We start from the raw sequence: 54,660 nt of genomic DNA on the forward strand, positions 1-54,660 counted from the left end.
CCCTGCGCGCCGGTCGCGCCTTGGAAGCCTTGAGCACCTTGAGCACCGGTGTCGCCTTGCGTGCCCTGAGCACCGGTGGCGCCTTGGACGCCTGGAGTGCCCGTGTCGCCCTGCGGGCCTTGGGCTCCGGTGGCGCCTTGTGCGCCTGCGTCGCCTTGTGGGCCTTGGGCGCCGGTCGCGCCTTGAGCGCCTGCGTCGCCCTGCGTGCCCTGCGCGCCGGTCGCGCCTTGGAAGCCTTGAGCACCTTGAGCACCGGTGTCGCCTTGCGTGCCCTGAGCACCGGTGGCGCCTTGGACGCCTGGAGCGCCCGTGTCGCCCTGCGGGCCTTGAGCACCGGTGGCACCTTGGAAGCCTTGAGCACCCGCGTCGCCCTGCGGGCCTTGAGCGCCGGTGGCGCCTTGTGCGCCTGCGTCGCCCTGCGGGCCTTGAGCGCCGGTCGCGCCTTGTGCGCCTGCGTCGCCCTGGGCACCTTGGGCTCCGGTGGCACCTTGTGCGCCTGCGTCGCCCTGCGGGCCTTGAGCGCCGGTCGCGCCTTGTGCGCCTGCGTTGCCCTGAGCACCGGTGGCACCTTGGACGCCTGGAGCGCCCGTGTCGCCCTGCGGGCCTTGAGCGCCGGTGGCGCCTTGAGCGCCGGTGGCGCCTTGAGCGCCTGCGTCGCCCTGAGCACCGGTGGCACCTTGGAAGCCTTGTGCGCCTGCGTCGCCCTGCGGGCCTTGAGCGCCGGTCGCGCCTTGAGCGCCTGCGTCGCCCTGCGCGCCTTGGGCTCCGGTGGCACCTTGTGCGCCTGCGTCGCCCTGCGCGCCTTGGGCGCCGGTGGCACCTTGTGCGCCTGCGTCGCCCTGGGCACCTTGGGCGCCGGTGGCACCTTGAGCGCCGGTGGTGCCTTGGAAGCCCTGCGCGCCCGCGTCGCCCTGGGCACCTTGGGCACCCTGGGGGCCTTGAGTGCCATGCTTGTCGTGCGGGTAGTCGCCCTTGTCCTTGTCGTGACCACCCCATGGGCTCTGCCAGCCCTGTGGGCCGTAGTCCGTTTGCCCGTCGGGATACTGGTCCCACGAATCGCCGGGTCCGTCGTCGTCTTGGCGAACAGTTGACCAGGATGACGGCCACGCGCCGTGTTGGCCGAGCGGACCAGGCGTACCGATGTGTACGTCCTGTGCGGACGCCTTCGTCTCCACCGGCGGAGCTGCGGCTGCGGGTCCACCCGTCATTCCGACTACCAGTAGGGCGGAGCTCAGCCCTGAAGCGGCCCGGCCATGGTTCCGGCTGCGCCGCAGCCGTCGATTGTTACTCATGACCCCTCCAGAGCCACCCCGGATGCACCCAGAGCTACCTATTAGTCACCTGACGCTACTTCTTGGGCGAGTCGTAGCGTATTCGACTGATTGGTCGGTCGAGAGGGGTTTTAGCCGTACTTGGGTACATTTAGGAGAAGGTGGAACTTACTTGCGATAGCGGCATAAGTCCTGGCCATCGCGTTGCGGGTCCTCGATTCCAAGGACTCGTCACGTTCGACGGTGGATGACCGCCACGACCCGAAGGCTGAGGCATCAGCCTCGCGCTTCCCGCCCCGGCGTTGTCTTCGCAAGGTGACGGCCACTCGGGGCGCCTCGCGTCGGCCCTGATCGCGGGCTGCGGCCACGAGCGCGGGCACGACGGATCGGTCCATCACACTGGTCCCCTGCGCTCGTTTGGAGGCCGTATCCCGGAGCAGTAACTCCACCCGGCGGCCCGTTCCGAGCGCCGCTCGCTGTTTGTCGATACGCGCCCACGGGCCGATCGCGGCGGTGCTCGGTGCGAGGGCGATGGCCGGGCCGTTTCCGGGGCGAGGTCGAGGTTGAGGGTCGATCGCATGCCGCCGTCCACGTAGCGGAAGTCGCCGATGCTGACCGGGGCCGCGGAGGTCGGCATGGCGCAGCTTGCGGCGACGGCGTTCACCAGGGGGACGCCGTCGTGCCGGGTGATGGTGCGGCTGGCGCCGGTTTCGGTGTCGACGACCACGATGCGAAGGTCCACGTCGTACGGCCAGGCATGGTTGGGCAGGCGGGCTAACAGTGACGAGGAAGGATTGACAACGGGCGATCAGGGCTCCCGTCGTCCGACGATGATGCCGCCGAGCCGGCTCTCCGCCGAGGTGACGGTGGTCTGCGAGTCGACAGTGAACCCGCTCTGGCGTAGCCAGGCCGCCACCTGGGCAGGCTGCCGACGATGGACGCGCACGTTCATCGGGTGGCCGCCGTAGCCGTCGGTCTTGAGGGTGGTCTCGTCGCCCACGTGGAAGCCGAGCAGCAGCGGGCCACCGGGGCGCACCACCCGCCGGAAGTGCGCTAACACGACGCCGATCTGGTCGTCCGGGATGTGGATGAGGGAGTACCAGGCGACCAGGCCGGCGACCGAGCCGTCGGCCAGATCGAGGTCGGTCATCGAGCCGACCTCGAACCTCAGCTCAGGATGGTCACGGCGGGCCACGTCGATCATTCCGGGCGAGAGATCGATCCCGAAGGCGTCGACGCCGAGCGTGTGCAGGTGGGCGGTGATTCGCCCCGTCCCGCAGCCCACATCCGCGACCGGCCCGCCGCCGGCACCCCGTACGAACTCGGCGAACGATGCCAGCGCGGCTTGTTCGTACGGTGCCTCCGCCAGGAGGTCACGTACCAGGTGCGCGTAGCTGACCGCGACCGTGTCGTAGGAGGTGCGGGTCGCAGTCAACCACTCGTCTACGGTCACGAGTCCAACGTTAATTCAGCGACACACTGATGCCTCACCTACCCGGACCGACAGTTTGGAGGCGTCCACCCATGACTTCCGCGCCGGTGATCGTGAGTTTGCCCATCGCTGACCGGGCCACCTCCTACCGCTTCTATCGCGACGGGCTCGGCCTCGACGCCGTGGGCGAGTTGGCCGACGACGGCATCCCGGAGCCGTTGCAGTTCGTGGTCAACGACGGGCTGCGGCTGATGCTCATCCCGACCGGCGGCTTCGGTTGGGTGATCGGCCGGCACGAGGTCGCCCCGAGGGGCCAGAGCGAATGTCTGCTCAACCTTGGCGTCGCTTCGCCGACCGAAGCGGACGCGCTCGTCGAGCGGGCGCGCGCTGCCGGCGCCGAGATCATCACCGAGGCGGCAGACCAACCCTGGGCGTACGCGGGCGTCTTCGCGGACCCGGACGGTCACTTGTGGATGGTGTCCGCCGATTCGGAGTCCTGAAACCGTCGGTGGTGGTGGTTAGGGTCCGGCAGTGACCGTGACCACCGATGCCCCTGGGGCGCTGCCCACCCCCGCCGACGAGGCCCGGCTGTGGGCACTCATCGAAGCTGCCTGGGCCGAGTTGGGTGCCGAGCCCCTGGCGCTGCGGCAGGCCCTCATCGAGCGCGACCCCGCCGACGACGGCGGCCATGACGATGGCGGCCCGTCCTACGCGATCGACGCCTGGCTTGATGCCTTTCTGGATCGCCTCGGGCACCTGACCGCCGAGCTGACCGGGCGGGAGCTGACCGACCTCGACCGGGTGGTGGAGCGCAAGCTGCACGACATCGATCGGGAGGACATCCACGAGGTGACCGACGGGTCGGACGACGGCTTCCTCTATGCCCGAGGTTTCATCGTCGCCCTGGGGCGGGCGTACTACGAAGCGGTCCGCGCCAACCCCGCGATGGCGCTGCTGGACGCCGACTGCGAAGGCATGTGTTATCTCTTCGCGCACCTGCACAACGACCGGTTCGGTGCGTGGCCGGAGACCGGCTCCGGGATCTCCCGGGAATCGTTCGGCAACCCGGCCGGCTGGTCGGCCTGACCGGCACCAGCCCGGGTCACTCGGTGCGGATTCAGACGTAGATCTTCGTGGCGTACTCCGGGCCGTAGTGCCGTTCCAGGTCTTCGAGGCTCTCCCTCGGGGCCTCGACCTCCTTGATCAGGCGTGCCCGGGACGGCAGTGCCTCCGGCTGCCAGGTCTCCGGCCGCCACAGCGCGGACCGCAGGAACGCCTTCGCGCAGTGGTAGAAGATCTGCTCGATCTCCACCACCACGGCGAGCACCGGCCGGTGCCCCTTGACCACCATGTCGTCGAACCAGGGCGCGTCACTGACCAGGCGGGCCCGCCCGTTGATCCGCAGCGTGTCGGTCCGCCCGGGGATCAGGAAGAGCAACCCGATGTGCGGGTTGTCGAGGATGTTGCGGTAGCCGTCGGCCCGCTTGTTGCCGGGCCGCTCGGGCAGCGCGATGGTCGTGTCGTCCAGCACCAGGGCGAACCCGGCCGGGTCGCCCTTGGGCGAGACGTCGCAGCTGCCGTCCGCGCCGGCGGTGGCCATCAGACAGAACGGTGAGGCGCCGAGCCACTCGCGGTCCCGTTCGTGCAGCCGGGTGCGTTCCTTGTCGGCGGCCCGCGCGTTGGGCACGCCGAGCAGCTCGCGCAACTCCTCGTGTGAGGTGATCTCCACCGTCACGTTGATCCTCCCTCAGCCGTTGACCCGGTGGCGGGCACCACCGTCGTCAGCCTAGGCCGCCGTGACCAGCGCGAGGTTTGTGCCTGGTTGCCGGGGGTACGGCCTCACCCGACGCGCTCGCCGCACGAGACCGTTCCGCAGGACGCCGACCAGTGGAGGCCGGGAGATGGAGAGCCGACTCAAGGTGCTGGGTCACCCAGTCCATCCGATGCTGGTGATGTTCCCGGTCGCGCTGCTGGCCACGGCGGTGCTGTTCGACGTGGTGGACACCGTCGGTGGTCCCGACTTCCTCGGCGAGGTCGCGTACTGGAACATCACCGTCGGGCTGATCGGCGGCCTGCTCGCCGCGGCGGCCGGCACGTTCGACCTGCTGGCGATCCCGACCGGCACCCGCGCCAAGCGGGTGGGTCTGCTGCACGCGGGCGCCAACGTCGCGGTGATTCTGCTCTTCGCCGCCGTGTGGGCGGTGCGGCTCAACGCGGATTCCCGGGCCGCCGGCGGGGCACTGGTCGCCATCGAGGTGGTCGCGCTGGCGATTCTCGGCATCAGCGCCTGGCTCGGTGGCGAGCTGGTCGACCGACTCGGTGTGGGCGTCGACAGCGATGCCGGCCTGGACGCGCCCAGCTCACTACGGCCGCCGACGGCCACCCAGCGGATCGGAGAGGTGTGATGAGCGAGCAGCAGTTCGGCGGCTTCGGCCGGGGGTGGCGCGGTAGCCGGCAGCAGGGCTGGGACCCGATGGGGGAGTTGCAGTCGCTGCGCTCCGAGTTGAGTCGCCTGGTCGGTGGTCGCGGCGGCGCGTCCGACGTCGAGTTGACCGAGACCTCGGACGGCTGGGAGGTCGTCGTCCGGCTGCCCGGAGTGGCGCCGGAGGAGGTGGCCGTCGAGTTGGACGACCGCGAGTTGTGCGTGCGGGCCCGCTCGGAGGCGGAGGTCAACGCCGACCAGGGCATCCCCGGCGGCTTCGAGACGCGCGGCTTCGAATACCGGGTCAACCTGCCGGCGCGGGTCGACCCGGACACCATCGACGCGGTGATGGACCACGGCCTGCTCCGGGTCCGGCTGCCGCGGGCGACCCGGCCCGCGCCGCGCACCATCACCGTCGGTCGCACCGGGCCGCGCTCCGGCGACCTTTCCACGGGTACGCCGATGCCAGCCGATCCCGCAGCGGACCGGGAGCTGCACCGCCCGGACACCGCCGGCGAGATCGACCGGCCGTAGCGGGCCGGGTGGTCACCCCGTCCGTGCTCGGCCCGACCGCCGAGCGCCTTCCCGACGTGCGGCGGATCGCCGTGCTGCGCGCCAACGCGCTCGGCGACTTCATCTTCGCCGTGCCGGCGCTGGACGCGTTGCGCAGCGCGTACCCCTCGGCGGAGATCGTGCTGCTCGGTGCGCCGTGGCACGCGAAGCTCTGGCGCGACCGGCCCGGCCCGGTCGACCGGGTGCTGGTGGTGCCGCCGGCAGCCGGCATCCGTACGCCGGAGCCGGGCGAGCCGGAGTCGTCGATGGACGACTTCGTGGCCGCTGCCGCCGGTGCGGAATTCGACCTGGCGGTGCAGATCCACGGCGGGGGTGCCAACTCCAACCCGCTGATCAGTCGGCTCGGTGCCCGGTTGACGGTGGGCCTGCGCGCCGACGACGCGCCGCCGCTGGACCGGTGGCTGCGCTACGTCTACTACCAGCATGAGGTGATCCGCTACCTGGAGGTGGTGGCGCTGGCGGGAGCGCCGGCCACCACCATCACGCCGACTCTGGCGGTGACCGACGCCGACCGGGCCGAGGCCGCCGAGGTGCTCGGCCCGGCCAGCCGTCCCCGGGTGGCGTTGCATCCGGGCGCCACCGACACCCGTCGCCGCTGGCCCGCCGAGCGATTCGCCGAGGTGGCCCGGGCGCTGCACGAGGACGGCTACGAGGTGCTGGTCACCGGCACGCCCTCCGAGCAGGAGGTGGTGGACCGGGTGGTCGCTGCGGCGCAGGTGCCGGTGCGCCCACAGGTGGGCACGCTCAGCCTGGGCGGGCTGGTCGGCTGCTACGCCGACTGCGCGTTGGTCGTCTCGAACGACACCGGCCCGCTGCACCTGGCCGCCGCGGTGGGCGCGCCCACTGTGGGCATCTTCTGGGTCGGCAACCTGATCAACGGGGCCAGCCCGCTGAGGAGCCGGCACCGGCCGATCAGCTCGTGGACGGTGCACTGCCCGGTCTGCGGTGTCGACTGCACACCCGGCATCTATCCGCACCGGCCCGGCGACGGTGACTGCCCGCACCGGGATTCCTTCGTCACCGACGTACCGGTGATCGAGGTGCTGGAAGCCGCCCGGGAGTTGCTCACCCCGTAGGTCAGGCCGGCTGCGGGGTGTCCTCGTCGGCGAGGACGACCTCCCACGCCTCCACGTCCCGGTCGGTGACAGTGGTGGGGGACTCCAGGTGGTACGCGCCGCTGGGCAGGATGCCCGCACCGCCGTAACGGGACAACACGGCGAGCTGCGCGGCCACGTCCTCGCCCTGGTGTTTCTCCTGCACCCGCCGCCAGAAGTCGAAGCCACCGGCGTCGACGAGCTTGGCCCGGTCGTAGAGCACGCACCCGCCGATCCAGGAGACCTTGTACGCCCGCCACGCGCCCGGCGGCAGCGCCAACTGCTCGGTGATGTGCAGCAGGTTCGCGGCCGAGTGGATCCGGGCCCGGTTCCACTCCGGGGTGTCGGGTCGGATCCGCTCCGGTGTGGGCGGGCCGGCCCACTCCTCGTAGTGGCCGTGCGATTCCGGTCGCACGTCATCGGTGTACGAGAGCCCGTGCACGCCGTTGCCGACGAACCCGCAGCCCAGCTCCCCGATCGCGGTGACCAGTCGGTGCAGCGCACCGGGTTCCAGCCAGATGTCGTCGTCGAGGCTGAGGACGTACCGGGCGGCCGAGGCGGCGAGCAGGTACGCCCGGTGTTCGGCCAACCCCCGTCGGGGCAGCCGGCGGGTCAGCAGCACCGGGTGGCCCCGGTGGCGTAGCGCCCGGACCATTGTGGCCGCGGCGGGGTGCGTGTACGCCGGATCCCCGTCGGACTGGTCGCTGACGACCACGCCGAAGCCGGGTACCTCGTCCTGGGCGGCGAGCCCGCCCAGGGTGACGGCCAGTTCGGCGGGCCGGTTCCGGGTCGGAATCAGCACGTCCACCAGCCGGTCGGCGCGGAACTCCTCCGGGGTGCCGAGGTCGAGGGGGCGGTTCACGACGCCTGGGTGCGGGTGCGCAGCGACGGGTCGGGCTCCCGGTCGTCGAGGTGTGGCGACGGGTCCTGGCTGTGCGACCGGATCCGCTCGATGATCGCGGAGGTGGACCGGTCCGGCACGTACCCCAGGGTGCGCACCTGGCCGCCCAGCCGGCGCACCAGCGGCGCCTCCGGCACCAGCTCCGGCGGATAGTCGCCGCCCTTGACGTACACGTCGGGTCGGACCGCCTCGATCAGCGCGGCGGGTGAGTCCTCCTCGAAGACCACCACGTGGTCCACGCAGGCGAGCGCGGCGAGCAGGGCAGCCCGGTCCTCGACCGGGTTGACCGGCCGGTCCGGGCCCTTCAGCCGTCGTACGCTGCCGTCCGAGTTGACCGCCACGATGAGCAGGTCGCCCAACGCGCGGGCCTGCTCCAGGTAGCGCACATGCCCCCGATGCAGCACGTCGAAGCAGCCGTTGGTGAAGACCACCGATCGTCCCGCCTCGCGGTACTCGGCGACGATCGCGTCCAACTCGTCGCCGCTGACCAGCGCCGGGTGGCTCGTGATGTCGGTCGGCTGGTCCAGCGCGGCGAGCAGGTCGTCCCGTCGGCACACGCAGGTGCCGGTGTCCGAGACGGTGATGGTGGCCGCGAGTTGGGCGAGTTGGGCGGCGGTGGGCAGGGGCGCGTCGGCGGCCAGGGCCAACGTCATCGCCGCGAGGTACGCGTCGCCGGCGCCCACGGCGTGGCTTGCCGGCACCGGAGTGCTGTGGCTGCGTCGTGGCTCCCCGTCGGCGCCGCCGACCACAGCGCCCTCGGTGTCCAGGGTCACCGCGACCACGTCGGCACCGGTGTGCGCACGCAGTTCGGCCAGCCGCGACTTGGCCAGGACGGCCCGGTCGACGCCCTCTCCGGCCCGGGTGTTCACTGTGACGCCGGTGCCGGTGACGCTGAGCCCGTCACCGGTGAGGGCCACCCGTCCCTCGCCGGGGGTGGGCTCGCCGACCGGCCCCGGGCGGTCGGCCCGGATCAACTCGGCGGCGGTGTCGTCGGCGCGTACCGCCCCCGGGGCCGCGCCGACAGTCATCTCGGACGGCCCGTCGACCGGATCGCCGTCCGGGTGTTCCAGGTGCAGTTCGGTCCCGCCGGTCAGTCGAGTCGTACCGCCCGCCCGGGCCAACAGCCGGGTCGCCTCGGCGAAGCTGGGGGTGACCACTGTCGGCGCGAGGCCCCGCCAGTCGGCCAGGTCGTGGGCGTCCAGCGCGACAGTGGCGTACCGCTGGCGGTTCTCGACCAGCCACGCGCGGACCGGCGCGGGCAGCGCGCCCAGGCCGTAGTCGCAGACCACCAGGGTCGGCGCCTCCCCACCGGCGGCGGCGCGCAACTCCTCGGTGGCGCAGCTCAGGGCGGTGAGCAGCCGGCTCACCCCGTCGTGGTCCAGGACGTCCTCCGGGTCGCCGGAGTCCTCACGCAGCAGGATCTGGTTGCCGGCCAACATCCGCCGCTTGACCGGGGTGGGTCGCCCGGGTTGGTTGACAGTGCGGTCCCAGACGCTCGCGCGGTCCAGGCAGTCGTGCAGCTCGTCCCCGGCGACGTCGGCGCCGACCGGTGCCACCAGCACCGCCCGGCCGCCGAGGGCGGCGACGTTGACGGCGGTGTTCGCGGCCCCACCCGCGGCGGAGATCCGCCGACGCAGGGTGAGGACCGGGGCGGGCGCCTCCCGGCAGAGCCGGTCGGAGTCGGCGAACCGCCATTCGTCCAACATGGCGTCACCGACGATCAGGACTGGGCGTCCGAGCCAGCTCTCCACGACGGTGGCGAACCGGCGCTGCTCCGCTGCTGCTCCTGCCATGCCTCCCCGGGTCCCCAGCGGCCTGCCGGACAAACCTGCGCGCCAACCGTCCCGCCGCTGGTCAGGTCGCCTTCGATGGGCCCTGACCGGTCCGAGCCCTGTCCGACCTGTTTCGGGCGTTCGAGGGCGGGAAGGGGATTGAGGTACCCCGGAAAGGAGATGTACCGAGATGGCAGCGACATTGCAGGGCAAGCGGATCGCCTTCCTGGCCGCCGACGGCGTCGAGGAGGTCGAGTACGTCCAGCCACGCGAGGCGGTCGAGAACGCCGGCGCGACGGCCGAGCTGGTTTCGCTGAAGCCCGGTTCCATCCAGTCCTTCAACCACCTGGACCACTCGAAGACGTACGACGTGGACGTGACAGTCGACAAGGCCGACGCCGCCGGCTACGACGCGCTGGTGCTGCCCGGAGGGGTGGCGAACCCGGACTTCCTGCGGGGCGACCCCGACGCGGTGCGGTTCGTGAAGGCGTTCTTCGACGCGGGCAAGCCGGTCGGGGTGATCTGTCACGGCCCGTGGACGCTGATCGAGGCGGACGTGGTGCGGGGCCGGCGGATCACCTCCTGGCCGACCCTGCGTACCGATCTGACAAACGCCGGAGCCACCTGGGTGGACGAGGAGTGCGTCACCGACGGCAACCTGACCAGCAGCCGCAAACCCGACGACCTCCCCGCCTTCTGCGCAACAATCACCAAAACCTTCACCACCCCCTAACCCCCTGAACCCCCCGCCCCTTCCCCAGGCCCCCGGTGATCAAGAGGTTTGCGTCAGGAACGCCGTGCACCATGACGCAAACCTCTTGATCAACGCCAGAAAGTGGGGGTGCGGGGGCGCGGGGTGGGTTTTTTGGTGGTTGGGGGCATGTTCTGCGGGTGGCGGGATAGAAGGCGACATGACCACCGAAGCCTCGGATGCGCCGGTGCTGAACCGTCAGCAGATCCGGCTGCTCATGTTGGGCCTGATGACCGGCATGCTGCTGGCCGCACTCGACCAGACCATCGTTGGTACGGCGCTGCCGACCATCGTGGGCGAGCTGGGCGGGATCAACCACTACTCCTGGGTGGTCACCGCGTACCTGCTCGCCTCGACCGCGTCGACGCCGCTGTACGGCAAGATGGCCGACCTGTACGGGCGTCGGCCGGTCTTCCTCTTCTCGATCGGCACGTTCCTGCTCGGGTCGTTGCTGGCCGGGCTGTCGCAGAACATGACCCAGCTGATCGTCACCCGGGGTATCCAGGGTCTCGGCGCCGGTGGTCTGCTGACGCTCGCGTTCACCATCATCTCGGACGTGGTGTCACCCCGGGAACGTGGTCGGTACCAGGGCCTGTTCGGCGCGGTCTTCGGGATCTCGTCGGTCGCCGGGCCGCTGGTGGGCGGTTACTTCGCGGAGACCGACTGGCGGTGGATCTTCTACATCAACGTGCCGCTGGCGATCCTGGCCATCGTCGTCTGCTACCACGTGATGCGGTTGATCCCGTTCGAACGTCGGGACCATTCGATCGACTGGCTCGGTGCCGGCCTGCTGGTGGCCGGGGTGAGTTCGCTGCTGCTCGCGCTGAGCTGGGGTGGCAACGAGTACGCCTGGGGCTCCGGCGTGATCATCGGGCTCTTCGTGGCCGGTGTGGTGCTGGGGGTGCTCTTCGTCCTCCAGGAGGCCCGGGTGGCCGAGCCGATCCTGCCGCTGCGGCTGTTCCGGAACGCCACCTTCGCGTTGGCCAACTCGGCCCTGCTCATCATCGGTCTGGTGATGTTCGGCTCGATCATCTTCATCCCGCTGTACCTGCAGATCGTGAAGGGCGCCTCGCCGACCCGCAGCGGTCTGCTGATGCTGCCGATGATGGCCGGCATCATCATCACCTCGATCCTCACCGGCCGTGCGATGACCCGGATCGGTCGCTACAAGTGGTTCCCGGTGGCCGGTTCGGTGACCCTCCTGGTCGGCATGTTCCTCTTCACCCAGTTGGAGGTGGCCACCTCGCTCTGGGTGGCGTTCGGGTACATGGTGGTGATCGGCGTCGGGCTGGGCCTGTGCATGCAGTCGCTGATCCTGGCGGTGCAGAACGCGGTTTCGGTACGCGACCTGGGGGCCGGCACCTCCTCGGCGACCTTCTTCCGGTCGCTGGGCGGTTCGTTCGGTGTGGCGATCCTCGGCACGGTGCTCTCGTCCCGGCTGACCGGCGGGCTCGCCGACCGGTTGCCCGGCGCGATCGCGCAGCTCCCGCCGCCGGAGCAGGCCGCGGTGGCGGCGAGTGGCGGCGCGAACATCTCGATCAACGATCCGGCCACCATCCTGGCCCTGCCGGGGCCGGTGCGTGCGGCCATCCAGGGCGCCTTCGTCGACGCACTGGACATGGTCTTTCTGACTGCCGGCCTGATCGCGATAGTGGCGGTGGTGGTCACCCTGACGCTGCCCAACACGCAGCTGCGGGGTGCCGGCCCGAAGGGTGCCACCGGTGGCGCGGACCCGCTCGGCGGGGAGGCCCCGGCTCCGGGCGGCAAGCCGTTGACCCGCGAGTCGAAGGAGGAGGCCGCCGCCGACATGGAGGCCAAGTCCCAGACGATGATCTGAGTGCCTCGACACCGACCGCCCCGGACCGCTCCGGGGCGGTCGGCGTCAGTCGGGCCCAGGTGGTCAGGCGGGGCGGCGGTAGGCGCCGTACCACCAGGTCGCGGCCAACTCCCGGGCGGCTGCCGCGTCGGTCTCGGGGTCGGCCGAGGTCGTGCTGACGTGGTCGGCGAGGAAGCGGTCGCCGCCGACCACGATCAGCCGGCTGGCCGTCGTCACGTCCAGGTCGGCGGGGGTACGCCCGGCCTGCTGCTCGATCCGGAGCGCATCGACGGTGCGGGCCACGAACCGCTCCAGCCCGGCCGCCCAGTACTCCCGGACCGCCTCGTCGTACGCGGCGACCTCGCTGACCGCGGCCAGCACCGGGGCGTACGTCCGGTATATCCGAATCACGTCGGCGAAGACCTCGGTGAGCCGCGCGAGCGGGTCGCCGGGACCGCCCGGGTCCCAGCTGCCGGTGCGGTCGAACGAACTCTCCCGCATGGTGCCGGCGAGGCGCATGAGCAGTTCGGTCTTGTCCCGGAAGTGGGTGTAGAAGGTCGACCGTGCGACGCCGGCCTCGGCGGCGATCCGCTGCACGCCGAGGTCGGTGAAGCGGATCCCCTCCCTCAGGAGCCGTTCGGTGGCCGCCAGCACCCGCGCTTCGACGGCCGCGCGTCCGTCAGGGTTGCGCGGGCGGCGGCGGGTGATCGACGGCATAGCCGGAATCCTAGGTGGCCGGGGGTCGGGTGGGCGACGTACGCTCGTTGCCGGACACAGTGTCCGACATAGTGCCCAAGGAGTGCCTGAGCTCGGCCTCCGATCCACCATGAGGAGCAACACACGTGAAGTACCGACTGCTGGGCAGCACCGGGGTGTACGTCTCGGAGATCTCGCTCGGCGCGATGACCTTCGGCGGCAGTGGGCACCCGCTCTGGGGCACCCTGGGTGGGCTGGCGCTGCCCGAGGTGCAGCGGCTGGTGGACACCGCGCTGGACGCGGGCGTCAACTTCGTCGACACCGCCGACGGCTACAGCGACGGTGAGAGCGAGGAACTGCTCGGCAAGGCGCTCGGCAAGCGGCGTCGCGACGTCGTACTGGCGACGAAGGTGCACTCCCGGACGGGCCCCGGCCCGAACGACGTCGGCACCTCCCGGCTGCACATCATGCAGAACCTGGAGGACAGCCTGCGCCGACTGGGCACCGATCACATCGACCTGTACCAGATCCACAACTTCGACCAGATCACTCCCATGGAGGAGATGCTGCGCGCGCTCGACGACGCGGTTCGGCAGGGCAAGGTCCGCTACATCGGCGCCGCCAACTTCGCCGCCTGGCAGATCTCCAAGGCGCTGGGTATCTCCGCCCGGGAGAAGCTGGCCGGGTTCGTCTCGGTGCAGGAGTACTACTCGCTGCTGGGCCGGGACGTGGAGCGCGACGTGGTGCCGATGGCGCTCAACGAGGGTGTCGGGCTGACCGTCTGGAGCCCGCTCGCCGGTGGTTTCCTCTCCGGCAAGGTCGGCCGGGACGGTGCCGTCGCCGACAGTGGCGCGCGTAGCGCCCAGCCCGGTTACGCCAGCTTCACCCCGTTCGACCCCGAGCACGCCTTCGGAGTTGTCGACGTGCTCAAGGGCGTCGCCGAGCGGCACGAGGTGAGCCCGGCCCGGGTGGCGGTCGCCTGGCTGCTGTCCCGACCGGCAGTGACCAGCGTGATCGTCGGTGCCCGCAAGCACGAGCAGTTGGTCGACAACATCGCCGCCTCGGATCTCACGCTGACCGAGCAGGACCTCACCGAGCTGGACGAGGCCACCAAGCTGCCTGTCGCGTACCCGAACTGGATCCAGGAAGGGTTCTTCGCCGGGCTCCGCCTGCCGCAGTGAGGCACGGCCCCGGGGTCGGTGGCCCCGGGGCCGCCCTACTTGAGGATGAGCCGGTTCGTCTGCTCGAAGACGTCCAGGTCGGCAAGGGTCTCGACGACCGAGGTGGAGAGTGGGGCGGGAAACCGGTCGCGCGCGAAGAAGCCGGCGTCGGTGGTCTCGTCGGTGACCCGGGCCAACTGCCCGTCCCACTCCTCCACCTTGAACGCCGTCGTGAACACCTGGTACGTGTGGCCGTACATGTTGGTGCTCGTCCGGTCCGGGCCGGTGTAGAGGGCGAACGCGCAGACCCGCAGCGCGCGCAGCCCGGTCTCCTCACGGACCTCGCGTACCGCGCAGTCGGCGATCGACTCGCCCAACTCCATCGCGCCGGCCGGCATTGCCCACTGGCCGTTGTCCGAGCGTTTGATCAGCAGGACGCGGCCGGCGTCGTCGTTGACCACGGCACGGGCGCCGACGAACATCAGCGTCCGGTCCCCGGCGAGCGCGCGCAACTGCCCCACGTACGAGTCGGCCCAGGAGATGCTCACCTGCGACAACTTACGGGGGTTCCCAACGTGTGACCGCCGACACTAGCTTGTTACCCATGCGTAGCACGATGATGGACGCCCCTCTGCAGATCTCCCGGATCCTCGACCACGGCGCAGGGGTGCACGGCACAGCCGAGGTGGTCACCTGGACGGGCGCCGAACCCCGCCGGATGACGTACGCCGAGGTGGGCCGGGCCGCCGCCCGGCTGGCACACGGGCTGCGCGACGAGTGCGGGGTGACCGGCGACGAGCGGGTCGCCACCTTCATGTGGAACAACAACGAGCACCTGGTCGCCTACTTCGCGGTGCCGAGCATGGGTGCGGTGCTGCACACGCTCAACATCCGGCTCTTCCCCGACCAGGTCGTCTACATCGCCAACCACGCCGAGGACCGGGTGGTCCTCGTCGACAGCACGCTGCTCCCACTGCTGGCCCGGGTGATCGGTGAGCTGACCACTGTGCGGCACGTCGTGGTGGTCGGCGGTGGTGACCCGGCGCCGCTGGTGGCGGCGGCCGGCGACCGGATCACAGTGCACCACTGGGACGCGTTGCTCGCCGACCGGCCCGACACGTACGACTGGCCCGAGGTGGACGAGCGCGACGCCGCAGCGCTCTGCTACACCTCGGGCACCACCGGCAATCCGAAGGGCGTGGCCTACTCGCACCGGTCGATCTATCTGCATTCGTTGCAGGTCTGCATGCCGGAGGGTTTCGGCCTCGGGCCGACCGACCGCGAGTTGGCCATCGTGCCGATGTTCCACGCCATGTCGTGGGGCCTGCCCTACGCGGCCTTCCTCTCCGGCGCGTCGCTGATCATGCCGGACCGGTTCCTCCAGGCCGCGCCGATCGCCGAGATGATCGCTGCCGAGCGGCCGACCCTGGCCGGTGCGGTGCCGACCATCTGGACCGACCTGCTGGCCTACCTGGACACCCACGACGTGGACACCTCGTCGCTCGGTGAGGTGATCGTCGGCGGCTCGGCGTGCCCGCCGGCGTTGATGCACGCGTTCGACGAGCGGCACGGGATCGACGTCATCCACGCCTGGGGGATGACCGAGATGTCCCCGCTGGGGTCGGTCTCGCGTCCGCCCGCCGGTGCGACCGGTGAACAGGCGTGGCGCTACCGCTACACCCAGGGGCGGGTGCCGGCGGGCGTGCAGGCGCGGATCGTCGGCCCGTCGGGCGACCCGATGCCCGCCGACGGCACGGCCGTGGGGGAGTTGGAGGTCCGTGGGCCGTGGGTGACCGCCCGGTACGTCGGTGACGACGCCCCGAACGAGGAGAAGTTCCGCGACGGCTGGCTGCGTACCGGCGACGTGGGCACCCTCTCGCCGGACGGGTACATCAGCCTGACCGACCGCGCCAAGGACGTGATCAAGTCCGGTGGTGAGTGGATCTCCTCGGTGGAGTTGGAGAACGCGCTGATGGCCCACCCGGCGGTGCTGGAGGCGTGCGTGGTGGGGGTCCCGGACGAGCGATGGGACGAACGTCCGCTGGCCACGGTGGTGGTCCGGGAGGGCGCTTCGGTGACCGCCGAGGAGTTGCGGGACTTCCTGGCCGGGTCGGTGGCGCGTTGGCAGTTGCCCGAGCGCTGGGCGTTCATCGACACGGTGCCGAAGACCAGCGTCGGCAAGTTCGACAAGAAGGTCGTCCGTTCGCGGTACGCCGGGGGCGAGCTGACAGTCCGGGAGCTGACAGCCCCGTAACGTTTTCCCCGGCACTGTCGCCTGTTGGGCGGGAGTACTCCTGAACCCTCCCCAGGGGCGGCCCCGGCGTTCGCACCGCGCCGGGGCCGCCCGCTCCACGCGGGGTGACCCGCACCGTCATTGTTGCGAAAGTTGTTCGCTTCTGTCCTGCTGACGGAGAAATCGGGTGGTCAGCGACCCGATCAGGCGTCGCTGGTGGTGATGAGCACCTTGCCCACCGTCGAGTCCTCCACCGCCTGGTGCGCCGCGGCTGCCTCCGCCAGCGGGTAGTGGTGCAGCGGCAGGCCGGCGTCCGCGCCGACCCGGATGCCACCCTGGCTGGCCGCCGCCGCCACGTCCTTCACGCCCTGCGCCTTGGCCGCCTTCGGCTCCGTGTAGACCAGGACGAACTGCCAGCGGGCATTCGGCGCCATCATCGCCCGGATCGGGATGCTCACCTCGTCCCCGCCGTTGTCGGCGTACATGCAGACCGCGCCGCCGTGCCGCAGCACCCGTACGTCGACCGAGGCGTTGCGGGCGGGGGAGACCTCCACGATCGTGTGGACCCCGTCGGGGGCGATCTTGTGGACCTCCTCGACCACGTCCTGTTCCCGATAGTTGATCACGAAGGAGGCGCCGGCCGAGGCTGCGAGCTGGGCCTTCTCCGCGCTGCTCACAGTGGCGATCACCGTGGCGTCGGCCCAGCGGGCGAGCTGGATCGCGGCGTTGCCGACCGCGCCCGCACCACCCTGCACCAGCACCGTGTGATCCGCCAGCGCGCCGGCCCGCAGCGTGTCCGGCATGAACTCGCCAGCGGTCAGACAGCGATGCGCGGTGAGGAACGGGATGCCCAGGGCCGCGCCCAGCTCGAACGGGGCGGCGCCGAGGCGTACCGCCTGCCGGACCGGCACCAGCGTGTACTCCGCCGTCGTGCCCCACTGTCGCTGCCAGGCGGCCTCCCAGACCCACACCCGCTCACCGATCAGGTCGGGGTCGACCCCCTCGCCGACCGCCTCGACCACCCCCGCGCCGTCCTGCCCGGGAATCTGCCAGCCCTTCGGCGGGGCGTTGCGGCGGGACTTCCAGTCGGTCGGGTTGACCCCGGAGACCGCCATCCGCACCAGGACCTCGCCCGCACCCGGCTCGGGCACCGGGCGGTCGACCAGATCGAGCACCGAAGGGTCGCCGTTGCGCTCGTACACGATGGCCTTCATCCGTGGTCTCTACCCGGCTCGACCCGGGTCAACCCAGCTCGTCCACCAGCTCCGGGGTCAGCTCACCGATCGCGTTCAGCGTCACCACGGCCAGCCCGGCGGCGTCCGGGTCGAGCGGGTACGAGCCGTGCGGCACCGCCACCACCCGCATCCCCGCCGCCGCGGCGGAACGCACCCCGTTTGACGAGTCCTCCACGGCCACACACCGGGTCGGGTCGACGCCGAGGCGCTGCGCCACGCTCAGGTACACGTCCGGTGCGGGCTTGCCCCGCTCGGTCTGCTCGGTGGAGAGGGTCGCGCCGAACGCGTCGGTCAGGCCGGTCGCGGCCAGCGCCGCCTCGATCAACCGGGTCGGCGACGAACTGGCCAACCCGAGCGGCCACCGCGCGGCCAACCGGCGGACGACCTGGTCGGCGCCGTCGATGAGGGGTACGTGGTCCCGGTAGCGGCGGGTCATCTCCTCGACCACCTCGACGGCGACCTGCTCGGCGGTGCGGTCGACGCCCAGCTCTCCGCTGAGGTAGTGGGCCCACTCGCCGGTGCTCATCCCCATGAGTCGGCGTTGCGTGTCCGGCTGCCACGTCCCGCCGTGCGTCGCCACGTACGCCCGGCGGACCTCCTCCCACACCGGCTCGGAATCCACGATCACGCCGTCCAGGTCGAAGACCACCGCATCAGTCACGGGCCCATCCTGCCCGACCGGTGGGTGCCCGGTCAGCCGGGCAACGCGGGCAGACCGAGCGGGCTGCCCTCGGGGAGCAGGGTTTGACCGGACCGGGCGATCGGCTCCAGCAGCTCCCGGAGCCGGTCCGTGTCGTGGGCGCCGAGCGCCTGCCACGGATGCGCGGCGGCCCGGTCGGTGGCGTCCTCGATGGCCTGGAACCCGGCCCGAGCATGGTCGGTGGCCGCGCCGTCCCCGGTCAGCCAACCCCGCTCGGTGAGCCGCTCGCGGGCAGCGTGCCACTGCTCCTCGGACCAGCCCCGGCCCAGCAGGTACTGCGGCGGCGAACCGTCGAGCGCGACCCGCCCGGTCAGTGTCTCCACCGGGTCCAGGCCGGCGGCCACCAGCGCCGCCACGTGCCCGTCCCCCCGGTGCTCGCGCAGCGTCGTGGCGGCCTGCCAGAGCCGCGCCAGCGGGTACTCGCCGGCGGGGAGAGCCGCGTTGGCCGCGCCGAGCACCCGGCCGGCGGTCTGCGCCGCCGAGGCGGCCCGCTCCAGCAGGTCGGCGGCCTCCACCAGGTGCGACTCCGGAAGCTCGTAGGTCAGCTCGGCGAGCGCCTGCACGGCACCGGTCAGACGGGCGCGCAGCGCCTCCTGCGGGGTGGCCAACCGCCACACCGCCGGCAGCGCGCGGGCCACCATCGGCGGCGCGAAGCTGAAGAAGGCGGCGATCACCGGGGCAGCCTCGACGGCTCCCAGCGGCGCGGCCCGGCCGGCGAAGTAACCGCGCCAGTAGCCGCGCAGCCCGACCGCCTCGTACGCGGCCCGGGCCCGGGGGTGGAAGTAGGTGACGGTGTGCACCGGCTCGAAGTACGCCCACATCGACCGGGCGGTACGCCCAGGCTCGTCCAGCGCCGTCACATGCACCTCCGCGTCCCGGTTCCGGATGCTCACCCCGGGCGGCGAACCGCCCGGGGTGACGCCGAACCTACTGCCGCTGGGTGACGGGCCGGAAGCCCCATGTGAACAACTCCATCGCGTCCCGGCGACAACCGGGACGACCCGGACAGGTCACTGGGCGGCGAGCACGTCCACCACGAAGCGCAGCGGACCGGTCGGACGTCCACCGGCGGCGGCCTCGTCGTTGCCGTACGCCAGCTCGCCCGGGATGTCGAGCTGCACCCGGCTGCCCACCGTCACGCCGACCAGGCCCTGGTCCCAGCCGGGAATGACCTGGCCGACGCCGATCGGGAAGGTGGCCGGCTGCCCGGCCTTCCAGGACGAGTCGAACTCCTTGCCGTCCTTGTAGAACACCCCCACGTAGTTGGTGGTGATGTTCTGGCCCTTCTGCACGGCCGGGCCCTTGCCCTTGATCAGCGGGGTGACCGTGAGCTTCTTGAGCTCGCCAGTGCCCGGCGTCACCGCCGGCTTGGTGCCCAGCGCCGGATCGGCGCCCTCGGGCAGCTGCGGAGCGGGGGGCGCGCCGGCCTCGTCGGGGGCCGGGGTGGAGGCGGACGGGGTGGCGTCGGCCTGGGTCTTGGGCTTGTCGTCGCCCCCGCCGATCGTCACGAAGACGCCGATCAGCACACCGACCACGGCGACGGCGGCCAGGCCGCTGGCCCACGCGTTGCGCTTGCGCCTCGCGTCGGCGGCCTTCTTCTCCGCCAACTGGGCGGCCAGGCGGCGCCCCGACTTGGTTGCCGGGCTCTGGTCCGGGCCCGTCTGCTGCGTCCGCTCGCTCACGTCGTCGACTCCCTGCTGCGAAGTGTGGCCGGCACCCGGTGCCGGGGGGAAAGCCGACGCACACGGTACCCGCACCGCGGCCTACCGTGCCCGCCGCCGACGCCTCGGATCGCCCAGCGCGACAGATCCGGGGCTTTCCCGGGCGGTTATTCCGGGACGACCATGAAGTCGGTCACGAACGACGTGATCCGTCCGTCGGCGGTACGGCCGATCCAGGTGCCGTAGCAGCCGTCGCCCCAACCGGTGGCCACTGTGACGACGTTGGCGCCGCTGGCCTCGTCCAACACTGCGGTGATCAGCCCCGGGACCGGGGACGAGGGCAGCTCGGTCGGGATGAAGACCTCCTCGACCCGGTCGGAGTCCCAGCTCTCCAGGACGGCGAGCGCGGTCGGGTCGGCGAGGGTGCCGGCGCCGGCGTCCACCCCGTAGCCGAAGTAGTCGTCCGCGCCGAGCGTGGCGACGTCCTGATCGCCCGCGACGGCCGGCTCCCAGCGGATCGTCGGTTCCGTCGAGACGACCAGCTCCAGCGCGGCGACCCGGCGGTCCACCTCGGCGTCCTCCCGGAGCACCACCGCCACCCAGGCGCGGGCGGGATGCCGCCCCGGCGGCACTGTCACAGTGAACGGCTCCGCCTCCGGGCAGACCAGCGGGTCACACCCGACCACCCGGCCGGTCGGCAACACGATGTCGCCCACCGGGTGAACCTCGATCAGGTACCCGCCGTGCTGGTCGGTGAAGCGGGCGCCGGGCGTCAGTAACCGGTCCAGATCAGGGGTGTACGGCATGGGGGCTCCTCCGGTCGCCAGCGGCCGGCGGAGCGTACCCGGCGAGGCGGACACCGCCGCCGCTGCCGTACGGTCAGGCGCTCTTGCGGGGTGCGGTCTTGCGTGCGGCGGTCTTCTTCGCCGGCTCCGCCTTCTTGGCAGCGGTCTTCTTGGCAGCGGTCTTCTTCGCCGGCTCCGCAGCCTTCTTCTCGGCCGTCTTCTTCGCCGCGGTCTTCTTCGCGGGCGCCTTGGCCGCCTTCTTCTCGGCTGCCTTCTGCGCCGACCGGGCCGACGAGATGGGCGTCGGCTCGCCGCCGCCACCACCGCGGGCGGGCTGCTCGCCGCGAGCCGCCTTGGCGCGCTCCACCGAGGCCTTCAACGCCGCCATCAGGTCCACCGCCGCGGCCGGGGCCTCCTCGACCTCCTCCGGCTGGACGACCTCCCGACCCTCCACCTTGGCGTCGATGACCTCCTGCAACGCAGCCCGGTAGTCGTCGGTGAAGACGTCCGGCTCGAACTCCCCGGTCATCGAGTCGATCAGGGAGCTGGCCATTGCCAGCTCCGGCGGGCGCACCTTGAGGTCCTCGTCGAGGAAGCCGAAGTCCGGGGTACGGATCTCGTCCGGCCAGAGCATGGTGTTGAGCAGCAGTACACCCTCGCGGACCCGCAGCGTGGCCAGTTGCTCCCGCTGGCGCAGCGCCACCTTGACGATGGCCACCCGCTCCGAGTCGATGAGCGCGTCGCGCAGCAGCACGTACGGCTTGGTCGCCGCGCCCTCCGGCTCGAGGAAGTACGCCTTGTTGTAGAGGATCGGGTCGACCTGCTCGGCCGGCACGAACTCCAGCACGTCGATGGCACGGGAACTGGTCAGCGGCAGGTCGGCGAAGTCCTCGTCGGTGAGGATCACCATTTCGCCGCCGCCGATGTCGTAGCCCTTGGCGATGTCGTCGTAGGTGACCTCTTCGCCGCAGACCGAGCAGGTGCGCTTGTAGCGGATCCGACCGCCGTCCTCGCGGTGCACCTGGTGGAACCGAATGTCCTTCTCCTCGGTTGCGGAGTAGAGCTTCACCCCGATCGAGACGAGCCCGAACGACACGGCTCCCTTCCAGATGGCACGCATCCTGCGCTCCCTTCCCCGGTATCGACCATGCTCGCATCCGAAAGAACCGGACGCGAGGTGTTCGGGCTGCTACTACAGTCGGGTCGTGCCCGGCGCGCCGCTCAAGCCGATGCTCGCGATGACCGGGCCGCTCCCGGCGGGTGACGGCTGGGCGTACGAGTTCAAGTGGGACGGCGTCCGCGCCCTGGCCGACATCTCAGGTGGCGGTCAGCACCTGTATGCCCGTTCCGGGGTGGAGATCACCGCCGCGTACCCGGAGTTGGCCACCCTGCCCGAGCAGGTCGACGACGCGCTGCTCGACGGTGAGGTGGTGCTGCTCGGCCAGGGCGGGCAGCCGTCGTTCACCGCGCTGGCCGAGCGGATGCACGTCCGGGACCGGGCCAAGGCGGCCCGGTTGGCAGCTGTCATGCCGGTGACGTACATGATCTTCGACCTGCTCCGGTTGAACGGCGACGACCTGACCGGCTGGCCGTACGAGCGCCGCCGGGAGGCCCTCGACGCGCTCGCGCTCGGTGGCCTGCGGTGGGCGGTGCCACCGATGTTCGCCGACGGGCCGGCCACCTACGAGGCGGCCGGAGAGCACGGCCTGGAGGGGGTGATGGCCAAGCGGGTCGGGGCCGTCTACCGCCCCGGGGTGCGCTCGCCGGACTGGGTGAAGGTCAAGCTGGAAGTGACCGGCGACTTCGTCATCGGCGGTTGGCGACCGGGCGCGCGCCGGATCGGCGGGCTGCTGGTCGGGGTGCCCGGCCCGGACGGCCGACTGATCTACCGGGGGCGGGTCGGCGGCGGGATCGGCGCGGCCATCGAACGGCAGCTCCTCGCCGAGCTGGAGCCGCTGCGCTCCGGCGTGTCACCGTTCGCGCCGGGTGTGCCGCGCGAGGATGCGCGGGGCGCCATCTGGGTAACACCCCGGGTGGTGGTGGAGGTGAAGTACGGCCAGCGCACCCCCGACGGTCGGCTGCGCTTCCCCCGGGTGCTGCGGTTGCGCCCGGACAAGCCTCCGGAGGAGGTCGACGATGCCGGCTGAACGGCTACGGGTGGACGTCGAGGGCCGCGCGCTGGAGTTGTCCAACCTGGACAAGGTGCTCTACCCGGCGGCCGGGTTCACAAAGGGTGAGGTGATCGACTACTACACCCGGATCTCCCCGGTGCTGCTGCCGCACCTGCGGGACCGACCGGTCACCCGGATCCGCTTCCCCAACGGGGTGGACGACAAGTCGTTCTTCGAGAAGAACACTCCGGCCGCGACCCCGGACTGGGTTCGGGTGGAGAACCTTCCGGCGCCCGGGTCGACGAAGGGCCGGGAGACCATCGACTACGTGGTCGCCGACGACCTGCCCACCCTGGTCTGGCTGGCCAACCTGGCCGCGTTGGAGCTGCACACACCGCAGTGGAAGGTGGGCGAACACCCGGACATGATGGTCGTCGACCTGGACCCGGGGCCGCCGGCCGGGCTCGCCGAGTGTTGCCCGGTGGCGGTGCTGATGCGTGACCGCCTCGCCGACGACGGCATCGAGTCGTACCCGAAGACGTCCGGCAAGAAGGGCATGCAGCTCTGCTGCCCGATCGCCGGCACCCAGTCGTCCGACCTCGTCTCCGACTACGCCCGGCGGATCGCCCAGGAGCTGGAGAAGGCCCACCCGAAGCTGATCGTGTCGAAGATGGCGAAGAACCTCCGACCGGGCAAGGTCTTCATCGACTGGAGCCAGAACAACGCGGCGAAGACCACGGTGGCGCCGTACTCGCTGCGGGCCCAGTCGGTGCCGTCGGTGTCGACGCCGCTGACCTGGGACGAGGTCGAGGCCGGCGCGCGCGGCCGGAAACCGGCCGTCCGCCAGTTCACCGCCGCCGAGGTCCTGGCCCGGGTCGACGAGTACGACGACCTGCTCGGCCCGCTGCTCGACGGCGGCCCGGAACTGCCCACCCGCTGACGGGCGCTGACATCGTCCGGAGGACGCGAACCAGCGCGGCCCGACGTCCACGTGAACAGCGGGCGAAGCACGGCGTAGCCACGAGGTGCCTACCGCTACAGTGCAGCCATGCGGCAGAGTGAGCTTGTCGATGCGCTGCGTGATGTTCCGGCGTTGACTGTGGTAATCGACGGCCCCGCCTTGGTCGTCACGGTTCCCGCGATCGGCGAGAGCCTGCGGTTGCACGCTGAGGCGGTGACCTGGCTGAAGCACGGTGTGCTGCCGACCGGGGATCCGTTCCTGCAGCTCCAGGCATGGCAGCAGGACCAGAAGGTAAGCCTGGTGCTGCTGAACGACAACGTGGGGTGGGTGCCACCCGACGTCAACTCGCTGCTGGACACCCAGATTCCGGTCACCCTCACCGACGCGCCGGAGATGGTCACGTACACCGATCTGGAGCGCGAATCCGTCCGGGCGCTTGATGAAGCCGACCGGCCGGAGGTGAACCTGTTCGCCCTCACCGCGACGCTGCTGGTGCACCGGTGCGCCATCGTCGGCGCTATGCGACTCGGACTGCGGCCGCTACGGGCTGTTCGGCTCTGGCACGAGCTCTGGTGCCACGTCGGCGAGTTCCTGGCCGGCCCGTTCTGGCCCGATCCGTACTGGGACCGGCTCATGCTGGAGGCGGGAGTGCCGCTGGCGTCGTACGAGGAGGCCCGAGCCGGGGAGCGACCGGCCATCGAGGCGTTGACAGTGGCCGACCTGCGGGCGATGGAACCGGTACTGACGGTCACCCGGGCGGACGACCACTTCCTTGCCGCCTGGCGGCAGTGGATGAAGCTGACACCGCGCCAGGTGTGCGAGGTGCTGACGGCGGACCTGCCGGAGGTGAGGGTCGAGGTTTCGCTCTACATCGAGGGCGGGGGAGCGGTCTCGATGCGCATCGCGCCGTCCGGAGTCTTTCAGGCTCTGATCGAGTTGCGGTTGTCGTTCACCACAAGATCCGCCTCACTCGACGAGATCCGCATCGCCGACGAGTTGAAGGGCAGCGGGCTCTTCTCGCGGCTCCGCTCCAACCTCGAAAATCTCACTCGATCATTGGGACTGCTGTCCCTGAAGGTCTACGCCACCGGTGACGGCAGTGTGGCGTTCGCCCGCGCCGGCTACGACTGGGATCGATCCTGAGCCGTGCGCCGTCAGCCCCGGCCCGTCAAGGTCCGCCGGAGGCGGGCGGTGGCGTCGGCGCCGATGGCCTCCTGAGTTGCCATAAGCAGTCGCCCACACAACACCCGGGCGGCCTCGATCTCGGAGCGGGCGTGTCCTACCTCCCGTAGCAGGGTCTCGCTCTCGTCGTTCGCCACCGCTCTGATGTCCGGGACCTCCCGCCGGCGCGCGTTCTGCACCTCGTTCGTCACCATCAGCACGAAGTCCGTCCGGTTGCGGGCGAGTGCGGTTGCGGTGTAGGCGGCAGGGCTGCCAGCCACCAGGCGGGTGACGGCCTCGGCGGGCAGGAAGAACAACGTCGTCGTGGAGAACTGACTGAGAGCAGCCTGTTGCTGCCAGCGGGACAGCAGCCCCGACTTGCCGTCGAGGAAAGGTGCCATCGCGAACGCGAAGTCCACGTCGACGGTGGCGAGCAGCGCCCGGGAGTGCGCGATACCGCCTCTGAGCTGATTGATCAGCGTGGACTGCCGGCGCACCAGGGCGGCGAACTCCGACTGGTCGTCGGCGCGGGGCTCGTCGCTGGAGATCAGGGTGTCGGCCAGGGCCAGGAGGCGCTCGCCGTTCACGCACAGCTCCTGAAGCGTGAGGGCCACCTCCAGCAGCTCGGCGCCGACCTTCGCGTCCTGGGACACCGCCCGCCGGTCCAGCACCCTGGTGACGTACGAGCTGATGATCTGGACCATCGTGGACAGCAGCTCACCCACTGCGCGGCCCCCTCAAAGTGGTGTGGCCGCGAGTGTAATCGCTGGCCGCCTGCCTTCGCGGGATCGCCACCAGGCACCGCCGAGCAGGGCCACGGTGATGACGGTGACCGCGACGTCGCCGGCCAGGGCGGCCGCCGGGGAGGCAGGGGGGTACGGCGGCACCAGGTACGCGAACGCCGCGGCGGCGGCCAGGCCCGCGGTGCCGGCTACGAGCACGTGCCGCTGCCCCCAGCGCACGCCCGACGACAAGTACGCGATAAGCCCTCCGGCGGCAGCCGCGAGCGCCAGCGCTATCGCCACCCCCGCCCAGTCGGGCGTCAGGTCAGCGCCGAAGCGGACGAGGACGACCGGCAGACCCACCCACAGCGGGTGCGGCACCCGACGGGCCCGGCGCGGGTGGGCGCGGCGCCAGCGGGGCAGCAGCGCGACCGCGACCAGTACGAGGACCACCACGGCGGCGAAGGCCAGCTGGAATGGACTGGCCAGGAAGCCCTTCCGGCCGCTGCCGTCAGAGAAGATCAACAGGCTGCCGAGCAGGTAGAGCACGCCCACCACGGCGAGACCGGGCCGGCCCAGCCACGGCCGCAGCCGCCGTTCCGGCCCGAGGAACGACTCGATGAGCACGATCGGCGCGCAGATCGTCAGCACGATGTGGTTGCCCACGTAGTCCAACGCCTGCCGGAGGCTGAATTCGAGCCCCGGCACCAGCGTCGCCTCGGCGGCGGCCCGGGTGTCGGCGTACTGGGTGTCGTCGAGGTAGCCGGGGGCAGCAGCAACGCGATCACCGGCAGGAGCCGCCGACGCAGTGGCAGACGGCCGGCGGCGGCGGGGCGGTCGGTGGCGGCATGGTCGGCGGTTGCGGGGTCGGGTCCGGTCGGCACGGGCGCTCCTCGGCGGCGTCTCGGGGATCGTTTCCTGCACCGTGCGCGGGCCACCCGGTCACCCGATACGGCCATCGGCCGACGACCGGTGCGACCAAAGTCGTTGAGTACTGTGGTGCCGACGTCGATCCGGGGAGCGTGGAGATGCAGCCAACCGTCACGGCCGACCTGGCGGCTCGGCCCGTCGAGGCCGAGCGTCCGCTGCTCAGCTACCGCGACGAGGCGACCGGCGAGCGCGTCGACCTGACGGCGCAGCAGGTCGGTCAGTGGGCGGCACGCAGCGCGAGCCTGCTGCGGGACGGCTGCCGACTCGGCCCCGGCAGCCGCGTAGCGGTCCTGCTGCCGCCGCACTGGCGTACCGCCGCGGTGTTGTTGGGCGCCTGGGCCTCGGGCCTGGCGGTGTCGTTCCGACCGCGCGCCACAGCGGGCCTGGCGGTGCTCGAACCGGGCGGCGACCGGCCGTTCGACGCGGTCTTCGTGACGCCGGAGCGGCAGGACGACTGGCTGGAGGACGTGCCGGACGCGCCGCACCGCTATCTCGTCGGCACCGGTCCGGGGCGGCTGGACGACGTGCCGTTGGGCTGGTTGGACTGGTCCGCCGAGGTGCTCCGGCACGGCGACGGCGCGCCCGACCACACCGCCATCCACCCGTCGGACCCGGCCACCGCGGACGGCACCACCTATGGTCAGTGGGGTGCGCTCGCCCAGGAGTTCGCCACGATGCTGGACCTGCGCGCCGGCGACCGCCTGCTGGTCGACGCCGCCGAGACCGAGCAGCCGCTGAAGTGGTTGCTCGCGCCGCTCTCGGCCGGCGCGTCAGTGGTGATCAGCGCCAACCTCGACCCGGCACGGCGGGACGCGGTGGTCGCCGCCGAGCAGGTGACCCGGGTCCTCTAAAGAGTGGAGTACTGGTACTGCGGGTAGTACCATTGCCGGGTGCCCTCGATAGCCAGGCTCGTGGAAGCGATGCGGCAGCGTCAGCAGAACGTCGCCTACAACGATCTTTATCGGGTGTGCGAGCACTACTTCGGGAAGCCGCGGCAGGCGGGCACCTCGCATGCCGTGTTCAGGATGCCGTGGGCCGGTGACCCACGCGTCAACATCCAGGACGACAAGGGCAAGGCCAAGGCGTACCAGGTCCGGCAGGTTCTCAAGGCGATCGACAAGAAGGAGGCCATGTGATGCAACCCGACGCCCGTCCCGAGATCACGCACTACACCTACCGCGTCACCTGGTCGGTCGATGACCAGGAGTTCATCGCCACCTGTGCCGAATTCGCGTCGCTCTCCTGGCTGGCCCCCACGCAGGTGGAGGCGCTGCAGGGCCTTCAAGATCTGTTGGAGGAGGTGATCGTCGACATGCAGGAACAGGGCGAGGCGGTGCCGCAGCCGTTCGCGGAGCGAAGCTACTCAGGCAAGTTCAACCTCCGTGTCGGAGAGAGCCTGCATCGCGAGCTCGCCATCGAGGCCGCCGAGGACGGGATGAGTCTCAACCAGTACGTCCTTCGTAAGCTCCGCGCCGCCTGAGCGGTCGGACAGCTCATGTCCTTCCCGCGCCTCGAAGGGCGCTGTTTGATCAAGCAGCCAGGTTCGCTCTACGCCGGCCCCGGCTCGCTTTCGGTTCCGGGCGGTGCGCGTCTCGTCACCCGTCAGGTGGAGGCCATCCTTTCCGCCCGTTCTCACATTCCTTCTGCTCCTACGCTTCGCCGAAGGCACGCGCGCGGTCAGTGCGCCGGCCACTGTGCACACCGGCGGAGGGTCGATGGCTTCGAGGCGTATCCGTCGGAGTGTGGTTGCGGCGGTGGGCGGCGCTCTGTTCGCCCTCGGGGTGGTCGCGCCCGGTCCGGCGGCGGCGCCGCTGCCCCGCGCGGCCCAGGCCGACGGCCCTACGGTCCCCGATTCGCGGGAGCCGCGCCCACCGCTGCTTCCCGCGGACTTTCAGGGCACCGGCCGGTACATCGTGCGGGACCTCGGGATCGACGTGCCGTTCTCCTGGCAGGGCCGCGACGGCAACAGCCAGATGACCGCCGGCGGCCCGGACCATCCGATCTGGTTCACGAACCTGATCTACGAGAACACGCTCTACACGCTCACCTACAGGTGGCCGAACATCCCGCTGTTTCCGCCCCGCGCGTGCAGCAAGGTGCCGGGGTTCTTCAACCGGCAGATCTTCAACGACAAGTTGAAGACCGCCCGCTACGTGGGGCCGGAGGTCCTGCAGGGTGAGAAGGACCGGCACGTGGACCACTGGCGGGTCGGGGTGGTCGGCGGTTCCACGGTGCCGGGGGAGTTCTTCCGGTTCCCGATCGCGCTCGGGGACATCTACGTCGACCAGCACGACCCGAGCCGGTGGTGGCAGGTGTTGCAGTTCGGCCTGCAGAACCTCTTCGACCCGGAGCTGGACGAATGGTTCACCATGGACACCTTCGACCACCGCCCCGGCGAGGTCACCCTCCCCGACCGCTGCCCGCCCCCCACCTCGTGACCCATCGACTCCGTTGATCAAGAAGTTTGCGTCATCATCAGGCCGTTCGATGACGCAAACCTCTTGATCAACACAGGCGAGGGCGCGGCCGACGATCTTGGCAGCTACAGGGTGAACAGTAGGGCGGCGTTCAGGAGGACGACGAGGGCGGTGGCGAAGTGGATGCCGAAGGCGACAGCCTTCGTGCCGCCGTTCCGTAGCACGATGACGGTGTCGCCCAGCGGGACGAGCGCGACGATCAGCATGAACCACGCGACCGCGTCGGCGGTCGTGAAGGCGATCAGGGCGAGGCCGAGCAGCCCGAACGTCAGGTCCTTCAGCCCTTTGACCGTCAGGTAGGCGGGGTCGCCGTCCGGGCGGGCCGGCACGCCGTACCCGGCGGCGGCGGCCTGCGGCGCCAGCAGGAACCGCGCGCCGATGAAGACGACGAAGAGGCTGAGTACGACGGCGAGCCCGTAGGCGAGGGGTGCCAGCATGAGTCTGCTCCAATTCCTAGCAGTGCTAGATATGAGAGCGACGCTAGCAGAGCGCCGACAGCAATGCTAGCGGTGCTAGGGTTGCTGTCATGTCGACACAGGCGCGCCGGGAGCGTGAGCGGGCTGAACGGGAGCAGGCGATCATCAGCGCGGCACGGGACCTGGCGTTGGCCGAAGGCTGGGACGCGGTAACCACCCGACGGCTCGCCGCCGAGATCGAGTACAGCCAGCCCGTCCTCTACAGCCACTTCAAGGGCAAGGACGCCATCATGGCGGCGGTAGCCGTCGAGGGCTTCGCCGAGCTGGCAACCGCAGTGGTTTCGGCCCGGGCCTCCGCCGCCGACCCCCGGCAGGCGGTCGCCGACGTGGCAGCCGCGTACGTCGCGTTCGCCCAGCAGCGGCCCGCGATCTACGACGCGATGTTCACCCTCGCCGTGGACCTGCCGTTCGCCAGCCAGGACGTGCCAACCGACCTGGCCCGAGGCTTCGCCGAACTGTCCGAGACGGTGCGCCCGGTCGCGGCGGACGACGACCTGGAGACGGTCACCGAGACCTTCTGGGCCGGCCTGCACGGGCTGGTCACACTGATGCGCAGCGGCCGGCTCCGCCGCGCCGACCACGACCGCCGGTTGGCGGTGCTGGTAGACCGCTTCTCCCCGTGAGCGTTGCCGGTCAGGGCTGACGTGGTCGTCGCGCGCACGGCGCAAGGTGGTCGGTGGGCAGGGCGCACCGGGCGCCGCCGGGCAGTGGCCGATCACAGAAGACCCAATGTCGTACGCCCTGCTGGTCCTCCGCCGAGACGGTCACCCCGCCCGGCTCGACCCGCGCGCTGAGCCGGACCAACACCCGAGCAGCGGCCGCGAAGATGCGGGCGCGCAGCAGGTCAGGCGCGGTGATCGGCAGGTGGATCACCCAGCGGTCGCTCATCGGTAGCGGCGCTGTTACCTATGTCAAGCACGTCTCCGAGTCATCTACCCACCTATGTCACTCGCGCTACATGCGTTGCCTGCGTCGAAGCGGCTGATCAATACTGGGCGAGCCAACCGACTGCAAGGGGCTCCACGTGCCTATCCCGCCCACAATGGACGAGCTGCTCGACGATCTTCTGAAGAAGATCAAGGACGGGACCTATCCGCCGGGGTCACAGCTTCCGTCCGGGCGCGTGCTGGCCGACGAATACGACGTCTCGCAGTCCACGATCAGCCGTGCGGTGGCGAAGCTGCGGAAAGAGAGCGTCCTCGTCGGGCGTCCCGGGCGCGGGGTCTTCGTCGCGGAGTCCCACAAGCGCTGACGCTCGCTGGTTGCTCCGGAGCGCGGCGCACGGAGCGTGTGGAGCGCGGTGCACGAGGCGTTACTTCCCGGCGTTGCCCGTGGCCGCCGTCCACGCCGGACGGCTGATTCGTCTACGACATCAGCTCCATAGCGAGCGCACGAGACACCCCGTCCCCGCCAGGCGCCCGCACCCACCGCGCTGATCGACTCGGGTTCCAGGAGATCGGGGCATCACAGCGCCCCGGACACCGCGACTTCCTGGAGACCGAGTCGATCAAGGCAGCGTGCGTCAGTCGACGGTCGGGAGCTTCGGGCCGAGGACGTCGTCGGCGTCGACGATCGTGTACGCGTACCCCTGCTCGGCGAGGAAGCGCTGCCGATGCGCCGCGTACTCGGTGTCGATCGTGTCCCGGGACACCACCGTGTAGAAGTGCGCCTGCCGGCCGTCGGCCTTCGGCCGCAGCACCCGACCGAGCCGCTGCGCCTCCTCCTGGCGTGACCCGAACGTCCCGGACACCTGGATCGCCACCGCCGCCTCGGGCAGGTCGATGGAGAAGTTGCCGACCTTCGAGATGACCAACGTTCGCAGCGAGCCGGACCGGAACGCGTCGAACAGCCGTTCCCGCTCCTTGTTCGTGGTCGAGCCCTGGATGATCGGCGCGTCGAGGTACTCGCCGAGCTGGTGCAGCTGGTCGATGTACGCGCCGATCACCAGCACCTGGTCGTCCGGGTGCCGGTCGACAAGCGCCTTGACCACCGGCAGCTTGGTGCGGGCGGTCGCCGCCATCCGGTAGCGCTCCTCGGCCTCCGCCGTCGCGTACGACATCCGCTCCGCGTCGGTCAGTGTCACCCGGACCTCGGTGCACTCGGCCGGGGCGATCCAGCCCTGCGACTCGATGTCCTTCCACGGCGCGTCGTACCGCTTGGGCCCGATGAGGCTGAACACGTCACCCTCGCGGCCGTCCTCGCGTACCAGAGTCGCGGTGAGGCCCAGCCGGCGGCGGGCCTGGAGGTCCGCTGTGAACCGGAAGATCGGCGCGGGCAGCAGGTGCACCTCGTCGTAGACGACCAGGCCCCAGTCGCGGGCCCCGAAGAGGTCCAGGTGGGTGAACGCGCCGCCGCGCCGCGAGGTGAGCACCTGGTACGTGGCGATGGTGACCGGGCGGATCTCCTTGCGCTCGCCGGAGTACTCGCCGATCTCCTCCTCGGTCAGCGAGGTGCGGGCGATCAGCTCCCGCTTCCACTGCCGGCCGGCGACCGTGTTGGTGACCAGGATCAGGGTGGTCGCCTTCGCCTCGGCCATCGCCGCCGCGCCGACCAGGGTCTTGCCTGCGCCGCAGGGCAGCACCACCACCCCCGACCCGCCGGCCCAGAACGCCTCCACGGCCTCCCGCTGGTACGAGCGCAGCGTCCACGGCTTGCGCCCGTCCTTGCCGGCCTCGGCCAGCTCGATCGGGTGCGCCTCACCGTCGACGTACCCGGCCAGGTCCTCGGCCGGCCAGCCCAGCTTGAGCAGCGCCTGCTTGAGCCGGCCACGCTCGGACGGGTGCACCCGGATGGTGTCGTCGTCGATCTTGTCGCCGAGCATCCCGGCGAGCTTCTTGCTCTTGGCCACCTCGATCAGCACCAGCCGGTCCAGTGCGCGCAGCACCAGCCCGTACGCCGGGTCGTTGGCGAGCTGAAGCCGGCCGTACCGGTCCATCGTCTCGGCCACGTCCACCAGCAGCGCGTGCGGCACCGGGTAGCGGGAGTACTTGAGCAGCGAATCCACGACACCCTCGGCGTCGTGCCCCGCCGCGCGGGCGTTCCACAGACCCAGCGGGGTCAGCCGGTAGGTGTGCACGTGCTCCGGCGAGCGTTCCAGCTCCGCGAACGGCGCGATCGCCATCCTGCAGGCCTGCGCGTCGGGGTGGTCGATCTCCAGCAGCAGGGTCTTGTCCGACTGCACGATCAGTGGTCCACCGCTCACGCCAGCGTCCTTCCCTCGGTTGGCCGACCGGCCGGAACGGGTGGCATACCCGCTGCTGGCCGACCATCCAGTGTTGCACGATGCGGGACGGCGGAAGAAAGATGCTCACCGGGCGCAACCGTGATGGCACTCACGAACGTCTAGTAAAGGGACGACTGTCTGGGGAGGGCCCATGAAGCATGTCCGGATCACTTCCCGGCTGGTTGCCCTCGTGGTGGTCGTGCTGGTCGGCGCGGGAGCGTGCGCGTTCGATCCGCAGTCCGGCGGGAGTGGTGGCGGGGGAGCCGCCCCAGCCGGTGCGGCGGAACAGGCAACGGGGGCGGGCGACACGTCCGGGCCCGACCAGCACGGCCGGCCCACCCCGGCCTCGCCCACCCCGAAACCCACCCGGAAACCCACGCTGAAGCCGACCCGCCCGGCACCCACGAAAACCCCCGGCACCGGTACGCCGACCGTCGCCGGCTGCCCCCAGGGGCAGCACCAGCGCGCGGTGGAGACCCACCTGGCCCGGTTGGGCGGGTTCGGGGCGGTGACAGTGGACGGCCGGCAGTCCGCCGCCGACTGCGCGGCGATCAAGAAGTTCCAGAAGAGGTACGGCATTCGCCCCGTCGAGGGTCGCGCCGGACCAACCACCCTCGACGTGGCCCAGCGCCTCGCCAGCACCGACACGACCCGCTGCAAGGCCGGCACCGGCACCACGTTCTGCGTCGACCTGACCCGGCAGACCGTCTGGGCACTGCGCGGCGGCAAGGTGATCATGGCACCGACGGTGACCCGCACCGGCATGTCCGGCTACCGCACCCCCGCCGGCACGTACGCCGTCAACTACCGCAACCCCAAGGAGTGGTCCAACCCGTACGAGGTGTGGCTGCCGTACTGGCAGCACTTCACCCAGGGAATGGGCTTCCACGAGACCACCACCTACCTGCACGAGAAGTCGATCGGCTCGCACGGGTGCGTCAACCTGCTGCACGCCGACGCCGTCCGGATGTGGGAGCTCGGCAAGGTCGGCACCCGGGTGGTGCTGATCGGCCGGCGCCCCGGCACCTGAGTGACACCGAACGAATCGCGGCGCTAACCCCCTGTCCGACCAGACTTTCGAGTGTCACCCTTGGAGTCCAGGGCCGGACCGGGCGGGGAGGCTGGGCATGACGGTCGACCGTGACGTGATCGCGGAGCACGAGCACGCACCACCCGACGAGGTGTCCCGAGCGACGGTGATCGCGTACGCCGTCGCGGCGACGCTCCTGCTCGGGTGGTTCCTCTTCGGCTGGCTGGTGCTCCAGCAGGGCTTCGTCGACTCGGTCGGGGAATCCGCCGGCGCCGGCTTCGCGCTGCTGCTGATCATCTCGGTGGTCGGCACCGTACGCCGCAGCCGCCGCTGACCGACAGCGCCCGCGCGGTGGCGCCGTCGGTCAGTCCGCCACCACCGCCGCGGTGATCCGGTGCAGCGCGAACGTGTGCAGCATCTCGGTCCGTTCGTCCTCGGCCCGCAGATAGCCGGCACCGATCGACACCGGCTTGAGCAGGCGTGACGCCGTCGCCCCGTGCGCGTCGACGTAACCCACCCAGACCAGCGCCTTGTCCCGGACCGCCTGCTGGAGCACCGCCAGGGCCTCGCTGTGGGTGTGCGCCGGCACCGGGCCGCCGCCCAGCCCTGGCGCGCCGCCGCGCACCACCGCCGGCGCCCGTCGGGCGGCCCGCGCCGCCGCGTCGCCTCGCCGGATGTGCTCCACCACGCCGAGCAGCCGGGGCATGGGCAGCTTCGGGGCGGCCAGCGGGTCGATCGGCCGGGTGGTCACCGACACCCGGGGCGGGGCCCGCCGGATTCGCGGCCGGGCCAGCACCGTGCTGCCGGTGCCGTCCTCCTGCACCGGGGCGTACCCCGCGTCGCGCAGCGCGCCCAGCAGCCGACCAACCTGGTACTGCGTACACAGCACCGTGGGCGCTAGCCGGCGCAGCGCCACCGACTCCAGCCGGCGGTCGGCCAACACCTCGCTGATCAGCGTCTCGTCGTCGCTGCGCAGGTACGCCCCGGCCAGGCCGACCCGCAGCCCGCCGTGCTTACGGGCCACGTCGTCGATCAGGTAGGTGAGCCCCTGCGGCACGGGGGTACGTGACCGACGCCGGAACACGTCGTGCAGGTCGTCGGCCGTGTAGCCGGAATCCAGGGCCCGCCGCACGCTCGCCGTGGTGACCCGGTGCACGCTGGCCCCTCCGGCCGACTCCAGCTCGGTCATCGCCTCCAGCTCGACGGCGAGCGCCGGCTCGGGTGGGCCGGGCACCACAACGGTCAGGTCGGCCTGTACCAGGAAGTGGTCGACCGGTGCGGGCAACAGGGCGTCCAGCGCCCGCGCGGCACTGGACGGGTCGCCACTCTCGACGTCGGCGTGCACGCCCAGCGGGTCGTCACCCCGCTCGTCGGTCGACGTCAGGTCCCCCAGCAGCAGCCGACCGTACGAGGTGAGCGCCCCCAGCCCCGTCACGCCCAGCTGCGCGGCCTCGGCCAGCACCTCCCGGTGGGCGGCGTCCCGGCCCCGGCTGCGACGCGGAGCCCGCCAGTCCAGCAGCTCCTGCACCTCCTCCGGGGTGGGTGCCGTCGCCGGCTCAAGATCGGCCAGTACGCCGAGCACCGCCCGTCGAGTGGCCGGCACGCTGGCCCGCTCGGCCTCGGAGGAGAGTGCGGCGATCGGTCGGTCCCGCTCGTCACGGCGGCCCACCAGCCCCACCTGCCGGGTCATGGTCAGCCACGCTCGGGCGAGTTGCTCCCACCGTTGGGCCAGCGAGCCGGCCCGCCACACCTCGTACCCGCCGGTCGGCAGCACCTGCTGATCCGCCCCGTACCGGCCGGTGGTCGCACCGGGCATCTCCAGCTCACCGAGGAGCCCTGCCGCGTAGGCCACCTCCAGCAGCAGCGCGGTGCTCGGTTCGTCCAGCCCGGCGGTACGCGCCAACCGGCGCAGGTCCCGTACACCGATGCCACCCGAACGCAGCACCGGCGCTGGCTCGTCGGCGAGCTGCTCCAGCAGCCCTTCGGTGTTTCGGACCACCTCCATGGCCTGCCCGGCTCCGGCCGAGTCGACCGCTTTCGGCTCACGCGGCGTGGCGGCCACCGGCGGTGGGCTGGTACGCAGCGGCCCGAGGGGACCGCTGTCCCGGCGCAGCAGCAGGCCGACCTCGCGGGGCAACTCCACAGTTCCGCTGGCCGTGGACGAGCCGGTCGTCGCCGGGACCAGCAGTCGGTTGTCGACGAGCCACCGCACCGGGGAGCCGGTCGGCGCGCCACCGTTGGTCGGGTCGGAGAGGACCGGGTCCGCCGCGCCGAGCGGCGGCGCCTGCAACGCCCCCGGCGGCACGCTGCCCACCGGCGGGCCGGCCGCCAACCGGTCCAGGATCGCCCGGGCCGAGGGCGGGGCGGCGAGCACCGTCCGTCGGAGCTTCGCCGGGTCCGCGCACAGCGCGGCCGTGCGCGGGTCCAGCTCCGCGGCCGGTCGGCCGAGCCCAGCGGGGTACGGGGAGACTTCGTCGACGGCGGGCAGCACCTGAAGCGCGTGCTCCGGGCCGTACAGCAGGAAGAGCGCACGCAGTCGGCCCACGGCGGCCCGGACGGCCGTCGGAGCCGGCGGTTGCGGCCCCGAGGTCGCCATCGCGAGCACGGTGTCGGTGGCCGTGGTGGCGTCGTCCGGACTCCGGGTGAGGCGGGCGGCGTCGAGGATCTGAAGGGTGAACTGGTCCAGACCGTCCAGCGCGCGGGCCACGGAGACCCGGGACTGGGCCCGGATGGCCAGGGCGGAGACGTCGGCCGGCACGGGCACGACGAGGTCGGGCCGCAGCTGGAGGAGCGCGGCCAGTGACTCGTCGGGCAGCGACCGCAGGTGGTCGGCGAGTGAGGTGGTCATCGTCTTTCCACGCTAGCCCGGCACCGGGCTTCCGCGCCCCTCGGACGTCCGGTCGGCTGGGAGTAGCCGGTACGTTTCTCGACATGCCCGCACTGACCGTCGGATTCGACCTCGACATGACCCTGGTGGACTCCCGCCCCGGCATCGCCGCGGCGTACCGGGCGCTGACCGCGAGGACCGGTGTGCCGGTCGACGCCGAGTTGGCGGTGTCCCGGCTCGGGCCGCCGCTGCGTACCGAGATCGCGCACTGGTTCCCGCCGGAGCAGGTCGAGTCGGCCGTGCGGGTGTATCGCGAGCTGTACCCGGCGTACGCGATCACCCCGACGCTCCTGCTGCCCGGCGCGCGGGAGGCCGTCGAGGCGATCCGTGCGCGGGGTGGCCGGGTGCTGGTCGTCACGTCCAAGATCGGTCGGCTGGCCCGGTTGCACCTGGACCACCTCGGTCTCACTGTCGACGAGCTGGCCGGCGACCTGTTCGCCGAGCAGAAGGCGACCGCTCTGCGGGAGCACGGTGCGACCCACTACGTCGGTGACCACGTCGCGGACATGGTGGCGGCGGCAGCGGCCGGGGTGCCCGGCATCGGTGTGGCAACCGGCCCTTGCTCCTCAGATGAGCTGCGCGAGGCCGGGGCGGAAGTGGTGCTGAACGAGCTCACCGAATTCCCAGCGGCGCTCGACGGGATGATCCAGCTAGCCTTGGAGCAGTAGCGGCTCAAGTGAAGCAGGGGTTTTCAGGTGCCTACGGGTCGAGTGAAGTGGTACGACACGGCCAAGGGATACGGCTTCGTCACGAGTGACGAGGGCGGCGACGTGTTCCTGCCCAAGGGGGCGCTGCCGGCGGGTGTCACCGACCTCAAGGGTGGCCAGCGGGTCGACTTCAGCGTGGTGGACAGCCGCCGGGGCGCGCAGGCCATGGGGGTCAAACTGCTGGACGCGCCGCCGTCGATGTCGGAGCTGCGGCGTCGGCCGGCCGAGGAGCTGCACGGCCTGGTCGAAGACATGATCAAGGTGCTGGAGGCGAAGGTCCAGCCGGACCTGCGCCGGGGTCGGTACCCGGACAAGAAGTCCGCGCAGAAGATCGCTCAGCTTGTCCACGCGGTGGCCCGCGAGCTGGAGGTCTGAGGCACCAGGCCGGCGGTGGCGGCCCGGTCGAGCAGTGCCGCCACCGCGGCGAAACCGGCCTCGCCCAGGTCCGCGGTGAACTCGTTGACGTACAGGCCGATGTGCCGGTCGACCACGTCGAGCTCCATCTCCTGGGCGTGCGCCAGCACGTACTCCCGGCTGGCTGCCGGGTCCGCCCACGCCTGCCGGACCGACTCGCGGACCCAGCCGGCCGCGGCGTCCGGGTCGACCGCACCGCGTCGGGCCAGGATCGCGCCGAGGGGGATGGGCAGGCCGGTGTCGCCCTCCCACCATTCGCCGAGGTCGACAAGGGCGCTCAGGCCGTGCCGGTGGTAGGTGAACCGGGCCTCGTGGATGACCAGCCCAGCGTCGTAGCGCCCAGCCGCCACGCCCGGCATGATCTCGTGGAACGGAACCACCTCGATCCGGGCCGGTGGCCGCCCGGCCGACCAGAGCCGGAACAGCAGGTACGCGGTGGTCCGGTCACCCGGCACCGCCACCGTGGCGCCGGTCAGGTCGGTACGGTCCGGCCCGCCGTCACGGTCGCCCCGGGTGAGCACCAGCGGACCGCAACCGCGACCCAGGGCACCGCCGCAGGGCAGCAGGTGGTAGTCGTCGAGCAGCCAGGGCAGCGCCGCGAAGCTCACCTTCACCAGGTCGAACGCACCCCGCTCGGCCGCCGTGTTGGTGACGTCCACGTCGGCGTACGTCACCTCGACCGGCGGCGCGCCGGGCACCCGCCCGTGCACCAGCGCGTGGAAGACGAACGTGTCGTTGGGGCAGGGCGAGATCGCCAGGGAGAGCGCCACACCCTCACGGTAGCCCCGCCCTCCGCCAGCGGTCCGCGCCCCACCCCACGACTGTGATCCGCGACCGTGACGCGGAGCTGTGATCTGCGGCGGGACGAGGCGGCGGTATGAGCTGCGGCGGACGCCGCCGGGCGGAACAGCCGCGGGGAAACGACCGGCCCAGCGGGGTCGACCACCCACCCCGGTCTCCCTTTGGAGCTGATGTCGTAAACGAATCGCCCGGAGTCGGTGACCGTGGTTTGGAGCCTGAGGCCAAGGGGGGTGCGCGCAGGCCAGGAGCCCAGACCCAGACCCAGACCCAGGCCCGGGGCCCAGACCCGGGGCCGGGGCCCAGGCCCGGGGCCGGGGCGTGATGCCGCAAACGATTCAGCTCCAAAGGGGTCGAGGGAGTAGGTCATCCACCGGTGGGCGAGGTTGTCCACAGCGTTATCCACAGCCCGGCGCAGGGTGTTGATAGCACACCGACCAGCCGGGAACATCGGTCCGTGACCGAGGTGAGTGACCACACCGACGAGGCTGGCGGAGCCGATCTCGGGCGGGCGCTCCGCGCGCTGCGTCGGCGGGCCGATCTGAGTCAGCGGCAGTTGGCCGAGAAATCCGGGGTGCCACAGCCGACGCTTGCCCGGATCGAGTCGGGGCGGGCGCTCGATCCCCGATTCCGGACAGTGGAACGTCTCGTCCAGGCCGCCGGTGGGACGTTGGCCGTTGGCGTCCCACCAGCCATCTCCGGCGTCACCGCACCCACACCGGTTCCGCACGACGACATGCGCGACGAGGCGGGCCGCCGATACCCGGCTCACCTGGACGTCTGGCCGGTGCACGAGCCGCGGGACTGGCCCGGTGCCTGGTGGGCGGAGTGGTACCGGTTGCCGCCCGAGCGGTATCCGCTCCCGCTGCCACCGGCCGCGTACGAGCTGAACCGGCGCTATCGCGACAATCGGCGGTGGGCTGCCGAGGTCCGGCGGACTGCGCGGGTGCGTCGGGTGATCAGTAGCGACCTGCCGGCCACCTGCTGGCGATACGTCGCCGAGCTTCCCGACGGCAAGCTGGTTGGTGAGCTGCGGGCCCATGAGCGGAGCCCATTCCTGGAGTACGGGGAGTGGCATCCGCACCTGCCGGAGCGGGAGATGGTGCTCGACGGCGTGCTTGTCGACGCCCGGTACCGGCGGTTGGGGCTCGGGCGACGGCTGGTCACCGCGCTGGTGACCGGGATGCGCGAGGCGGGCATCGACGACGCGGCCGCCATCGCCGAGGGATCCGGCACCGACCTGCTGCTGGCGTGCGGCTTCGAGTTCGAGGCACGCCGCCCGGCCGCACTGCGCCTGGGCCACCCGGGTAAACGCTCCTTCTCCTGAGCGTCGCCCGGGTCAGCGCAATGCAGGTTGAGCGCAGCGCCGGGTCAGCGCAGCGCGGGCTCAGCGCAATGCCAGCTCAGCGCAGTGCTGGGGCTGCTGCGGTCAGGGCGGCCAGGGCTTCGCGCAGCCGCCAGGCGTCCCGGTCGCGGGGGCCGATCGGGTTGGAGATGGTGCGCAGTTCGGCGAAGGGCACCCCGGCCTGCGCCGCGGCGACCGCCACGCCGTACCCCTCCATGGCTTCGGCGACCGCTTCCGGATGCCTCCGGCGCAGCTCGTCGGCGCTGGCCGTGGTGCCGGTGACGGTGCTGACCGTGAGCACCGGGCCGGCCGTGGCCGTCGGGAGGGCGGCTCGCAGTGCCGCCAGCAGGCCCTGGTCCGCCGGCACCCTGCTGCCCGCACCGAGCAGCGCGGGCGGCATGCCCAGCTCGTCGACCGGGATGAAGCCGTCGGGCGACTCGGCGCCCAGGTCGGCGGCGATGCTGGCGGTGCCGAGCACCGTGTCGCCGACCTCGGCCCGCCCGGTGAAGCCGCCGGCCACGCCGGCGCTGACCACCGCACGGTACGGGCGGCCGGCGGCCTCGGCCAGCGCCAGCAGCCGGGCGGTGGCGGCACCGGCGACGGCCGGACCCACACCGATCGGGGTGACGGTCACGGTGTGGTCGGTCAGCCCGGCGCGGACCGCGTCCGCCTCGGCGGGAACCGCCGTCACCACCAGCAGACCGGTCACGAGAGTGAGCCGGGGGACTCGCGGCGGGTTTCGTCGTCGGCCCCGCCACCCGGGCCGCCGACGGCCGACGACGGGCGGTAGATGTGGTAGCCCGGCGGGGCGAGGCTCGGGTCGTCGTACTGCGGTGAGCTGTTTTGGGCCGGCGCCGGCGAGGTTGGTGTGGGGTCGCCTGGCTCGTCCGCCTGCTCGTCCTCGGTCAGCTCGTCGTCACCGAGCGGTCGGCCGGCCAGCTTCTCGCCGCGCAGCCGGGCGGCGGCCAGCACACCCCGGATCGCGGCCAGTACGCCGACCCCGGCGGCCACGGCGATGCCCATCCGGCCATCGAACGGCACCAGCCCGAGCCCGCCGCCGGCGACGAAGGCGAGCATCAGCACCGTCTCGGAGTGGGCGAAGGAGCTGGCCCGCAACCGTTCCGGGATGCGCTCCTGGATCGAGGCGTCCACGGCCAGCTTCGCTATTCCGCTGGCCATGGCGGCGACCAGGCAGAGCAGGGCGACCATCAGCAGCGAGAACTGGATGACGGCGAGCACCGCCACCCCGGCCACGATGATCATGCTGCTGGACTGGATGGCGGTCGGCCGGTGGATGCGCAGTCTGGTGCCGATGGCGGTGGCCAGGAAGGTGCCGACCGCGAGCGCGCCGCCGACCACGCCCAACGCCCACTCGGCGCCCAGATCCCGGCCGAACACCACCGTGGTCAGGTCGCCCTTCTTGATCGCGAAGGCGAGGAAGAGCAGCAGGAAGCCGTAGAGCGCGCGTAGCGTCGCCGCGCCGATCAGGGTGGCGATCACCAGTCGGCCGGACGGTCGGCCCCGACCCAGCGGCCGGTCGCCACGGCGGCGGCCCAGCGCGCGCAGTGGCCGGGGAACCCGCTCGGGTGGCTCCGAGTCGGCCTTCGGCGGCAGCCGCAGCGAGATCACCATGCCGACCAGGAAGATCAACGATGCGACCCGGAGCGGCCACTGCGGCCCGAACCAGAACGCGGCCAACCCGATCGGCGCCACCAGCGCGCCCGCGACAGTGCCGTAGACGCTGGCCCGGGCACCCACCTGGGACAGGCCGAGGCCCTCCGGCAGCAACCGGGGCACCGCCGCGGAGCGGGCCACGCCGTACGCCCGGGAGAGCGCGAGCACCCCGAACGCGGCCGGGTAGAGCCCGAAGCCGTGGATGTAGTCGGAGATCAACCAGGCCAGGAAGGCGCGGCCGAGCATCGTCGCGGCCAGGGCGTACCGCCTGCCGTGCCGGAAGTGATCCAGCAGCGGGCCCACCACCGGGGCGAGCATCGCGAACGGCACCATGGTCACCAGCAGGTAGAGCGCGACCTTGCTGCGGGCCTCGCCGAGCGGCACGTTGAAGAAGATCGTGCCGGCCAGACCGATGGCGATCAGGGTGTCACCGGCGCAGGAGAGCGCGTGCAGGTCGAACAGGCGAACCATGCCGACCTCGCCGCCGGCACCCCGGGCGCGGGCCCGACCGGCCCGGCGGGTCACCCAGCGGCCGCTGCCCACCGAACCGCGCAACAGCAGACGGATGGCGCGAATGCCGGTGCCGACGGTCCGCCCGAGGACGGAACGCCCGGAGCGGGAGTACGACGGCATGTGCACCATCCTCGCCCATCTGATCCGGGTACGCCGCACCACCGCTGGGAAAGGTTCCCCGGGAGTCCCTGTCACCCCTGCGGGGCGCATGGGGAACAATGGTCGGGTGACCAGGCCCGCCTCCACCCGTGCCGCCCGTCTCGACCAGGTCTGCGCCGCCGCCGTCGAGGTGGCCCGCGCCGGCATTACCGAGGTGGACGCCGACGATGTCGGCGACCACCTGCAGGTCGTCGCCGAGGGTGATCGGCTGGTCACCCACTACTTCGAATGTCGCCTCGCCGGCTACAACGGCTGGCGCTGGGCGGTCACCGTCACGCGGGTGCCGCGCAGCAAGACGGTGACCATCTGCGAGACGGTGTTGCTGCCCGGCCCGGACGCGCTGCTCGCGCCCGGCTGGTTGCCCTGGCAGGAGCGGCTCAAGCCGGGCGACCTGGGGCCGGGTGACCTGCTCCCGACCTCGCCCGACGACGATCGACTGGTCCCCGGTTACCTGCTCTCCGACGACCCGGCGGTCGAGGAGACGGCATGGGAGTTGGGCCTCGGGCGCGCCCGCGTGCTCTCCCGGGAGGGCCGCATCGAAACGGCGCAGCGCTGGTACGAAGGTGACCACGGCCCCGCCGCGGCCATCTCGTCCGCCGCTCCGGCCGCCGCCCGCTGCGGCACCTGCGGCTTCTACCTGCCGTTGGCAGGTGCGATGCGGCAGGCATTCGGGGCCTGTGGCAACTTCTACGCCCCCGACGACGGCCGGGTGGTGAGCGCCGACCACGGTTGCGGCGCCCACTCCGAGACGTTGATCGAGGCGGCCGAGACCGCTGTCGACGAACTTCCCACGGTGTACGACGACAGCGCGGTGGAGGCCATGTCGGTCAGCCGGGCTCCGGGCTCGGTGGAGGCCGCTGAGCCGGCGGAGCCGTACGGGCACTCCTGATCGTCCGCGCCGCAGTGCTCCGGTGCGGTGGCCAGCTCACCTCGCGCGGCGGCGGCGTCGGTTGGCGTCGTGCCGCAACATCACGGCGAGGCCCGGGAAGCCCCACAGGAAACCGGCGAGGCAGGTCCAGAGCCAGTTCTGATGACCGTTGTCGGTCAGCCAGCCCCGGAAGAAGATCAGCAGGACCAGCCCGGCCACCGCCCACGCGATCAACCCGGCGAGGGCGAACGGCACCATCGGCGGATCGAGTGGTGCGGGCCGCGGTGGCTGCTCGTTCGGCATTCGGCAAGCGTACGGGATCTACTTCCCCTGCCCACCGACGATCTGGGACGATGCGCGCGACACTGGAAGATCACCTGCGAGGACCTGATGGCCGTAGCGCCGCCCGAGAACGGCACACCTTCCAACCCCGCTCATCCGCGTAACGGTTTCGACCGGTTCTTCGAGATCTCCGCCCGTGGCTCGACGTTGAGCCGTGAGGTACGCGGTGGCCTGGCGACCTTCTTCACGATGGCGTACATCGTGGTGCTCAACCCGCTGATCCTGGGCGGCGCCGTCGACGGTGACGGCAAGAGCCTTCCGATTCCGGCGCTGGCCGCCGCGACCGCGTTGGTCGCCGGCCTGATGACCATCCTGATGGGTGTGGTCGGCCGGTTCCCGCTGGCGCTCGCCGCCGGTCTGGGTGTCAACGCCCTGGTGGCGTACGAGATCGCACCCGAGATGACCTGGGCAGACGCGATGGGTCTGGTGGTGATCGAGGGTCTGATCATCACGGTGCTGGTGCTGACCGGTTTGCGGACCGCTGTGTTCCGCTCGGTGCCGACCCAGATGAAGAGCGCGATCGGGGTCGGCATCGGTCTGTTCCTGACCATCATCGGCCTGGTGGACGCCGGCTTCGTCCGGCGCATCCCGGATGATGCCAACACCACAGTTCCGGTCGGCCTGGGCATCGGCGGCAAGCTGGTGAGCTGGCCGATGCTGGTCTTCGTGGTGGGCCTGCTGATCACGCTGGTGCTGGTGGTCCGTCGGGTGAAGGGCGCGATCCTGATCGGCATCCTCGCCTCGACGGTGCTGGCGGTGATCGTGGAGGCGGTCGGCAACATCGGCCCGTCGTTCGTCAACGGTCAGCCGAACCCCAAGGGCTGGTCGCTGAACGTGCCGGAGCTGCCGAAGTCGGTGGTCGACCTGCCGGACCTGTCGCTGCTCGGCAAGTTCAACGTGCTGGACTCGTGGGGCCGGGCCGGTTGGCTGGTCGTGCTGATGTTCATCTTCACGCTGTTGATCACGGACTTCTTCGACACCATGGGCACGATGGTCGCGGTCGGCCAGGAGGGCGGCCTGCTCGACGAGCAGGGCACCCCGCCGAAGGCCAAGGAGATCCTGCTGGTCGACTCGATCGCGGCGGCGGCCGGCGGTGCGGCCAGTACCTCCAGCAACACGTCGTACATCGAGAGCGCGGCAGGTGTCGCGGAGGGTGCGCGGACCGGCGTGGCCAACCTGGTCACCGGCGCGCTCTTCCTGCTCGCGATGTTCCTGGCGCCGCTGGTCGTGATCGTGCCGTTCGAGGCGGCGTCGACGGCTCTGGTGGTGGTCGGGTTCCTGATGATGACAGCGGTGCGGACCATCGACTGGTCCGACTACGAGATCGCCATTCCGGCGTTCCTCACCATCGTGCTGATGCCGTTCACCTACTCGATCTCCAACGGGATCGGCGCTGGCCTGATCACCTTCGTGGTGGTCAAGCTGGCGCGGGGCAAGGCCCGGGAGATCCACCCGTTGCTGTACGGGGTGGCCGCGCTCTTCGTGCTGTACTTCCTGCGTGGGCCGATCGAGTCCCTGGTGCTCTGAGCCGTCCGGGCGGGGAGTCGATCGGGATTCCCCGCCCGTACCATCTGAATCCCCTCGTGAGCCTGGTCATAACGGATGTCGTTAGCCCTGCTCATTAGTTAAGCTAACTACTGTGACGGAGCGGACGGTGACGGCGGAACGCGTGCCACCGGCGCAGCTGGCTCCCCAGCTGCGTGATGCGATCACCCGACTCAACCGGCGGGTCCGACAGGCCCGACCGGTCGGCGACCTCACGGTCACCCAGGTCTCCGCGCTCACCAGCCTGCGGCTGGCGGGCGCGATGACACCCCGGGAGCTGGCCGACGTTGAGCGGGTGCAGCCGCCGACGATGACCAAGATCGTCGGAAAGTTGGAGGACCGCGGCCTCGTGCGGCGGACACCCCATCCGACCGACGGGCGGCAGGTCATCCTTGCGGCGACCGAAGGAGGGCAGGCCGTGCTCGACCAGTTCGAGCGGGCCCGCGACGAGTGGCTGTCCCACCGGCTGGCCGCACTCGACGAGGACGAACGGGAGACCCTGCAGAGGGCCGCCGAGATTCTTCAGCAGCTCGCTCGCGCCTGAGCCGCACCCGCGCCACCGGGTCCGTGCCGTCACCTGTCGATGACGCGTACGTCCGGAGGAGGCGCACCAAGAGTGCAGGCGAAGCTGAGCACGATGTTCCAGTCCCTACAGGTCCGCAACTACCGCCTCTTCGCATCCGGGCAGTTGATCAAGTTGATCGGCGTCTGGATGATGTTCATCGCCCAGGACTGGCTCGTCCTCGAGCTCTCCAACAACTCGGCGACAGCGCTCGGCGTGGTCACCGCCTGCCAGTTCACCCCGGTGCTCCTGCTCACCCTGCTCTCCGGCCGGCTCGCCGACCGGTACGACAAGCGGGTGCTGCTCTTCGCCGCCAACGCCTTCTGGAGCCTGCTGGCGCTCGGCATGGCGGTGCTGGTCCTCACCGACCTGGTGCAGCTCTGGCACGTCTTCGCCTTCGCCGCGCTGCTCGGCACGGCCAACGCGGTGGAGACCCCGGTCCGGCAGGCGTTCGTCTCCGAACTGGTCGGCACGCCGCTGCTGCCCAACGCGCTGTCGCTCAACGCCGCCGTGTTCAACTCCGCCCGGATCGTCGGCCCGGCAGTGGCCGGCCTGGCCATCGCCGCGTTCGACGTCGGCCCGGTCTTCCTCTTCACCGCCCTCAGCTCGGTCGCGCCCCTGGTCAACGTGGTCCGGATGCGGACGACCGACCTGCACCGCGACGCCCTGCTGCCCCGCGACGAGCGGGCGTCCGCCCGGGTCGTCGACGGGCTGCGGTACGTGTGGCGCCGCCCCGACCTGCTGCTGCCGATGGCGATCATGTCGGTGATCGGCATGTCGCTGTTCAACTTCCAGCTCACCCTGGCCGCGTTGGCGAAGACGGTCTTCCACACCGGCGCCGCCTCCTTCGGCCTGTTCAGCACGGCACTGGCCGTCGGCGCGCTCGGCGGCGCGCTCAGCGGCACCGGTCGCCGTAGCCGCCCATCGGTGTGGCTGGTGCTCGGCGCGGCGATCGCCTGCGCCAGCTTCGGCACCCTGGTCGGTCTCTCCACGGCGTACTGGCTGGTCGTGGCGCTGCTGGTGCCGACCGGCTTCTGCATGGTCTTCTTCGCCCAGGCCGCCAACCAGCGGATCCAGATGGGCGTCGACGCGGCCTTCCGGGGACGGGTGATGGCCCTGTGGGTGCTGGTGTTCCTGGGCACCAACCCGGTCGGCGCGCCGCTGATCGGCTGGGTCGCGGAGCACTACGGTGCCGGTGCCAGCATCTGGATGGGTGGGCTCATCTCGCTGGCCGCCGCGGTGATCGCCCTCACCTGGCAGCTCCGCCACTCCGGTGCCCGGCTGCGGTTCCGGGTGCTGCCGATGCCCCGTTTCTACGTCACCTCCACCGACTGCTGAGGTTTACCACCGGCGCCGGCCGCGTCCGGTTGCGCGGATCGCGCGGATGCGGCGAAACCGGTGGCGGGGTGGCACGGTGGGGCTTAGCGTCGATACGTGGGAGTCGGACGCGCGCTGATGCTGGCCCTGGCGTTCCTCGCCGTGGCCACTCTGCCGGCGGCGTTCGCCCTGCTCTTCTGCTACGACGAAGTTCTCGACCGGGTGGTCTGCGGCTGGTCGGAGTGGCGTGACCGCCGCCGGGAGAAACGCACGATCGCCCGTCTCGACCGTGCCATCGAGGCCGACGCGCTGACCCGGGACATCGACCTCAGTGAGTTCGACAGTGCTGACCGCCGGCCGCTGGAGCAGCTCGCCGCCGACCTGCGCCGTCTTGGCGGTCAGCGGGTCGGCGGCAGCGGTCGCTCGATGGTCTGGCACAGCGCGCTGCTCCAGGCGTACGACGACCGGCTTCGCCTCGCCTGCCGCGCCCTCGGCATCGCCGAACACCTCGCCGAGCTGGACGGCGTCGATCAGGAGATCGAGCGGGTCCGGGTGGAGGGCGTGCTGCACGCCGCCGGGCTGGCCCTGCCGGCGGCCCGGGCGGGGCTTCGGCAGCGGCACCGCTGAACGACCGCACGCTGTGCGACTCTTCGTCTCGGCCCGCCCGTCCGCCGAGGCGCTCAATCACCTCGGCGCGCAGGTCGCCCGTCTGCGCGTCGCGGCGTCGGAGCTGCTGCTGGTGCGCAGCAACCTCGGCGGCCGACCGCGCTACGAACGGATCGCCGCCTGGTCGCTGTGACCCGGCGGCACGTCGCTGGTCGCTGTGGAAGGCCTGCTGCGGAGAACCTCGCGGGCCTGTTCGGCGGCGCGGGTGATGCTCTCGCTGATGAAGTCGAGGAAGCGGGCGATGTTCTCCAGTCGGGCGGCGGCCGGGGTGTGCGCGCCGAGGAGGGCGACACCCTGGCGTGCGAGCGCGACGAGATGGTCGTTGGCCCGAGCGCTGGCGATCGTCGCCTGGTAGAAGAGTTCGTCGTCGACGACGTAGCGGTCGCGGCGGCGTTCGTCGCGTTCGCGACGGACGAGGCTCTGGCTCTCCAGGAAGGTGATCGCCTTGGAGATCGACGCCGGGCTGACCTGGAGGCGCTGGGCGAGCTCGGACGCGGTGAGACTGCCCGAGTCGGTGAGGAACAGGTTGGTCAGCACTCGGGCCGCCATCTTGTTCAGACCGGAGGCCATGAGGACTGTGGTGAACGCCTCCTCGTAGTCGACCACGGCCTGGGCGTCGCGTCCGTCTGGTCGGCGGGCCGCCTCGGCCCCACCGGAGGGGGCGGGCTTGCGCCGGTGGGCGCGACGCTCGGTCGCATGGTGGGCCAGATCGGCGCGGTAGCCGGTGGGGCCGCCGTTGCGCGTCACCTCGCGCGTGACAGTCGAGGTGGGACGGTCGAGGCGTCGGGCGATCTCGGCGTAGGGGAGGCTGTCGGCCAGCCCCAGCGCGATCTGCTGGCGTTCCTGCTGGCTGAGCCTGCCTCCCGGCATCGCGATCTCCCCTCGTGGTGCGCAGGGCGGCGGCCCTCGACCCCGTCACCATAGCGTTAACCCACACACCAATGCAACGACGACGGGCATGGCGTTGCATTAGATTCAGGCCCGTTGCAACAAGTTCGCATAGCTGAGCAGCTAAAACACTGGTTCGATGCAACAAGGGTGTTGCAAAAATCGGAAAGCAACGTAGCGTTTCCCACATAAGAAACAAGCGCCGACCTGGGAGAGCACGATGCAGACGTTCGACACACCCGCCCCCATCTCCGCCGTCCTGGACATCCCTGCCGGACGCATCCAGCTCATCGCCGCGGACCGCGCCGACACCACAGTCGAGATCCTCCCGGCCGACCCCGCCAAGAGCAGCGACACCACTGCCGCCGAGCAGACCACCGTCGCCTACGCCGACGGCGTCCTGCGAATCACGACCGCACCTCCCGTCAACAAGCTCTTCGGCCCCTCCGGCTCCCTGGAGGTCACCGTCCGGGTGCCCGCCGGCTCCCACGTCGAGGCCAGGGCCGCCAGCGCCGAGCTTCGGGGCGTCGGCCGCCTCGGTGACGTCGCCTTCGACGGGGCGTACCAGAAGATCAAGATTGACGAGGCCGCGAGTGTCCGCCTCACCGCGATCGACGGCGACGTCGAGGTCGGCCGGCTCAACGGCCCCGCCGAGATCAGCACCGCCCGGGGTGACATCACTGTCGCCGAGGCCACGCGCGGCACTGTCGTCCTCCGTACCCAGTCCGGCGACATCTCGATCGCGGCGGCGGCCGGTGTCTCGGCCGCCCTCGACGCCGGCACCGGCCACGGCCGCGTCAGCAACGCCCTCAAGAACGACGGCACCGTCGAGCTCGACATCCACGCCAGCACCCTGCAGGGCGACATCCACGCCCGCAGCCTCTGAAAGGGACGGATCGAGATGACCAACAACAGCATGTCCTCGACCAGTTCGGCCTGGACCGGCATGGTGCCGGTCGACGACACCGCCCTGGCCGTCACCGACACCGGCGGCCCCGGCATCCCGCTGGTCTACCTCAACGGCCAGTTCGCCACCCAGGGCTACTGGCGGCGGGTCATCGCCGAGTTGGGTACCGAATTCCGGCACATCACCTACGACGAGCGGGCTCGCGGCAGGAAGTCGAAGCGCTCAGCCGACTACTCGTTCGAAGCGGCCGTCCGGGACGTCGACGCCGTTCTCGCCGCCCGGGGGGTGGCCCGGGCGGTGCTGGTGGGCTGGTCCTACGGAGCGGTGGTCGGGGCCCACTGGGCCAACCGGAACCCGGAGCGTGCCCTGGGCGCGGTCCTGGTCGACGGCGCGTTCCCGCACGACTGGCTCGACGAGGCCATGGCGCAGCGGATCCGCAAGATGTTCCGACGGATGAACCTGTTCATGCCGCTGCTGCGCCCGACCGGCCTGACCCCACGGATGAACGCCGACCAGATGGCGGACAGCAACATCGAACTCGGCGAACTCTCCCGCGAGCGCCAACTGGGCCCGGTCCTGGACGCCATCACCGTCCCGGTGCGGTACGTGGTCGCCTCGGGAGCGTCCCTCGGCAGTCGCGGGGACGAGCAGGAGCAGATCCGTGCCAGCCTCGACGCGGTGACCGTCCGCAACCCGCACATCACCATCGGGGCGAAGGTCGCCAGCAACCACGGTGCGATCCTCAAGAAGGACTTCCGCGCCGTCGCCGAGGCAGTACGCGGGGTCGCCGCCCCTCATCGGGAAGACGCCGGAGCCATTCGGTGAGGTCCGAACGCACGCGTTGACGGGTGACGGTGCGTCACCCGTCAACGCGAAGCGTCAGGAAGACTCGCGGGCGGCCGGGCCGCTGCCGAAGAGCACGTCGTCCCAGCTCGGCAACCGCTTGCGCGGCTTGCCGTTGGCGTCGGTGGACTCGCCGGAGGCCGCCGCGGCGGCCGTCCTTCGGGGTCGCAGCACCGCGAGCGACGGCACGGCCGGCACCTCCTTGGGCGCGTCCGAGTCGTCCTCGAAGGCCGACCCCTGGCCGCCACCGAGCAGCGCGGCGGCACCCCCGCCGACGGGCCGCTGTCGAGGAGCGTCCGACCCGGCCAGAGCAGCCGGGGTACGCGGCTCCAGGCCACGACCCGACGAACCGCCGAGCGGGCGGTCCAGTGAGGCGAGCAGCGCGTCCCGGCCAGCCCGGATCGGATCGCGGCCGGGGCGCGGGTGCTCGGACGCGGCAGGCAACCCGTGCCCACCACGGCTCGGCTCGCCACGCGACGGACCGGGCAGGGCGTGCCCGGTCCGCTCCGGTGCCGGCTCCTGGCCGAGGATCGGCGTGGGCCGCTCGGCGCACAGGTACTGCGCCATGTCGTCGTGCGGCGTGACCACCTGCCGGGCCTTGTCCATGTCCCAGATGGCCTGCGCGGTGGCCTTCCCCGACGGCCAGGTGGCGATGATCCGCCAGGTGCCGTCGTCACGCCGGTACGCGTCCCAGGAGATCTTCTCGGTGTCGATGCCGTGCTGGCTCAGCCGACCGTTGACCACCTCGGCGAGCGGGGTGGGCTTCTCCGCGCCCTTGAGGCGGGTGCGGCGGGCGTGCTGGGCGAGCATCGCCCGCTCCTGCAACACCGGGCCGGCATAGCGCAGCACGCGGTCGACCGGAACCCCGGCGATCCGGGCGACATCCTCCGCGGACTCACCGGAGCGGATGCGGGCCTGAATGTCCCGAGGAGACAGTGAGGGAATCGGATCGACGGTGCTCGGTGCGACCGCGAGCGGCGGTGCACCCGGCTCGGGGTGCATCACGCCGGCGATGCGTTCGTCGATCGGCAGGGCGAGGAGCCGCCCCACCTCGTCGGCGAGCACCAGGGCCTGGCCGTCCTCGGAGAGGGCGACGAAGCGTACTGGGCGCATAGCGTTGCCTCCGTCCCGCTTCGCTGGCCGCACGCCACGAGTCGGCCACCCAGGCGTCTCGGACCACCGTACGCGCATCTGCCTCGGGGTGGGGGAAGCGACACCCCGCATGTCGTGACTGAGCTGCGGCGATGATCACGGTCGGTGTCCGTGGAGGCCCCAACGGACACCGACCGTGACGAACGTCAGAGTCGCTCGACCACGTAGTCGATGGACGCGGTGAGCGCCTCGACATCGGCCGGCTCGACGGCCGGGAACAGCGCCACCCGCAGCTGGTTGCGACCGAGCTTGCGGTAGGGCTCAGTGTCCACGATGCCGTTGGCGCGCAGCGCCTTGGCGATCGCAGTGGCGTCCACCCCGTCGGCGAAGTCGATGGTGGCGACCACGTTGGAGCGCAGCGCCGGGTCGGTGACGAACGGGGTGGCCACGCTGGACCGCTCGGCCCAGCCGTAGACCGCGGCGGCGCTCTCGGCGGTGCGCTTCGCCGCCCAGGACAGGCCGCCCTGCGCGTTCATCCAGTCGGTCTGCTCGGCGGCCAGGAAGATGGTGGCCAGCGCCGGGGTGTTGTAGGTCTGCTCCAGCCGCGAGTTGTCGATCGCGGTGACCAGGTCGAGGAAGGCGGGGATGTAACGCCCGGACGCCTTGATCTCGGCGGCCCGGTCCAGTGCCGCCGGGGACATCAGAGCCAGCCAGAGACCACCGTCGGAGCCGAAGCACTTCTGCGGGGCGAAGTAGTAGACGTCGGTCTCACCGACGTTGACCTCCAGGCCACCCGCGCCGGAGGTCGCGTCGACCAGCAGCAGTGCGCCCTCGTCGGCGCCGGCCACCCGGCTGATCGGCACGGCCACACCGGTCGAGGTCTCGTTCTGCGGCGTCGCGTAGGCGTCCACGCCGGACTCGGCGACCAGCGTCGGCGCGCTGCCCGCGTCGGACTTGCGGACGGTCGGCTCACCCAGGAAGGGGGCGTCCTTGACCGACTTGGCGAACTTGGCGCCGAACTCGCCGAAGCTGGCGAACTGGGCCCGGTCGCGAATCAGGCCGAAGGTGGCGACCTCCCAGAACGCGGTGGTGCCGCCGTTGCCGATGATCACCTCGTAGCCCTCGGGCAGCGAGAAGAACTCGGCGATGCCGGAGCGCAGCCGGGCCACCTGGTCACGGACCGTCTTGTGCCGGTGCGAGGTGCCGAGGTAGGTGGTCGCGACCTCGGCGAGAGCGGACACCGCCGCCGGGCGGACCTTGGACGGGCCGCAGCCGAAGCGTCCGTCGGCGGGCTTGATCTCATCGGGAATCCGGATGATCGGTGCGTCAGCCACGGTCTTGAAGATCCTTCCGCAAGGGCGAGGGCGGGCCCGGCGACACTGCCGGCCCTCATCCTCGCACCCGGACCGAACGGCGATGGGCGGGGTCCCGGCGGTCGGTCTGAGTCCTTCGCCACAGTCGGCCCCGGTAACCAACGAGAAGGGCCCCTCCTCGACGCCTGACGTCGAGGAGGGACCCTTGCCTACCAGCTCAGACGCCGTGCGGGATGGCGGCCCAGCCCTCGACGTCGGACGGCTTGCGAGTCTCCGGGCCCATGTAGAGGGCGGACGGGCGGACCAGCCGCTGCAGGCGCTTCTGCTCCAGGATGTGCGCGCTCCAGCCGCCCATCCGCGCGCAGGTGAACATCGAGGTGAACATGTGCGCCGGCACCTCGGCGAAGTCCAGCACCACGGCCGACCAGAACTCGACGTTGGTGGCCAGTACCCGGTCCGGGCGGCGGGCCTGAAGCTCGGCGAGGGCGGCCTTCTCCAGTGCCTCGGCGATCTCGAAGCGCGGCGCGCCCAGCTCCTTGGCCGTACGCCGGAGCACTCGGGCGCGCGGGTCCTCGGCACGGTAGACGCGGTGGCCGAAGCCCATCAACCGCTCGCCGCGGTCGAGGACGCCCTTGACGTAGCCCTCCGCGTCGCCGCTGCGCTCCACCGCCTCCAGCATGCTGAGCACCCGGGACGGGGCGCCGCCGTGCAGCGGGCCGGAGAGGGCCCCGATGCCCGACGAGATGCAGGCAGCCGCGTCCGCCCCGGTGGAGGCGACGATGCGAGCGGTGAAGGTGGACGCGTTCAGGCCGTGCTCGGCGGCCGAGATGAAGTACGCGTCGACGGCCTTGACGTGCCGCGGGTCGGGCTCGCCGCGCCAGCGCTTCATGAACCGCTCGACGATGGTCTGCGCCTTGTCGATCTCCTTCTGCGGCACCGCCGGCAGGCCGAGGCCGCGGGCGGACTGGGCGACGAAGGAGAGCGCGGTCACCGAGACCCGGGCGAGATCCTCACGGGCCTGCTCGTCGGAGATGTCCAGCAGTTGGTTGAGACCCCAGTACGGGGCCAGCATGGCGACCGCGGACTGCACGTCGACGCGGATGTCACCGGAGTGCACCGGCACCGGGAACGGCTCCGCCGGCGGCAGGCCCGGCCCGAACCGGCCGTCGACAAGCAGTGCCCACACGTTGCCGAACGACACCTGGCCGATCAGATCCTCGATGTCGACTCCGCGATAGCGCAGCGCACCGCCCTCACGGTCAGGTTCGGCGATCTCGGTCTCGAAGGCGACGACGCCCTCCAGCCCGGGTTTGAAATCGGCCATGTCGCTCTCCTGGATCTGGTCGGTGCGCCCGATCGCTCATCCGGCCCGATCGGCCGAGCGCCTTAGGCGACCCTCAGGGATGTGTTCGGAACATACTGCCTGCTGAGTAAGGGATACGCGACCCGCTGCGACTGTGCTGCACGCGACATCCCCGGACGCGCATTCTCCGCGCGGCTCAGTGAGACTGGGCAGGGCGGGCTGGTCAGCGCGGGAGGGTGCTGGCGGGGCCCCCGAAAAGGAGTGGGGACGTGACGGGTGACACACCCGCCCCGGCCGCGATGCGTAACGAGTACGCCGCGGACCTGGGCCTGACCGAGGCTGACCTGGCCGTCGACTGGCACACCCAGTTCGACAGCTGGTTCGCCGACGCGGTGGCCTTCGGGCTGCCCGAACCGAACGCCATGGTGGTGGGCACCGCCGACTCGGCCGGCCGGCCGAGCGGGCGGACGGTGCTGCTGAAGGGGTACGACCCGGAGGGCTTCGTCTTCTTCACCAACCACCTGTCGCGCAAGGGCGTCGAGGCGACCGCCAACCCGTACGCCAGCCTGGTCTTTCCGTGGTTTCCCATGCAGCGTCAGGTGGTGGTCGCCGGACGGGTCGCGCCGGTCGACCGCGCCATGAGCGAGGCGTACTTCGCCAGCCGGCCGCGCGGCTCCCAACTGGGTGCCTGGGCCAGCCCGCAGTCGCAGGTGGTGTCGGGTCGGGCGGCGCTGGAGCAGCGGTACCAGGAGGTGGCCGAGCAGTTCGCCGACCAGGCCGAGATCCCGGCTCCGTCGCACTGGGGCGGGCTGCGGGTCCAACCCGAGTCGGTGGAGTTCTGGCAGGGCCGGGCCGGCCGGTTGCACGACCGGCTCCGCTTCCGTCGCCTCGATCAGGGTGACTGGATCGTCGAGCGGTTGGCGC

Annotated in this window: 59 protein-coding genes and 1 pseudogene (1 of these 60 cut by a window edge); 32 read left to right on the top strand and 28 right to left on the bottom strand. The window is 71.2% G+C overall.

All coding sequences use genetic code 11. The features are described 5' to 3' along the window. The 3 genes and pseudogenes from ABZ794_RS05730 to ABZ794_RS05740 form a co-directional block, all read right to left on the bottom strand. A pseudogene (locus tag ABZ794_RS05730) lies at window positions 1-919 on the bottom strand (hypothetical protein); the annotation flags it as partial. Window positions 920-1,665: 746 nt separating this feature from the next. Beyond that, complete coding sequence (locus tag ABZ794_RS05735; protein WP_357514431.1) at window positions 1,666-2,013, bottom strand: patatin-like phospholipase family protein; 348 nt, start codon at window positions 2,011-2,013, stop codon at window positions 1,666-1,668. A 66-nt stretch (window positions 2,014-2,079) separates the two neighbouring features. Then, window positions 2,080-2,724, bottom strand: coding sequence for a class I SAM-dependent methyltransferase (locus ABZ794_RS05740; RefSeq protein WP_210783967.1), 645 nt, complete (start codon window positions 2,722-2,724; stop codon window positions 2,080-2,082). A 71-nt stretch (window positions 2,725-2,795) separates the two neighbouring features. Between ABZ794_RS05740 and ABZ794_RS05745 the strand changes: the two genes are divergently transcribed. Next, entirely contained in the window at window positions 2,796-3,203 is a 408-nt protein-coding gene (locus ABZ794_RS05745) for a VOC family protein (RefSeq protein WP_210783966.1), read from the top strand. A 31-nt stretch (window positions 3,204-3,234) separates the two neighbouring features. Further along, window positions 3,235-3,789: a DUF4240 domain-containing protein gene (locus tag ABZ794_RS05750; protein ID WP_238689511.1), complete on the top strand. Its 555-nt coding sequence runs from the start codon at window positions 3,235-3,237 to the stop codon at window positions 3,787-3,789. A gap of 31 nt (window positions 3,790-3,820) precedes the next feature. Here ABZ794_RS05750 and ABZ794_RS05755 read toward each other — a convergent pair whose 3' ends face one another. After that, window positions 3,821-4,438, bottom strand: a complete 618-nt coding sequence (locus ABZ794_RS05755) for a pyridoxamine 5'-phosphate oxidase family protein (protein ID WP_238689512.1) — start codon at window positions 4,436-4,438, stop codon at window positions 3,821-3,823. Window positions 4,439-4,604: 166 nt separating this feature from the next. Between ABZ794_RS05755 and ABZ794_RS05760 the strand changes: the two genes are divergently transcribed. The 3 genes from ABZ794_RS05760 to ABZ794_RS05770 are packed head-to-tail and all read left to right on the top strand — an operon-like array spanning window position 4,605 to window position 6,774. Beyond that, window positions 4,605-5,108 (top strand): DUF2231 domain-containing protein, encoded by a 504-nt coding sequence (locus ABZ794_RS05760; protein WP_210783963.1) that lies wholly within the window; start codon window positions 4,605-4,607, stop codon window positions 5,106-5,108. Then, window positions 5,108-5,659 carry an Hsp20/alpha crystallin family protein gene (locus tag ABZ794_RS05765; protein ID WP_112677659.1) on the top strand — a complete coding sequence of 184 codons (552 nt, stop codon included), beginning with the start codon at window positions 5,108-5,110 and terminating at the stop codon, window positions 5,657-5,659. Before ABZ794_RS05760 ends, ABZ794_RS05765 begins: the two co-directional genes overlap by 1 nt. Before the next feature lie 8 nt (window positions 5,660-5,667). Continuing rightward, the gene (locus ABZ794_RS05770; RefSeq protein ID WP_357514434.1) at window positions 5,668-6,774 is read left to right on the top strand and encodes a glycosyltransferase family 9 protein; all 1,107 of its coding nucleotides are present in this window, start codon (window positions 5,668-5,670) and stop codon (window positions 6,772-6,774) included. 1 nt (window position 6,775) lies between these two features. Here ABZ794_RS05770 and ABZ794_RS05775 read toward each other — a convergent pair whose 3' ends face one another. Together ABZ794_RS05775 and rfaE2 are read right to left on the bottom strand one after the other, a co-directional pair. Then, window positions 6,776-7,654, bottom strand: a complete 879-nt coding sequence (locus ABZ794_RS05775; protein ID WP_238689514.1) for a glycosyltransferase — start codon at window positions 7,652-7,654, stop codon at window positions 6,776-6,778. Beyond that, window positions 7,651-9,486, bottom strand: a complete 1,836-nt coding sequence (gene rfaE2 / locus ABZ794_RS05780; RefSeq protein WP_210783959.1) for a D-glycero-beta-D-manno-heptose 1-phosphate adenylyltransferase — start codon at window positions 9,484-9,486, stop codon at window positions 7,651-7,653. Before rfaE2 ends, ABZ794_RS05775 begins: the two co-directional genes overlap by 4 nt. 169 nt (window positions 9,487-9,655) lie before the next feature. Between rfaE2 and ABZ794_RS05785 the strand changes: the two genes are divergently transcribed. After that, window positions 9,656-10,198: a type 1 glutamine amidotransferase domain-containing protein gene (locus tag ABZ794_RS05785; RefSeq protein WP_151497169.1), complete on the top strand. Its 543-nt coding sequence runs from the start codon at window positions 9,656-9,658 to the stop codon at window positions 10,196-10,198. Between the two features lie 178 nt (window positions 10,199-10,376). After that, window positions 10,377-12,053, top strand: a complete 1,677-nt coding sequence (locus ABZ794_RS05790; RefSeq protein WP_210786906.1) for an MDR family MFS transporter — start codon at window positions 10,377-10,379, stop codon at window positions 12,051-12,053. A gap of 63 nt (window positions 12,054-12,116) precedes the next feature. Here ABZ794_RS05790 and ABZ794_RS05795 read toward each other — a convergent pair whose 3' ends face one another. Beyond that, complete coding sequence (locus ABZ794_RS05795; protein ID WP_210786908.1) at window positions 12,117-12,749, bottom strand: TetR/AcrR family transcriptional regulator; 633 nt, start codon at window positions 12,747-12,749, stop codon at window positions 12,117-12,119. 125 nt (window positions 12,750-12,874) lie between these two features. Between ABZ794_RS05795 and ABZ794_RS05800 the strand changes: the two genes are divergently transcribed. Next, window positions 12,875-13,909, top strand: coding sequence for an aldo/keto reductase (locus ABZ794_RS05800; protein ID WP_210786912.1), 1,035 nt, complete (start codon window positions 12,875-12,877; stop codon window positions 13,907-13,909). 35 nt (window positions 13,910-13,944) lie between these two features. Here ABZ794_RS05800 and ABZ794_RS05805 read toward each other — a convergent pair whose 3' ends face one another. Beyond that, on the bottom strand, window positions 13,945-14,436 hold the full coding sequence (locus ABZ794_RS05805; RefSeq protein WP_210786914.1) for an NUDIX domain-containing protein: 492 nt from the start codon (window positions 14,434-14,436) through the stop codon (window positions 13,945-13,947). Between the two features lie 71 nt (window positions 14,437-14,507). Here ABZ794_RS05805 and ABZ794_RS05810 point away from each other — a divergent pair, with 71 nt between their 5' ends. Continuing rightward, on the top strand, window positions 14,508-16,142 hold the full coding sequence (locus tag ABZ794_RS05810) for a fatty acid--CoA ligase (protein ID WP_210786939.1): 1,635 nt from the start codon (window positions 14,508-14,510) through the stop codon (window positions 16,140-16,142). A gap of 182 nt (window positions 16,143-16,324) precedes the next feature. On the opposite strand, the gene ABZ794_RS05815 is transcribed toward ABZ794_RS05810, so the two are convergent. From ABZ794_RS05815 to ABZ794_RS05840, 6 genes are all read right to left on the bottom strand, one after another. After that, on the bottom strand, window positions 16,325-17,335 hold the full coding sequence (locus ABZ794_RS05815; RefSeq protein ID WP_210786916.1) for an NADPH:quinone reductase: 1,011 nt from the start codon (window positions 17,333-17,335) through the stop codon (window positions 16,325-16,327). A gap of 28 nt (window positions 17,336-17,363) precedes the next feature. Then, window positions 17,364-18,017, bottom strand: a complete 654-nt coding sequence (locus ABZ794_RS05820; RefSeq protein ID WP_210786918.1) for an HAD family phosphatase — start codon at window positions 18,015-18,017, stop codon at window positions 17,364-17,366. Between the two features lie 32 nt (window positions 18,018-18,049). Beyond that, complete coding sequence (locus tag ABZ794_RS05825; RefSeq protein WP_210786941.1) at window positions 18,050-18,877, bottom strand: hypothetical protein; 828 nt, start codon at window positions 18,875-18,877, stop codon at window positions 18,050-18,052. A gap of 189 nt (window positions 18,878-19,066) precedes the next feature. Further along, window positions 19,067-19,738: an FKBP-type peptidyl-prolyl cis-trans isomerase gene (locus tag ABZ794_RS05830; protein ID WP_210786920.1), complete on the bottom strand. Its 672-nt coding sequence runs from the start codon at window positions 19,736-19,738 to the stop codon at window positions 19,067-19,069. A 146-nt stretch (window positions 19,739-19,884) separates the two neighbouring features. Further along, window positions 19,885-20,523, bottom strand: coding sequence for a DUF4241 domain-containing protein (locus tag ABZ794_RS05835; RefSeq protein ID WP_210786922.1), 639 nt, complete (start codon window positions 20,521-20,523; stop codon window positions 19,885-19,887). Between the two features lie 73 nt (window positions 20,524-20,596). Next, window positions 20,597-21,622 carry a Ku protein gene (locus ABZ794_RS05840; protein WP_112639968.1) on the bottom strand — a complete coding sequence of 342 codons (1,026 nt, stop codon included), beginning with the start codon at window positions 21,620-21,622 and terminating at the stop codon, window positions 20,597-20,599. An 85-nt stretch (window positions 21,623-21,707) separates the two neighbouring features. Here ABZ794_RS05840 and ligD (ABZ794_RS05845) point away from each other — a divergent pair, with 85 nt between their 5' ends. The 3 genes from ligD (ABZ794_RS05845) to ABZ794_RS05855 all read left to right on the top strand — a co-directional run bounded on the left by ligD (ABZ794_RS05845) (window position 21,708) and on the right by ABZ794_RS05855 (window position 24,717). Continuing rightward, window positions 21,708-22,649 carry a non-homologous end-joining DNA ligase gene (gene ligD / locus ABZ794_RS05845; protein WP_210786924.1) on the top strand — a complete coding sequence of 314 codons (942 nt, stop codon included), beginning with the start codon at window positions 21,708-21,710 and terminating at the stop codon, window positions 22,647-22,649. Beyond that, window positions 22,639-23,553 (top strand): non-homologous end-joining DNA ligase, encoded by a 915-nt coding sequence (gene ligD / locus ABZ794_RS05850; protein WP_210786926.1) that lies wholly within the window; start codon window positions 22,639-22,641, stop codon window positions 23,551-23,553. The genes ligD (ABZ794_RS05845) and ligD (ABZ794_RS05850) overlap by 11 nt, the downstream gene beginning before the upstream one ends. Before the next feature lie 108 nt (window positions 23,554-23,661). Further along, the gene (locus ABZ794_RS05855; RefSeq protein ID WP_210786928.1) at window positions 23,662-24,717 is read left to right on the top strand and encodes a hypothetical protein; all 1,056 of its coding nucleotides are present in this window, start codon (window positions 23,662-23,664) and stop codon (window positions 24,715-24,717) included. Window positions 24,718-24,728: 11 nt separating this feature from the next. Here ABZ794_RS05855 and ABZ794_RS05860 read toward each other — a convergent pair whose 3' ends face one another. Continuing rightward, on the bottom strand, window positions 24,729-25,460 hold the full coding sequence (locus tag ABZ794_RS05860; protein WP_210786935.1) for a hypothetical protein: 732 nt from the start codon (window positions 25,458-25,460) through the stop codon (window positions 24,729-24,731). 12 nt (window positions 25,461-25,472) lie between these two features. Then, the gene (locus ABZ794_RS05865) at window positions 25,473-26,381 is read right to left on the bottom strand and encodes a hypothetical protein (protein ID WP_357514444.1); all 909 of its coding nucleotides are present in this window, start codon (window positions 26,379-26,381) and stop codon (window positions 25,473-25,475) included. A 104-nt stretch (window positions 26,382-26,485) separates the two neighbouring features. Here ABZ794_RS05865 and ABZ794_RS05870 point away from each other — a divergent pair, with 104 nt between their 5' ends. The 4 genes from ABZ794_RS05870 (at window position 26,486) to ABZ794_RS05885 (ending at window position 28,825) form a co-directional block, all read left to right on the top strand. After that, the gene (locus tag ABZ794_RS05870) at window positions 26,486-27,238 is read left to right on the top strand and encodes a TIGR03089 family protein (RefSeq protein ID WP_112602131.1); all 753 of its coding nucleotides are present in this window, start codon (window positions 26,486-26,488) and stop codon (window positions 27,236-27,238) included. A gap of 39 nt (window positions 27,239-27,277) precedes the next feature. Continuing rightward, a complete protein-coding gene (locus tag ABZ794_RS05875) occupies window positions 27,278-27,523 on the top strand; it encodes a toxin HicA (RefSeq protein ID WP_357514446.1) in 246 nt (81 codons plus the stop codon). Beyond that, complete coding sequence (locus ABZ794_RS05880) at window positions 27,523-27,867, top strand: type II toxin-antitoxin system HicB family antitoxin (RefSeq protein WP_210782932.1); 345 nt, start codon at window positions 27,523-27,525, stop codon at window positions 27,865-27,867. Before ABZ794_RS05875 ends, ABZ794_RS05880 begins: the two co-directional genes overlap by 1 nt. Window positions 27,868-28,102: 235 nt before the next feature. Further along, window positions 28,103-28,825: a hypothetical protein gene (locus tag ABZ794_RS05885; RefSeq protein ID WP_357514449.1), complete on the top strand. Its 723-nt coding sequence runs from the start codon at window positions 28,103-28,105 to the stop codon at window positions 28,823-28,825. Window positions 28,826-28,929: 104 nt separating this feature from the next. On the opposite strand, the gene ABZ794_RS05890 is transcribed toward ABZ794_RS05885, so the two are convergent. Then, window positions 28,930-29,301 (bottom strand): DUF4267 domain-containing protein, encoded by a 372-nt coding sequence (locus ABZ794_RS05890; RefSeq protein WP_210782778.1) that lies wholly within the window; start codon window positions 29,299-29,301, stop codon window positions 28,930-28,932. Window positions 29,302-29,390: 89 nt separating this feature from the next. Here ABZ794_RS05890 and ABZ794_RS05895 point away from each other — a divergent pair, with 89 nt between their 5' ends. Continuing rightward, a complete protein-coding gene (locus tag ABZ794_RS05895) occupies window positions 29,391-29,963 on the top strand; it encodes a TetR/AcrR family transcriptional regulator (RefSeq protein ID WP_210782780.1) in 573 nt (190 codons plus the stop codon). A 10-nt stretch (window positions 29,964-29,973) separates the two neighbouring features. Here the strand turns inward: ABZ794_RS05895 and ABZ794_RS05900 are convergent, their stop codons facing one another. Then, window positions 29,974-30,228 (bottom strand): hypothetical protein, encoded by a 255-nt coding sequence (locus ABZ794_RS05900; protein WP_210782782.1) that lies wholly within the window; start codon window positions 30,226-30,228, stop codon window positions 29,974-29,976. A gap of 154 nt (window positions 30,229-30,382) precedes the next feature. Here ABZ794_RS05900 and ABZ794_RS05905 point away from each other — a divergent pair, with 154 nt between their 5' ends. Then, entirely contained in the window at window positions 30,383-30,592 is a 210-nt protein-coding gene (locus ABZ794_RS05905) for a winged helix-turn-helix domain-containing protein (RefSeq protein ID WP_210782784.1), read from the top strand. Window positions 30,593-30,862: 270 nt separating this feature from the next. Here the strand turns inward: ABZ794_RS05905 and ABZ794_RS05910 are convergent, their stop codons facing one another. Beyond that, window positions 30,863-32,542 carry a DNA repair helicase XPB gene (locus tag ABZ794_RS05910; protein ID WP_124854244.1) on the bottom strand — a complete coding sequence of 560 codons (1,680 nt, stop codon included), beginning with the start codon at window positions 32,540-32,542 and terminating at the stop codon, window positions 30,863-30,865. A gap of 172 nt (window positions 32,543-32,714) precedes the next feature. On the opposite strand from ABZ794_RS05910, the gene ABZ794_RS05915 reads away from it, so the two are divergent. Both ABZ794_RS05915 and ABZ794_RS05920 read left to right on the top strand, forming a co-directional pair. Next, window positions 32,715-33,593: a L,D-transpeptidase family protein gene (locus tag ABZ794_RS05915; protein ID WP_210782786.1), complete on the top strand. Its 879-nt coding sequence runs from the start codon at window positions 32,715-32,717 to the stop codon at window positions 33,591-33,593. Between the two features lie 97 nt (window positions 33,594-33,690). Then, window positions 33,691-33,927: a hypothetical protein gene (locus tag ABZ794_RS05920; RefSeq protein ID WP_091395293.1), complete on the top strand. Its 237-nt coding sequence runs from the start codon at window positions 33,691-33,693 to the stop codon at window positions 33,925-33,927. 30 nt (window positions 33,928-33,957) lie between these two features. On the opposite strand, the gene ABZ794_RS05925 is transcribed toward ABZ794_RS05920, so the two are convergent. After that, window positions 33,958-36,441: a helicase-associated domain-containing protein gene (locus tag ABZ794_RS05925; protein ID WP_357514453.1), complete on the bottom strand. Its 2,484-nt coding sequence runs from the start codon at window positions 36,439-36,441 to the stop codon at window positions 33,958-33,960. A gap of 83 nt (window positions 36,442-36,524) precedes the next feature. On the opposite strand from ABZ794_RS05925, the gene ABZ794_RS05930 reads away from it, so the two are divergent. Then, the gene (locus tag ABZ794_RS05930) at window positions 36,525-37,148 is read left to right on the top strand and encodes an HAD hydrolase-like protein (RefSeq protein WP_210782791.1); all 624 of its coding nucleotides are present in this window, start codon (window positions 36,525-36,527) and stop codon (window positions 37,146-37,148) included. 27 nt (window positions 37,149-37,175) lie between these two features. Further along, a complete protein-coding gene (locus ABZ794_RS05935) occupies window positions 37,176-37,562 on the top strand; it encodes a cold shock domain-containing protein (RefSeq protein ID WP_124816498.1) in 387 nt (128 codons plus the stop codon). On the opposite strand, the gene ABZ794_RS05940 is transcribed toward ABZ794_RS05935, so the two are convergent. Further along, complete coding sequence (locus ABZ794_RS05940) at window positions 37,523-38,371, bottom strand: 1,4-dihydroxy-6-naphthoate synthase (RefSeq protein ID WP_357514456.1); 849 nt, start codon at window positions 38,369-38,371, stop codon at window positions 37,523-37,525. The two genes, ABZ794_RS05935 and ABZ794_RS05940, sit on opposite strands and share 40 nt — an antisense overlap. A gap of 485 nt (window positions 38,372-38,856) precedes the next feature. On the opposite strand from ABZ794_RS05940, the gene ABZ794_RS05945 reads away from it, so the two are divergent. Beyond that, the gene (locus ABZ794_RS05945; protein WP_238690698.1) at window positions 38,857-39,726 is read left to right on the top strand and encodes a helix-turn-helix transcriptional regulator; all 870 of its coding nucleotides are present in this window, start codon (window positions 38,857-38,859) and stop codon (window positions 39,724-39,726) included. A 76-nt stretch (window positions 39,727-39,802) separates the two neighbouring features. Here ABZ794_RS05945 and ABZ794_RS05950 read toward each other — a convergent pair whose 3' ends face one another. Then, the gene (locus tag ABZ794_RS05950; RefSeq protein ID WP_357514458.1) at window positions 39,803-40,453 is read right to left on the bottom strand and encodes a futalosine hydrolase; all 651 of its coding nucleotides are present in this window, start codon (window positions 40,451-40,453) and stop codon (window positions 39,803-39,805) included. Beyond that, entirely contained in the window at window positions 40,450-42,051 is a 1,602-nt protein-coding gene (locus ABZ794_RS05955; RefSeq protein ID WP_210782796.1) for an MFS transporter, read from the bottom strand. The genes ABZ794_RS05950 and ABZ794_RS05955 overlap by 4 nt, the downstream gene beginning before the upstream one ends. 88 nt (window positions 42,052-42,139) lie before the next feature. Between ABZ794_RS05955 and ABZ794_RS05960 the strand changes: the two genes are divergently transcribed. Continuing rightward, complete coding sequence (locus tag ABZ794_RS05960; RefSeq protein ID WP_238690700.1) at window positions 42,140-42,979, top strand: DUF3027 domain-containing protein; 840 nt, start codon at window positions 42,140-42,142, stop codon at window positions 42,977-42,979. A gap of 36 nt (window positions 42,980-43,015) precedes the next feature. Here the strand turns inward: ABZ794_RS05960 and ABZ794_RS05965 are convergent, their stop codons facing one another. Next, window positions 43,016-43,261 (bottom strand): DUF2530 domain-containing protein, encoded by a 246-nt coding sequence (locus ABZ794_RS05965; protein WP_210782798.1) that lies wholly within the window; start codon window positions 43,259-43,261, stop codon window positions 43,016-43,018. A gap of 87 nt (window positions 43,262-43,348) precedes the next feature. Between ABZ794_RS05965 and ABZ794_RS05970 the strand changes: the two genes are divergently transcribed. The 5 genes from ABZ794_RS05970 (at window position 43,349) to ABZ794_RS05990 (ending at window position 47,523) form a co-directional block, all read left to right on the top strand. Then, on the top strand, window positions 43,349-44,827 hold the full coding sequence (locus ABZ794_RS05970) for an NCS2 family permease (protein ID WP_238690701.1): 1,479 nt from the start codon (window positions 43,349-43,351) through the stop codon (window positions 44,825-44,827). A 112-nt stretch (window positions 44,828-44,939) separates the two neighbouring features. Beyond that, window positions 44,940-45,389, top strand: coding sequence for a MarR family transcriptional regulator (locus ABZ794_RS05975; protein WP_210782802.1), 450 nt, complete (start codon window positions 44,940-44,942; stop codon window positions 45,387-45,389). A 72-nt stretch (window positions 45,390-45,461) separates the two neighbouring features. Next, window positions 45,462-46,745: an MFS transporter gene (locus tag ABZ794_RS05980; RefSeq protein ID WP_203120305.1), complete on the top strand. Its 1,284-nt coding sequence runs from the start codon at window positions 45,462-45,464 to the stop codon at window positions 46,743-46,745. A 96-nt stretch (window positions 46,746-46,841) separates the two neighbouring features. Then, on the top strand, window positions 46,842-47,351 hold the full coding sequence (locus ABZ794_RS05985) for a hypothetical protein (RefSeq protein WP_357514462.1): 510 nt from the start codon (window positions 46,842-46,844) through the stop codon (window positions 47,349-47,351). A 13-nt stretch (window positions 47,352-47,364) separates the two neighbouring features. Beyond that, on the top strand, window positions 47,365-47,523 hold the full coding sequence (locus ABZ794_RS05990; protein ID WP_210782804.1) for a hypothetical protein: 159 nt from the start codon (window positions 47,365-47,367) through the stop codon (window positions 47,521-47,523). Here ABZ794_RS05990 and ABZ794_RS05995 read toward each other — a convergent pair. Beyond that, entirely contained in the window at window positions 47,493-48,260 is a 768-nt protein-coding gene (locus ABZ794_RS05995) for a helix-turn-helix domain-containing protein (protein ID WP_357514465.1), read from the bottom strand. The two genes, ABZ794_RS05990 and ABZ794_RS05995, sit on opposite strands and share 31 nt — an antisense overlap. Window positions 48,261-48,498: 238 nt before the next feature. On the opposite strand from ABZ794_RS05995, the gene ABZ794_RS06000 reads away from it, so the two are divergent. Further along, window positions 48,499-49,164 carry a DUF4097 family beta strand repeat-containing protein gene (locus ABZ794_RS06000; protein WP_210782808.1) on the top strand — a complete coding sequence of 222 codons (666 nt, stop codon included), beginning with the start codon at window positions 48,499-48,501 and terminating at the stop codon, window positions 49,162-49,164. Window positions 49,165-49,179: 15 nt separating this feature from the next. Further along, a complete protein-coding gene (locus ABZ794_RS06005) occupies window positions 49,180-50,010 on the top strand; it encodes an alpha/beta fold hydrolase (RefSeq protein WP_238690703.1) in 831 nt (276 codons plus the stop codon). 54 nt (window positions 50,011-50,064) lie between these two features. On the opposite strand, the gene sepH is transcribed toward ABZ794_RS06005, so the two are convergent. From sepH to ABZ794_RS06020, 3 genes are all read right to left on the bottom strand, one after another. Continuing rightward, a complete protein-coding gene (sepH, locus tag ABZ794_RS06010) occupies window positions 50,065-51,141 on the bottom strand; it encodes a septation protein SepH (protein WP_210782811.1) in 1,077 nt (358 codons plus the stop codon). 185 nt (window positions 51,142-51,326) lie between these two features. Further along, on the bottom strand, window positions 51,327-52,454 hold the full coding sequence (gene serC, locus ABZ794_RS06015) for a phosphoserine transaminase (protein ID WP_210782813.1): 1,128 nt from the start codon (window positions 52,452-52,454) through the stop codon (window positions 51,327-51,329). A gap of 196 nt (window positions 52,455-52,650) precedes the next feature. After that, window positions 52,651-53,757, bottom strand: a complete 1,107-nt coding sequence (locus ABZ794_RS06020) for a citrate synthase 2 (RefSeq protein ID WP_210782815.1) — start codon at window positions 53,755-53,757, stop codon at window positions 52,651-52,653. Window positions 53,758-54,035: 278 nt separating this feature from the next. On the opposite strand from ABZ794_RS06020, the gene pdxH reads away from it, so the two are divergent. Continuing rightward, window positions 54,036-54,660 carry the 5' portion of a pyridoxamine 5'-phosphate oxidase gene (pdxH, locus tag ABZ794_RS06025; RefSeq protein ID WP_357514651.1) on the top strand. Its footprint extends 5 nt past the window's final position, so the window shows 625 of its 630 coding nt (coding positions 1-625); its start codon is at window positions 54,036-54,038; its stop codon lies beyond the right edge, outside the window.

The organism is Micromonospora sp. NPDC047187, from assembly GCF_040643355.1.
GTDB lineage: Bacteria > Actinomycetota > Actinomycetes > Mycobacteriales > Micromonosporaceae > Micromonospora > Micromonospora salmantinae.

Coding starts and splice junctions, on each gene's coding strand:
- ABZ794_RS05745 (WP_210783966.1), top strand. CDS start 2,796: ATGACTTCCGCGCCGGTGATCGTGAGTTTGCCCATCGCTGACCGGGCC.
- ABZ794_RS05760 (WP_210783963.1), top strand. CDS start 4,605: ATGGAGAGCCGACTCAAGGTGCTGGGTCACCCAGTCCATCCGATGCTG.
- ABZ794_RS05765 (WP_112677659.1), top strand. CDS start 5,108: ATGAGCGAGCAGCAGTTCGGCGGCTTCGGCCGGGGGTGGCGCGGTAGC.
- rfaE2 (WP_210783959.1), bottom strand. CDS start 9,486: ATGGCAGGAGCAGCAGCGGAGCAGCGCCGGTTCGCCACCGTCGTGGAG.
- ABZ794_RS05785 (WP_151497169.1), top strand. CDS start 9,656: ATGGCAGCGACATTGCAGGGCAAGCGGATCGCCTTCCTGGCCGCCGAC.
- ABZ794_RS05790 (WP_210786906.1), top strand. CDS start 10,377: ATGACCACCGAAGCCTCGGATGCGCCGGTGCTGAACCGTCAGCAGATC.
- ABZ794_RS05795 (WP_210786908.1), bottom strand. CDS start 12,749: ATGCCGTCGATCACCCGCCGCCGCCCGCGCAACCCTGACGGACGCGCG.
- ABZ794_RS05810 (WP_210786939.1), top strand. CDS start 14,508: ATGGACGCCCCTCTGCAGATCTCCCGGATCCTCGACCACGGCGCAGGG.
- ABZ794_RS05815 (WP_210786916.1), bottom strand. CDS start 17,335: ATGAAGGCCATCGTGTACGAGCGCAACGGCGACCCTTCGGTGCTCGAT.
- ABZ794_RS05825 (WP_210786941.1), bottom strand. CDS start 18,877: ATGTGGGCGTACTTCGAGCCGGTGCACACCGTCACCTACTTCCACCCC.
- ABZ794_RS05835 (WP_210786922.1), bottom strand. CDS start 20,523: ATGCCGTACACCCCTGATCTGGACCGGTTACTGACGCCCGGCGCCCGC.
- ABZ794_RS05840 (WP_112639968.1), bottom strand. CDS start 21,622: ATGCGTGCCATCTGGAAGGGAGCCGTGTCGTTCGGGCTCGTCTCGATC.
- ligD (WP_210786926.1), top strand. CDS start 22,639: ATGCCGGCTGAACGGCTACGGGTGGACGTCGAGGGCCGCGCGCTGGAG.
- ABZ794_RS05855 (WP_210786928.1), top strand. CDS start 23,662: ATGCGGCAGAGTGAGCTTGTCGATGCGCTGCGTGATGTTCCGGCGTTG.
- ABZ794_RS05870 (WP_112602131.1), top strand. CDS start 26,486: ATGCAGCCAACCGTCACGGCCGACCTGGCGGCTCGGCCCGTCGAGGCC.
- ABZ794_RS05880 (WP_210782932.1), top strand. CDS start 27,523: ATGCAACCCGACGCCCGTCCCGAGATCACGCACTACACCTACCGCGTC.
- ABZ794_RS05885 (WP_357514449.1), top strand. CDS start 28,103: ATGGCTTCGAGGCGTATCCGTCGGAGTGTGGTTGCGGCGGTGGGCGGC.
- ABZ794_RS05890 (WP_210782778.1), bottom strand. CDS start 29,301: ATGCTGGCACCCCTCGCCTACGGGCTCGCCGTCGTACTCAGCCTCTTC.
- ABZ794_RS05895 (WP_210782780.1), top strand. CDS start 29,391: ATGTCGACACAGGCGCGCCGGGAGCGTGAGCGGGCTGAACGGGAGCAG.
- ABZ794_RS05900 (WP_210782782.1), bottom strand. CDS start 30,228: ATGAGCGACCGCTGGGTGATCCACCTGCCGATCACCGCGCCTGACCTG.
- ABZ794_RS05905 (WP_210782784.1), top strand. CDS start 30,383: ATGGACGAGCTGCTCGACGATCTTCTGAAGAAGATCAAGGACGGGACC.
- ABZ794_RS05915 (WP_210782786.1), top strand. CDS start 32,715: ATGAAGCATGTCCGGATCACTTCCCGGCTGGTTGCCCTCGTGGTGGTC.
- ABZ794_RS05920 (WP_091395293.1), top strand. CDS start 33,691: ATGACGGTCGACCGTGACGTGATCGCGGAGCACGAGCACGCACCACCC.
- ABZ794_RS05925 (WP_357514453.1), bottom strand. CDS start 36,441: ATGACCACCTCACTCGCCGACCACCTGCGGTCGCTGCCCGACGAGTCA.
- ABZ794_RS05930 (WP_210782791.1), top strand. CDS start 36,525: ATGCCCGCACTGACCGTCGGATTCGACCTCGACATGACCCTGGTGGAC.
- ABZ794_RS05955 (WP_210782796.1), bottom strand. CDS start 42,051: ATGCCGTCGTACTCCCGCTCCGGGCGTTCCGTCCTCGGGCGGACCGTC.
- ABZ794_RS05960 (WP_238690700.1), top strand. CDS start 42,140: ATGGGGAACAATGGTCGGGTGACCAGGCCCGCCTCCACCCGTGCCGCC.
- ABZ794_RS05965 (WP_210782798.1), bottom strand. CDS start 43,261: ATGCCGAACGAGCAGCCACCGCGGCCCGCACCACTCGATCCGCCGATG.
- ABZ794_RS05970 (WP_238690701.1), top strand. CDS start 43,349: ATGGCCGTAGCGCCGCCCGAGAACGGCACACCTTCCAACCCCGCTCAT.
- ABZ794_RS05995 (WP_357514465.1), bottom strand. CDS start 48,260: ATGCCGGGAGGCAGGCTCAGCCAGCAGGAACGCCAGCAGATCGCGCTG.
- ABZ794_RS06000 (WP_210782808.1), top strand. CDS start 48,499: ATGCAGACGTTCGACACACCCGCCCCCATCTCCGCCGTCCTGGACATC.
- ABZ794_RS06005 (WP_238690703.1), top strand. CDS start 49,180: ATGACCAACAACAGCATGTCCTCGACCAGTTCGGCCTGGACCGGCATG.
- sepH (WP_210782811.1), bottom strand. CDS start 51,141: ATGCGCCCAGTACGCTTCGTCGCCCTCTCCGAGGACGGCCAGGCCCTG.
- ABZ794_RS06020 (WP_210782815.1), bottom strand. CDS start 53,757: ATGGCCGATTTCAAACCCGGGCTGGAGGGCGTCGTCGCCTTCGAGACC.